The sequence below is a fragment of the Hydrogenophaga sp. genome (assembly GCF_018780385.1).
Lineage (GTDB): Bacteria > Pseudomonadota > Gammaproteobacteria > Burkholderiales > Burkholderiaceae_C > Hydrogenophaga.
This window is the reverse complement of sequence record NZ_JADMJO010000005.1, coordinates 1-55,973: the sequence shown is the minus strand read 5'-3', so window position 1 is coordinate 55,973 and position 55,973 is coordinate 1. Positions and strand designations below refer to the sequence as shown.

The 55,973-nt window shown below is 67.0% G+C and carries 50 protein-coding genes (1 of these 50 running past the window's edge); 33 read left to right on the top strand and 17 right to left on the bottom strand.

The annotated features are described in order from the left end of the window. Window positions 1-762 carry the 3' portion of a tripartite tricarboxylate transporter substrate binding protein gene (locus IV113_RS05325; protein ID WP_291081605.1) on the top strand. It extends 249 nt beyond the left edge of the window, so 762 of the gene's 1,011 nt are visible here — the last part of the coding sequence; the start codon falls outside the window, past its left edge; its stop codon occupies window positions 760-762. A gap of 110 nt (window positions 763-872) precedes the next feature. Continuing rightward, window positions 873-1,781 carry a phosphoribosylaminoimidazolesuccinocarboxamide synthase gene (locus IV113_RS05320; protein WP_291081604.1) on the top strand — a complete coding sequence of 303 codons (909 nt, stop codon included), beginning with the start codon at window positions 873-875 and terminating at the stop codon, window positions 1,779-1,781. Here IV113_RS05320 and trxA read toward each other — a convergent pair whose 3' ends face one another. Next, window positions 1,782-2,690, bottom strand: a complete 909-nt coding sequence (trxA, locus tag IV113_RS05315; protein WP_291081603.1) for a thioredoxin — start codon at window positions 2,688-2,690, stop codon at window positions 1,782-1,784. A gap of 147 nt (window positions 2,691-2,837) precedes the next feature. Between trxA and purE the strand changes: the two genes are divergently transcribed. The 3 genes from purE to IV113_RS05300 are packed head-to-tail and all read left to right on the top strand — an operon-like array spanning window position 2,838 to window position 5,596. Further along, entirely contained in the window at window positions 2,838-3,326 is a 489-nt protein-coding gene (purE, locus tag IV113_RS05310) for a 5-(carboxyamino)imidazole ribonucleotide mutase (protein ID WP_291081602.1), read from the top strand. Between the two features lie 10 nt (window positions 3,327-3,336). Further along, on the top strand, window positions 3,337-4,575 hold the full coding sequence (locus tag IV113_RS05305) for a 5-(carboxyamino)imidazole ribonucleotide synthase (RefSeq protein ID WP_291081601.1): 1,239 nt from the start codon (window positions 3,337-3,339) through the stop codon (window positions 4,573-4,575). Between the two features lie 7 nt (window positions 4,576-4,582). Then, on the top strand, window positions 4,583-5,596 hold the full coding sequence (locus tag IV113_RS05300; protein WP_291081600.1) for an L-threonylcarbamoyladenylate synthase: 1,014 nt from the start codon (window positions 4,583-4,585) through the stop codon (window positions 5,594-5,596). Here IV113_RS05300 and IV113_RS05295 read toward each other — a convergent pair whose 3' ends face one another. Further along, on the bottom strand, window positions 5,597-5,866 hold the full coding sequence (locus IV113_RS05295; RefSeq protein WP_291081599.1) for a SemiSWEET transporter: 270 nt from the start codon (window positions 5,864-5,866) through the stop codon (window positions 5,597-5,599). A 52-nt stretch (window positions 5,867-5,918) separates the two neighbouring features. Next, window positions 5,919-7,427, bottom strand: a complete 1,509-nt coding sequence (gene dacB / locus IV113_RS05290; RefSeq protein ID WP_291081598.1) for a D-alanyl-D-alanine carboxypeptidase/D-alanyl-D-alanine-endopeptidase — start codon at window positions 7,425-7,427, stop codon at window positions 5,919-5,921. A gap of 97 nt (window positions 7,428-7,524) precedes the next feature. Between dacB and tsaB the strand changes: the two genes are divergently transcribed. The 3 genes from tsaB (at window position 7,525) to IV113_RS05275 (ending at window position 9,835) form a co-directional block, all read left to right on the top strand. Continuing rightward, entirely contained in the window at window positions 7,525-8,382 is an 858-nt protein-coding gene (gene tsaB / locus IV113_RS05285; RefSeq protein ID WP_291081597.1) for a tRNA (adenosine(37)-N6)-threonylcarbamoyltransferase complex dimerization subunit type 1 TsaB, read from the top strand. Between the two features lie 137 nt (window positions 8,383-8,519). Beyond that, window positions 8,520-9,017 carry a ribosomal protein S18-alanine N-acetyltransferase gene (gene rimI / locus IV113_RS05280; RefSeq protein ID WP_291081626.1) on the top strand — a complete coding sequence of 166 codons (498 nt, stop codon included), beginning with the start codon at window positions 8,520-8,522 and terminating at the stop codon, window positions 9,015-9,017. A 65-nt stretch (window positions 9,018-9,082) separates the two neighbouring features. After that, window positions 9,083-9,835 (top strand): uracil-DNA glycosylase, encoded by a 753-nt coding sequence (locus IV113_RS05275; RefSeq protein WP_291081625.1) that lies wholly within the window; start codon window positions 9,083-9,085, stop codon window positions 9,833-9,835. Between the two features lie 139 nt (window positions 9,836-9,974). On the opposite strand, the gene IV113_RS05270 is transcribed toward IV113_RS05275, so the two are convergent. Beyond that, on the bottom strand, window positions 9,975-10,871 hold the full coding sequence (locus IV113_RS05270; RefSeq protein WP_291081596.1) for an EamA family transporter: 897 nt from the start codon (window positions 10,869-10,871) through the stop codon (window positions 9,975-9,977). A 318-nt stretch (window positions 10,872-11,189) separates the two neighbouring features. On the opposite strand from IV113_RS05270, the gene pyrF reads away from it, so the two are divergent. Genes pyrF through IV113_RS05255 form a run of 3 tightly spaced genes read left to right on the top strand, consistent with a single transcriptional unit; the run spans window position 11,190 to window position 13,368 of the window. Continuing rightward, window positions 11,190-12,044, top strand: a complete 855-nt coding sequence (gene pyrF / locus IV113_RS05265; RefSeq protein ID WP_291081595.1) for an orotidine-5'-phosphate decarboxylase — start codon at window positions 11,190-11,192, stop codon at window positions 12,042-12,044. Further along, window positions 12,041-12,754 (top strand): glutathione S-transferase N-terminal domain-containing protein, encoded by a 714-nt coding sequence (locus tag IV113_RS05260; RefSeq protein WP_291081594.1) that lies wholly within the window; start codon window positions 12,041-12,043, stop codon window positions 12,752-12,754. The genes pyrF and IV113_RS05260 overlap by 4 nt, the downstream gene beginning before the upstream one ends. After that, window positions 12,751-13,368, top strand: coding sequence for a glutathione S-transferase family protein (locus IV113_RS05255; RefSeq protein WP_291081593.1), 618 nt, complete (start codon window positions 12,751-12,753; stop codon window positions 13,366-13,368). Before IV113_RS05260 ends, IV113_RS05255 begins: the two co-directional genes overlap by 4 nt. 9 nt (window positions 13,369-13,377) lie before the next feature. On the opposite strand, the gene IV113_RS05250 is transcribed toward IV113_RS05255, so the two are convergent. Further along, window positions 13,378-14,952, bottom strand: a complete 1,575-nt coding sequence (locus tag IV113_RS05250; protein WP_291081592.1) for a CYTH and CHAD domain-containing protein — start codon at window positions 14,950-14,952, stop codon at window positions 13,378-13,380. A 166-nt stretch (window positions 14,953-15,118) separates the two neighbouring features. Here IV113_RS05250 and IV113_RS05245 point away from each other — a divergent pair, with 166 nt between their 5' ends. Both IV113_RS05245 and IV113_RS05240 read left to right on the top strand, forming a co-directional pair. Continuing rightward, window positions 15,119-15,673, top strand: a complete 555-nt coding sequence (locus tag IV113_RS05245; RefSeq protein WP_291081591.1) for a hypothetical protein — start codon at window positions 15,119-15,121, stop codon at window positions 15,671-15,673. 10 nt (window positions 15,674-15,683) lie between these two features. After that, window positions 15,684-16,508 carry a MipA/OmpV family protein gene (locus IV113_RS05240; protein WP_291081590.1) on the top strand — a complete coding sequence of 275 codons (825 nt, stop codon included), beginning with the start codon at window positions 15,684-15,686 and terminating at the stop codon, window positions 16,506-16,508. A gap of 4 nt (window positions 16,509-16,512) precedes the next feature. Here the strand turns inward: IV113_RS05240 and uvrA are convergent, their stop codons facing one another. Continuing rightward, window positions 16,513-19,569, bottom strand: a complete 3,057-nt coding sequence (gene uvrA, locus IV113_RS05235; protein WP_291081624.1) for an excinuclease ABC subunit UvrA — start codon at window positions 19,567-19,569, stop codon at window positions 16,513-16,515. Window positions 19,570-19,805: 236 nt separating this feature from the next. Between uvrA and IV113_RS05230 the strand changes: the two genes are divergently transcribed. Continuing rightward, window positions 19,806-20,972, top strand: a complete 1,167-nt coding sequence (locus IV113_RS05230; RefSeq protein WP_291081623.1) for an MFS transporter — start codon at window positions 19,806-19,808, stop codon at window positions 20,970-20,972. An 86-nt stretch (window positions 20,973-21,058) separates the two neighbouring features. Here the strand turns inward: IV113_RS05230 and IV113_RS05225 are convergent, their stop codons facing one another. Beyond that, window positions 21,059-22,426 carry a chloride channel protein gene (locus tag IV113_RS05225; protein ID WP_291081589.1) on the bottom strand — a complete coding sequence of 456 codons (1,368 nt, stop codon included), beginning with the start codon at window positions 22,424-22,426 and terminating at the stop codon, window positions 21,059-21,061. Window positions 22,427-22,568: 142 nt separating this feature from the next. On the opposite strand from IV113_RS05225, the gene ssb reads away from it, so the two are divergent. The 3 genes from ssb (at window position 22,569) to IV113_RS05210 (ending at window position 24,401) form a co-directional block, all read left to right on the top strand. Beyond that, window positions 22,569-23,063 carry a single-stranded DNA-binding protein gene (gene ssb / locus IV113_RS05220; protein WP_291081587.1) on the top strand — a complete coding sequence of 165 codons (495 nt, stop codon included), beginning with the start codon at window positions 22,569-22,571 and terminating at the stop codon, window positions 23,061-23,063. A gap of 55 nt (window positions 23,064-23,118) precedes the next feature. Beyond that, window positions 23,119-23,787 (top strand): response regulator transcription factor, encoded by a 669-nt coding sequence (locus IV113_RS05215; protein WP_363318584.1) that lies wholly within the window; start codon window positions 23,119-23,121, stop codon window positions 23,785-23,787. 200 nt (window positions 23,788-23,987) lie between these two features. After that, window positions 23,988-24,401: a hypothetical protein gene (locus tag IV113_RS05210; protein ID WP_291081583.1), complete on the top strand. Its 414-nt coding sequence runs from the start codon at window positions 23,988-23,990 to the stop codon at window positions 24,399-24,401. Between the two features lie 92 nt (window positions 24,402-24,493). On the opposite strand, the gene IV113_RS05205 is transcribed toward IV113_RS05210, so the two are convergent. After that, the gene (locus IV113_RS05205; RefSeq protein ID WP_291081581.1) at window positions 24,494-25,510 is read right to left on the bottom strand and encodes a hypothetical protein; all 1,017 of its coding nucleotides are present in this window, start codon (window positions 25,508-25,510) and stop codon (window positions 24,494-24,496) included. 473 nt (window positions 25,511-25,983) lie between these two features. On the opposite strand from IV113_RS05205, the gene IV113_RS05200 reads away from it, so the two are divergent. Both IV113_RS05200 and IV113_RS05195 read left to right on the top strand, forming a co-directional pair. After that, window positions 25,984-27,984: a PAS domain S-box protein gene (locus IV113_RS05200; RefSeq protein WP_291081579.1), complete on the top strand. Its 2,001-nt coding sequence runs from the start codon at window positions 25,984-25,986 to the stop codon at window positions 27,982-27,984. Window positions 27,985-27,990: 6 nt separating this feature from the next. Beyond that, a complete protein-coding gene (locus IV113_RS05195) occupies window positions 27,991-30,261 on the top strand; it encodes a PAS domain S-box protein (protein WP_291081577.1) in 2,271 nt (756 codons plus the stop codon). A gap of 19 nt (window positions 30,262-30,280) precedes the next feature. Here the strand turns inward: IV113_RS05195 and IV113_RS05190 are convergent, their stop codons facing one another. After that, entirely contained in the window at window positions 30,281-32,206 is a 1,926-nt protein-coding gene (locus IV113_RS05190) for an MFS transporter (RefSeq protein ID WP_291081575.1), read from the bottom strand. A gap of 215 nt (window positions 32,207-32,421) precedes the next feature. Here IV113_RS05190 and IV113_RS05185 point away from each other — a divergent pair, with 215 nt between their 5' ends. Further along, the gene (locus IV113_RS05185) at window positions 32,422-33,153 is read left to right on the top strand and encodes a helix-turn-helix transcriptional regulator (protein WP_291081573.1); all 732 of its coding nucleotides are present in this window, start codon (window positions 32,422-32,424) and stop codon (window positions 33,151-33,153) included. A 56-nt stretch (window positions 33,154-33,209) separates the two neighbouring features. Continuing rightward, complete coding sequence (locus tag IV113_RS05180) at window positions 33,210-33,968, top strand: ProQ/FINO family protein (RefSeq protein ID WP_291081571.1); 759 nt, start codon at window positions 33,210-33,212, stop codon at window positions 33,966-33,968. Window positions 33,969-33,983: 15 nt separating this feature from the next. Here the strand turns inward: IV113_RS05180 and IV113_RS05175 are convergent, their stop codons facing one another. Genes IV113_RS05175 through IV113_RS05165 form a run of 3 tightly spaced genes read right to left on the bottom strand, consistent with a single transcriptional unit; the run spans window position 33,984 to window position 37,328 of the window. Further along, window positions 33,984-35,291 carry an FIST N-terminal domain-containing protein gene (locus tag IV113_RS05175; RefSeq protein WP_291081569.1) on the bottom strand — a complete coding sequence of 436 codons (1,308 nt, stop codon included), beginning with the start codon at window positions 35,289-35,291 and terminating at the stop codon, window positions 33,984-33,986. A gap of 30 nt (window positions 35,292-35,321) precedes the next feature. Continuing rightward, window positions 35,322-36,449 carry a PhaM family polyhydroxyalkanoate granule multifunctional regulatory protein gene (locus IV113_RS05170; RefSeq protein WP_363318583.1) on the bottom strand — a complete coding sequence of 376 codons (1,128 nt, stop codon included), beginning with the start codon at window positions 36,447-36,449 and terminating at the stop codon, window positions 35,322-35,324. A gap of 48 nt (window positions 36,450-36,497) precedes the next feature. Further along, complete coding sequence (locus IV113_RS05165; RefSeq protein ID WP_291081622.1) at window positions 36,498-37,328, bottom strand: enoyl-CoA hydratase/isomerase family protein; 831 nt, start codon at window positions 37,326-37,328, stop codon at window positions 36,498-36,500. Between the two features lie 175 nt (window positions 37,329-37,503). Between IV113_RS05165 and IV113_RS05160 the strand changes: the two genes are divergently transcribed. The 3 genes from IV113_RS05160 to IV113_RS05150 are packed head-to-tail and all read left to right on the top strand — an operon-like array spanning window position 37,504 to window position 38,753. Continuing rightward, a complete protein-coding gene (locus IV113_RS05160) occupies window positions 37,504-37,878 on the top strand; it encodes a TraR/DksA family transcriptional regulator (RefSeq protein WP_291081567.1) in 375 nt (124 codons plus the stop codon). Between the two features lie 34 nt (window positions 37,879-37,912). Beyond that, a complete protein-coding gene (locus tag IV113_RS05155; protein ID WP_291081565.1) occupies window positions 37,913-38,290 on the top strand; it encodes a hypothetical protein in 378 nt (125 codons plus the stop codon). Between the two features lie 22 nt (window positions 38,291-38,312). Continuing rightward, window positions 38,313-38,753 carry a VOC family protein gene (locus IV113_RS05150; RefSeq protein ID WP_291081563.1) on the top strand — a complete coding sequence of 147 codons (441 nt, stop codon included), beginning with the start codon at window positions 38,313-38,315 and terminating at the stop codon, window positions 38,751-38,753. 107 nt (window positions 38,754-38,860) lie between these two features. Here the strand turns inward: IV113_RS05150 and IV113_RS05145 are convergent, their stop codons facing one another. After that, window positions 38,861-39,871 (bottom strand): fumarylacetoacetate hydrolase family protein, encoded by a 1,011-nt coding sequence (locus tag IV113_RS05145; protein WP_291081561.1) that lies wholly within the window; start codon window positions 39,869-39,871, stop codon window positions 38,861-38,863. Window positions 39,872-40,030: 159 nt separating this feature from the next. Between IV113_RS05145 and IV113_RS05140 the strand changes: the two genes are divergently transcribed. The 3 genes from IV113_RS05140 (at window position 40,031) to IV113_RS05130 (ending at window position 42,602) form a co-directional block, all read left to right on the top strand. Further along, the gene (locus tag IV113_RS05140; RefSeq protein ID WP_291081559.1) at window positions 40,031-40,912 is read left to right on the top strand and encodes an IclR family transcriptional regulator; all 882 of its coding nucleotides are present in this window, start codon (window positions 40,031-40,033) and stop codon (window positions 40,910-40,912) included. Then, window positions 40,909-42,165 (top strand): DUF3108 domain-containing protein, encoded by a 1,257-nt coding sequence (locus IV113_RS05135; RefSeq protein ID WP_291081557.1) that lies wholly within the window; start codon window positions 40,909-40,911, stop codon window positions 42,163-42,165. Before IV113_RS05140 ends, IV113_RS05135 begins: the two co-directional genes overlap by 4 nt. 152 nt (window positions 42,166-42,317) lie before the next feature. Then, entirely contained in the window at window positions 42,318-42,602 is a 285-nt protein-coding gene (locus IV113_RS05130) for a DUF3567 domain-containing protein (protein WP_069045105.1), read from the top strand. Between the two features lie 133 nt (window positions 42,603-42,735). Here the strand turns inward: IV113_RS05130 and IV113_RS05125 are convergent, their stop codons facing one another. Further along, window positions 42,736-43,815, bottom strand: coding sequence for an AbrB family transcriptional regulator (locus IV113_RS05125; RefSeq protein ID WP_291081553.1), 1,080 nt, complete (start codon window positions 43,813-43,815; stop codon window positions 42,736-42,738). Between the two features lie 55 nt (window positions 43,816-43,870). Here IV113_RS05125 and IV113_RS05120 point away from each other — a divergent pair, with 55 nt between their 5' ends. Then, window positions 43,871-44,686: a ChaN family lipoprotein gene (locus tag IV113_RS05120; protein WP_291081551.1), complete on the top strand. Its 816-nt coding sequence runs from the start codon at window positions 43,871-43,873 to the stop codon at window positions 44,684-44,686. Window positions 44,687-44,695: 9 nt separating this feature from the next. On the opposite strand, the gene IV113_RS05115 is transcribed toward IV113_RS05120, so the two are convergent. After that, window positions 44,696-46,036 carry an aminotransferase class III-fold pyridoxal phosphate-dependent enzyme gene (locus IV113_RS05115; RefSeq protein ID WP_291081549.1) on the bottom strand — a complete coding sequence of 447 codons (1,341 nt, stop codon included), beginning with the start codon at window positions 46,034-46,036 and terminating at the stop codon, window positions 44,696-44,698. A 121-nt stretch (window positions 46,037-46,157) separates the two neighbouring features. Between IV113_RS05115 and purU the strand changes: the two genes are divergently transcribed. Both purU and IV113_RS05105 read left to right on the top strand, forming a co-directional pair. Beyond that, window positions 46,158-47,006, top strand: coding sequence for a formyltetrahydrofolate deformylase (gene purU, locus IV113_RS05110; protein WP_291081547.1), 849 nt, complete (start codon window positions 46,158-46,160; stop codon window positions 47,004-47,006). A gap of 115 nt (window positions 47,007-47,121) precedes the next feature. Next, on the top strand, window positions 47,122-47,994 hold the full coding sequence (locus IV113_RS05105) for a LysR substrate-binding domain-containing protein (protein ID WP_291081545.1): 873 nt from the start codon (window positions 47,122-47,124) through the stop codon (window positions 47,992-47,994). 179 nt (window positions 47,995-48,173) lie between these two features. Here IV113_RS05105 and IV113_RS05100 read toward each other — a convergent pair whose 3' ends face one another. Beyond that, on the bottom strand, window positions 48,174-48,596 hold the full coding sequence (locus tag IV113_RS05100) for an Hsp20/alpha crystallin family protein (protein WP_291081543.1): 423 nt from the start codon (window positions 48,594-48,596) through the stop codon (window positions 48,174-48,176). Window positions 48,597-48,769: 173 nt separating this feature from the next. Here IV113_RS05100 and IV113_RS05095 point away from each other — a divergent pair, with 173 nt between their 5' ends. The 3 genes from IV113_RS05095 to IV113_RS05085 are packed head-to-tail and all read left to right on the top strand — an operon-like array spanning window position 48,770 to window position 54,668. Beyond that, a complete protein-coding gene (locus IV113_RS05095; protein ID WP_291081541.1) occupies window positions 48,770-50,272 on the top strand; it encodes an FAD-linked oxidase C-terminal domain-containing protein in 1,503 nt (500 codons plus the stop codon). A gap of 50 nt (window positions 50,273-50,322) precedes the next feature. Then, complete coding sequence (locus IV113_RS05090) at window positions 50,323-54,186, top strand: PAS domain S-box protein (protein WP_291081539.1); 3,864 nt, start codon at window positions 50,323-50,325, stop codon at window positions 54,184-54,186. Next, window positions 54,183-54,668 carry a response regulator gene (locus tag IV113_RS05085; RefSeq protein WP_291081537.1) on the top strand — a complete coding sequence of 162 codons (486 nt, stop codon included), beginning with the start codon at window positions 54,183-54,185 and terminating at the stop codon, window positions 54,666-54,668. Before IV113_RS05090 ends, IV113_RS05085 begins: the two co-directional genes overlap by 4 nt. A gap of 6 nt (window positions 54,669-54,674) precedes the next feature. Here IV113_RS05085 and IV113_RS05080 read toward each other — a convergent pair. After that, on the bottom strand, window positions 54,675-55,973 hold a 1,299-nt coding region (locus tag IV113_RS05080), incomplete at its 5' end, for a carboxyl transferase domain-containing protein (RefSeq protein ID WP_291081535.1).

The following is a 55,973-nucleotide window of genomic DNA, read 5'->3' as shown; positions in this document are numbered from 1 at the left end:
CCCGGTGCGGGCGGCACTCTGGGCCCCAGCACCATGGCGCAGACCGCCAAGCCCGATGGCTACACCATCGCGCAGTTCCCGCTGGGCATGCTGCGCATGCCGCACATGCAGAAAACCAACTGGAACCCGCTGACCGACTTCAGCTACATCATCGGCGTGTCGGGCTACACCTTCGGCCTCACCGTCAAGGCCGACTCGCCCTACAAGACGTTCAAGGACTACGTCGAGGCCGCGCGCAAGCAGCCCGGCGCGATCAACTACGGCTCCACCGGCACTGGCAGCAGCCCGCACCTGCTGATGGAAGAACTGGCCGGCAACGCCAAGGTGCAATTCACCCACGTGCCCTTCAAGGGCAACGCCGACCTGCAGTCCGCCCTGCTCGGTGGCCACGTGATGGCGCAAAGTGATGCCACCGGCTGGGACAAGTTCGTGGACAGCGGCGAGATGCGCCTGCTGGTGACCTTTGGTGAACAGCGCACCAAGCGCTGGCCCGACGTGCCCACCGCGCAGGACCTCGGCTACAACGTCGTGTCGAGTTCTCCCTACGGCCTGGTCGGCCCCAAGGGCATGGACCCGGCCATCGTGAAGACGCTGCACGACGCGTTCAAGAAAGCCATGGACGACCCCAAGCACCTGGAGGTGCTGGGCCAGCTCAACCAGGCCATGTGGTACCGCAACGGTGACGAGTACCGTCAGTGGGCGGCCGAGACCTTCACCAAGGACAAGGCGCTGATCGAGCGCCTGGGGCTGGCGGCCAAATAAGGGGTCACCCACCACGGGGTTGCCAACTTGCGATAATCCCCCGGAATGGTTCAAAGCCCGTTGGCTGTTCAACGGGCTTTTTTCTTGTCCCGCTTTTTCCCGATCCGATCATGACCTCTGCCTTGCACACCTCGGCCCTCACCTCCCTGCCCCTGCTGGCGCGCGGCAAGGTGCGCGACAACTACGCCGTGGGCGACGACCGCATCCTGATGGTGGCCAGCGACCGCATCAGCGCCTTTGACGTGATCATGGGCGAGCCGATTCCCGGCAAGGGCGAGCTGCTCACGAAGCTCTCGCTGTTCTGGTTCGACAAGCTCGGCCCCAACGGCCTGAACATCTGCCCGATCCACCTCACCGGCGACGCGCCCGAGAGCGTGGTCTCCGCGGCCGAGGCGCCCCAGGTCACCGGCCGCTCGATGCTGGTGCAGCGCCTGAAGCCCATCCCGGTGGAAGCCGTGGTGCGCGGGTACCTGGCCGGCAGCGGCTGGAAGGAATACCAGGACAACCAGGCGGTGTGTGGCGTGAAATTGCCCGCTGGTTTGCAGAACGCATCGAAGCTGCCCGAGCCGATCTACACGCCCGCGGCCAAGGCGGAGATGGGCGAACACGACGAGAACATCACCTTCGAGCAGACCGTGGCCATGATCGGCCCCGAACTGGCCGCGCAGATCCGCGACGTGTCGATCGCGCTCTACAAGGCCGCAGCCGAGATGGCGCTGCAGAACGGCATCATCATTGCCGACACCAAGTTCGAGTTCGGCCTGGACAAGGCCGGCAAGCTGGTGCTCATGGACGAGGTGCTCACGCCCGACAGCTCACGCTACTGGCCGGCCGAGAGCTATGTGGTGGGCCAGAACCCGCCGAGCTACGACAAGCAGTTCCTGCGCGACTGGCTGGAGACCGCGCAGGTGGGCGGCAAGCCCTGGGACAAGACGCCGCCGGCCCCGCGCCTGCCCAAAGAGGTGATCGAGAAGACCGCAGCGAAGTACCAGGAAGCACTGACGCGCTTGATGGGCTGATCAGCTCAAGACGACCGAAGAAAGGCGACGCCGGTAGGTCGCCACCGTCGGGTCTTCCGGCGGCACCTGGCCTTCGGCCACCTTGGGCTTGGGCGGCTCGATGATGTCGAGGATGGCAATGAAGGTCTTGCGCGCGAGGTCTTCGCTCCAGGCCTTGTCGCGCATGAGGATTTCCAGCAACTCGTCCATGGCAGGCACCCATTCGCCGTGCGCCATCAGCAGTTGGGCGAGTGCGAAGCGCGATTCAAAATCGCGCTTGTTGGTGGCAATCGCGGCCTGCAATTCGGCAGCGCGCGCTTGCGGGTCGACCACCTCGGCATGCGCGTCCCGCGCGGCCATCCAGCGCCGCAGCGAGTCGAGCCGGCGCACACCGGCCGCCTTGGCGATCACGGGCGCAAACGCCACTTTGGCGTCGTCGTCCAGACCGAGCTCCAGCAGCAGCTTCACCAGATCGAAGCGCGCGTCGTCGTTGTCGGGGTCGGTCTTCACCGCTTCCTGGCGCTTCTCCAGCGCACCTTCCAGGTCGTCATCGGCGATGGCTTCCTGGGCATCTTCTTCCTCGGCCATCGCTTCGAGCTCGTCGGCCGGGGGCAGGTGCTTGTCGAGGAATTCCTTGATCTGGCCTTCGGGCAGCGCGCCCATGAAACCGTCGACAGGCTGGCCGTTCATGAGCAGCACGCAGGTGGGGATGCTGCGGATACCGAAGGCCGCGGCGAGTTGCTGCTCCTGGTCGGAGTCGATCTTGACCAGCTTGAAGCGCCCGGCGTAGGCGGCCTCGACCTTTTCCAGCAGCGGGCCGATCACCTTGCACGGGCCGCACCAGGGGGCCCAGAAGTCCACCAGCACGGGCGTGTGGTGCGAAGCTTCGATGACCTCGGCTTCAAAATTGGCGATGGTGACGTTGATCATGGGGGGAGGCCTGAAGGGGGAGCGATACAGAGCAGCCGGTGCCGAGGGGGCGAACCGTAAAATCGACACTTTACCGGAGAGCGCCATGCCTGTTCATGCGCCACCGGGCTCCGCCCCCGCCGGGGGCGCATCGGCCAGAGGCAACACATGAACCCCATCCAAGTGGGCGTGGTCATGGGCTCCAGCAGCGACTGGGACACCATGCAGCACGCCGTGCAGATCCTGCAGGATTTCGGCATCTCGTTCGACGCCCGCGTGGTCTCGGCGCACCGTATGCCCGACGACATGTTCACCTATGCCGAGAGCGCGGCCGGGCGGGGCATGAAATGCATCATCGCGGGCGCCGGCGGCGCGGCCCACCTGCCGGGCATGCTGGCCGCCAAGACGGTGGTGCCGGTGCTCGGCGTGCCGGTGGCCAGCAAACACCTCAGCGGCGTGGACTCGCTCCACAGCATCGTGCAGATGCCCAAGGGTGTGCCGGTGGCCACCTTTGCCATCGGCGCGGCCGGCGCGGCCAACGCGGCGCTCTTCGCCGTGGCCATGCTGGCCAACGAAGACACCGCGCTGCGCGAGAAGCTCGAAGCTTTCCGCGCACAGCAGACCGCCGCCGCGCGCGGCATGACCCTTCCTCTGTGACACCACTCCCATGAGCCTCAAGACCATCCTCCCTGGCAGCACCTCGCCCACCGGCCAGCAGACCACGCTCGGCGTCATGGGCGGCGGCCAGTTGGGGCGCATGTTTGTGCAGGCGGCGCAGGCCATGGGCTATTTCACGGCGGTGCTGGACCCCGACCCTGCGAGCCCCGCCGGCCTGATCAGCCATTTCCACATCCAGACGCCGTTTGATGACGAACAAGGCCTGGCTCAGCTGATGCAGCGCTGCGAAGCCATCACCACCGAATTCGAGAACGTGCCGGCGCCCGCGCTGGTCACGCTCGGCGCGCACCGCCCGGTGGCGCCCTCGGCGAGTTGCGTGGCGGTGGCGCAGGACCGCATCAAGGAGAAAGCGCATTTCGTGCAGTGCGCGCCGGTCAGCGGCGTGTTCCCCGCGCCCTATGCGGCCATCACCACCGACGCGCTGCTGGCCGCAGTACCGGCGGATCTGCTGCCCGGCATCCTGAAGACCGCGCGCCTGGGTTACGACGGCAAGGGCCAGGTGCGTGTGAGCACGCGCGAAGAACTCGCATCGGCGTGGGAAGACCTGAACAAGGTGCCCTGCGTGCTGGAGAAGCTCATGCCGCTGCGCGGCGAGTGTTCGGTGATCGTGGCGCGTGGCGCCGATGGCCAGACGGTGAGCTTCCCGGTGCAGAAGAACACGCACCACGACGGCATCCTGGCCATCACCGAGGTGTTCGACGGCGCGCTGGACCCGACCCTGGCCGCGCGCGCGCAGGCCAGCACGGCAGCCCTCGCCCAGCACCTCAACTACGTGGGCGTGTTGTGCGTGGAGTACTTCCTGGTCGACACGGCCAACGGCGGCGCGGACCTGATCGTCAACGAGATGGCGCCCCGCCCGCACAACAGCGGCCACTACACACAAGACGCCTGTGACATCTCGCAGTTCGAAGCGCAGGTGCGCGCGCTGGCCGGCCTGCCCCTGCCCACGCCGCGCCAACACAGCCCGGCCATCATGGTCAACCTGTTGGGTGATCTCTGGTTCGCACCCAATGCCGTGCGCGAGAAGGTGAGCGAACGTGGGGTGTCGCCGCCCTGGGCGCAGGTGCTCGCACTGCCCGGCACCCACCTGCACCTCTACGGCAAGCTGAGCGCGCGCGCCGGTCGCAAGATGGGCCACCTCAACATCACCGCGCCCACGGTGGCGCAAGTGCGAGCGACCACGGCCGAGGTCTTGCGCTTGCTCGGCTTGCCTCCGCTCGACGCCTGATCACCCCATGCCGCTGCTGCTGAACGCCGTCGATGCGTCTGCCGTGAAGCAGGCAGCGCAACGGCTGGCCGCCGGTTCGCTGGTCGGCATGCCGACGGAGACCGTGTATGGCCTCGCGGCCGACGCCGACAACGCCACGGCGGTGCACCGCATCTTCGAAGCCAAGGGCCGCCCGGCGGATCACCCGCTGATCGTGCACCTGGCCCCCGGCACCGGTGCGCAGGGCTGGCGCGGCGGGGTCGACCACTACGCGCGTGATGTGCCGGCCTTTGCCACCGAGCTCATGAACGCCTTCTGGCCCGGCCCGCTCACACTCATCCTGCCGCGCCGGGAAGGCGTGGCGGCGGTGGCGGCCGGCGGGCAGGACTCGGTGGGCTTGCGATGCCCGGCCCACCCGGTGGCTCAAGCGCTGCTCACGGCGGCCGCCGCGCACGGCGTGAGCGGTGTGGCCGCGCCCAGCGCCAACCGTTTCGGCCGCGTGAGCCCGACCACCGCCGCCCATGTGGCCGACGAATTCGCCGCGCTGTCGGATGCCGACCTGCTGATCCTCGACGGGGGCGCCTGCCCGGTGGGCATCGAGTCCACCATCGTCGACGCCACGCGTGCCTGGCCCGTGCTGCTGCGCCCCGGCATGGTCACCTCGGCGCAGATCGAGGCGGTGTGCCAACAGCCGCTGCGCGAACGCGACGACACCGCGCCGCGCGCCTCGGGCACGCTCGAATCACACTACGCGCCACGCGCCAAGGTGCGGTTGATGGACGCCCAACCCTTGCAGACCGCGCTGGACTTGCTGGGGCCCGATGCGCGCCACATCGCGGTGTACGCCCGCACGCCCATCAAGGCTGCGCGCGGCGTGAGCGTGCGCCGCATGCCCCTGGATGCCGCACGCAGCGCACAGGAACTGTTTGCGGTGCTGCGCGAACTCGACGCCACCGGCGTGCGCTTGATCTGGGTGGAAACACCGCCGATTGATGCGGCGTGGGACGGCGTGCGCGACAGGCTGGTGCGCGCGGCAGCCTGATCAGCTTTGAGGCACGCGCCCGTAACGCAGCTTCATCACCAGGATCGACAAGGCAAGCACCAAGGTGATGGAGTTGGCCACCACCACGGGCCAGGCCCCCAGGCTCAATCCGTAGATGAGCCAGAGCGCCACGCCCAGCGTGAAGGCGCTGTACATGCCGAGCGAGATACCGCTCACGTCGCGGCTCTTGAAGGTGAGCCAGGCCTGCGGCACAAAGCTGGCCGTGGTGAGGAAAGCGGCACAGAAGCCGATGAATTCGCCGAGTTGCATGAGCACAATGATACGGACCGGGCCAGCGACGCGGGCTTCAGTCGGACTGCATTCAGTCGGGCTGCGAAGCGGTCCACTCCACCAGCGCTTCCAGCGCCGGCCGAGCCGCGGGCGCGTTGGGGTGGTTCACGAAACCGACCACCACATACCGCGCGCCATTGACCGCATTCACATAGCCGGCAATGCCCGTCACATCCTTGAGCGTACCGGTCTTGAGCTGGGCGTTGCCGCGTGCCGCGCTGCCGGGCGCGCGGGCCATGCGGGCCGCGGTGCCGCTCACGCCGGCGATCGAGAGGGAACTGGCGAACCGCTCGCCCTGCGGGTGGCGGCTGGCGTGGCGCAGCAGATTGGCCAGGGCCTCGGACGTGATGCGCTCTTCGCGCGACAGCCCCGAACCGTTGTCCATCACCGGCACCACGCTGCGGATGCCGAAGGTGCGCTTCCACCAGTTTTCCAGCACCTCGCGCGAGCGCTCGAACCGGGCCGGACGCATGGGCACGAGCCGATCGGTCACGGAGCCCTGGGACAACACCGGTTGAGGGGCTGGCGTGGGCACCAGACGCCCGAGTGTGAGGAACACCTGCTGCGCCATCACGTTGTTGCTCCACTGGTTCACGTCGGTGATGATGTCCGAGAGCGGCAGGGACGCGGCTTCGTGCAGCAGGGTGGCGCCCACCGGCGTGAGGCCGGTGCGCGCATGGCCCGTGATGGCGCCGCCGCTCGCGCGCCACAACCCCTCCATGGCGCGGGTGGCGTAGCTCGCCGGGTCCTGGTAGGCCACGGGCCATTTGAGTTCACCGCAGCTCTGCGGGTAGCGGCCTTCGAACCGGATGGTGTTGGCGTCATCGAAACGCGCCTGCAAGCCCCCGCGCCAGTCACCGCAGCCAGCGCCCACACGTGCCAGCGGCACGGTGGCGTCGATCGTGAGCCCGGCCATCGGTGGCTCGCTGATCACGCGCGCCACGCCGTTGGCGCCATCGGGCTGGAAGGTCAGCACGACCGATTTGAAGTTGACCAGCAGCGCGTCGGGCGTGGCGTTGTACGGGCGCAAGGCTTCACCGTCAAAAGCACCGGGGTTGGTGGCGGCGAGTTCGAAGGCGCTGTGGTCGAGCACGATGTCGCCCACCACCACGCGCACGCCCTTGTCTTGCAGGGCAAAAAACGCGCCCTGGATGCGCTCGAGCACGAATTTCGGATCGCCATCGCCACGCACGTACAGGTTGCCGCGCAGCACGCCCTGGTCGATCGTGCCGTCGGTGTAGAAGCGGGTGTTCCAGGTGTAGTCGGCGCCCAGCAGGTCGATCGCGGCATAGGTGGTCACCAGCTTCATCACCGAAGCCGGGTTCACCGGCACGCTGGCGCGAAAACGCAGCCGCTCTTCGGCCTTGTTGTCCACCGACACAACCAACGCGGACAGCGCACTGGGCGGCACCTGCGCACGCTTGAGGGCCGCCACCACGGTGGGCGGCAAGGCGCCGTATTCGGCCGGCAGCTGGGCGCAGGCCGGCAGCGCCAACATGGCCGGGATCAGCAGGACAAACAGGGAGCGGGGGAAGGACATGTGTTTCATTATGAAACGCGGTCCTTCTCCCCTGCGAGCACCCCCTCGTCAATGGGCCGCAGGCCTGACAGCCGGCACCCTGGCCGATAATCCACCGATGCCCATTGCACCCCCGCCCTCCCTGCGCCTGTTGGCCATCGAAACCAGCACCGATGCACTCTCGGTGGCTCTGGGTTCGGGTGAACCCGGCGGCGCGCTGTGGCAACGCAGCGGGCCCGGCGGCGCCCAGGCCTCCGGCTCGCTGCTGCCCATGGTGCGCAGCGTGCTGAATGAGGCGGGCTGGTCGCTGGACACGCTCGCCGCGGTGGTGTTCGGGCGCGGGCCGGGCTCGTTCACCGGCTTGCGCACCGCCTGCTCGGTGGCCCAGGGCCTGGCCTACGGCGCGCAAGCTCTCAGCCGCGCCGGCGGCCTGCCGGTTCTGCCGGTGGACACGCTGCTGGCGCTGGCCGAAGAAGCGCGGCAGGCGCTGGTGGACGCCGGGCAGGTGGTGCCCAGTGTGATCGTGGCGTTGCTGGATGCCCGCATGGGCGAGATCTACGTGGCTCCCTACGCCTGCCACGCCTCCGGCCCCGCGGGTCTGGTACCGCTGGCGCCACCCCGCCTGTGCACCCCCGCCGACCTGGAGGCCTATTTGAAAGACCTGGCCCCGGGGGAAAGCCTGCTCACCGGCAACGTGTTTGAAACCTGCGCCGCCGCGCTCACCGACCTGGCGGGCCAACGCCATCCCGCCCTGCCCTCGGCCACTGCGCTGCTGCGCCTGGCACCGGGCCTGATCGCCGCAGGCCACACCGTGCCCGCGCAAGACGCCTTGCCCCTGTACGTGCGCGACAAGGTGGCTCAGACCACGGCGGAGCGCGAACGCATCCGCCAGGCCGCCGAGGCAGGCGCAGTGAGCGCGCCGGGCCGCTCCCAAGCGCTCGTCCCGGAGCGCGCAGCGCGGAGGGTAGTCCAGTGACCACCCCCTTGCATGCCGACGCAGCGGTGACAGCCGTCCTGCCCGCCTGGACCAGTGGCCTGTGGCCCGCGCCCACCGAGCCGCTGGTGCAACCGCGCACGGCGTCGCGCCCCGAACGCCGGATCGTGTTCGAACCGATGCTCGAGTCGGACCTGGACGTGGTGCAGGCCGTGGAGTCGCAGGCCTATGCCCATCCCTGGTCGCGCCGGCATTTTCACGATTCGCTCAAAGCCGGCTATCCGGCCATGCTGCTGCTGTCCGAGGCGCTGCCTGGCGAAGTGGCGCACCCTCCGCGCGCCGACGGCCGCGTGCTGCTGGGCTACCTGGTGGCCATGCCCGGTGTGGACGAAGTGCACCTGCTCAACATCACCGTGGCCACCGCTCACCAGCGCCAGGGCTGGGCGCGGTTCATGCTCGACGCGCTGGCGTTGTGGTCACGCGGTCAGGGGGCGCAATGGCTGTGGCTGGAGGTGCGCCAGAGCAATGCGCCGGCGCGCGGCCTCTACGAGCGCTGTGGCTTTGCGCAGGTGGGCTTGCGCAAGGGCTACTACCCGGCGGGTCACTTCCAACGCGAAGACGCGGTGGTGATGAGTCTCAACCTGGTCGCGTCTGCCGCGGTGGAGGCCGCCCGGTGAACGACGCGCCCGACACCTCGTTCGTGCCCGAACTCGATGCGCGCCAGCGCGCGATGCTGGCCGAAATGGGCGTGCGGGTGTGGGCACCCAAAACGCAAGCCCAGGCACTGCCGAGCGTGACAAGCTCGGTTGCTCCACCGACTGCCCCGGCACCTGCACCCATCCCCGCGCCTGCACCCGTTGCACGGCCTGCTGTCACGCACACCCCCTCGCCAGAACCCGCGCGGCAGGCCGCACCGGCGAGCCCCGTGGCCACCCTGGACTGGCCCGCGCTGCGCGGAGCCGTGGCCAACTGCCAGGCCTGCGGGCTGTGCCAGGGCCGTACCAACACCGTGTTCGGCGTGGGCGACGAACAGGCCGACTGGATGGTGGTGGGTGAAGCCCCGGGCGAGAACGAGGATCTGCAAGGTGAACCCTTCGTGGGCGCGGCCGGCCAGCTGCTCGACAACATGCTCAAGGCCGTGGGCCGCAGCCGCACCGGCACCGGCGCGCAAGGCGCCTTCATTGCCAACGTGCTCAAGTGCCGCCCGCCGGCCAACCGCAATCCGCAACCCGACGAAGTGGCCCGCTGCGAGCCGTATCTGGCGCGGCAGGTGGCCCTGGTGAAGCCCAAGGTGATCGTGGCCATGGGTCGCTTTGCCGTGCAGGCGCTGCTCAAGAGCGTTGAGCCCATCGGCCGCTTGCGCGGGCAGGTGCACCACTACGAAGGCGTGCCCGTGATCGTGACCTACCACCCGGCCTACCTGCTGCGCACCCCCACCGACAAGGGCAAGGCCTGGGCGGATTTGTGCCTGGCGATGGCGCAGTTGCAGAACTGAACGGGGTCAGTTCGCGCGTGAGGCAGCGCCCCGCGCAGCGGCGGAGCGTGGGGGCAACAGACCCGGCGCCGGGCCGCCCCAAGCCGGGTCAGCCCCCTCGGGGGGCAGCGGACCTCGCGCAGCGGGGGAGCGTGGGGGCTCATGGACCCCGCGCAGCGGCGGAGCGTGGGGGCAACAGCACACTTGCGATGGCCACCATGATCAGCGCGACTGCGGCCCAATCTTGCCAGTGCAGCACCTCACCCAGCCACCAGGCGCCGCTGAACACACCCAGCACCGGGATGAACATCACCGACAGCGTGGACGCCACCGGGGGCAGGTCGCGCGCCATCATGAGCCAGGCCACCTGCGCGAAGGCGAACACGCCCAGCGCGTTGTAAATGATCGCGCCCCAGATGGCCGGCGAGGGCGCCACCCAGGCCGAGCGCTCGAACAGCACGGCGGCCGCGGTCATCCACAGCGTGGTGAAGAACGTCATCCAGAACGAGATGGCCAGCGTCGGCTGGGGCAAGGTGGTTCGGCGCAGCATCTGCGTGCCCAATGCCCAGGCGGCGGCGGCGATCAGCATCATGGTCACGCCCAGCGGTTTGCCCGAGAGCTGGGTGACCTCGTGCCACAACAGCAGCATCACCCCCAGTGCGGCCGCGGCCACGCCGCCCCAGGCCCGCGCGCCCAGCCGCTGCCCGAACCACCAGGCCCCGACGATGGCCGAGAACACCGGCATGGTGTAGCCCAGGATCGCAGCCCGGCCGCTGGACAGCGTCTGGATGGCCAGCACCGCCAGCGTGTGCCAGACGAGCATGTTGAAGACGGTGAGCACGAACAGTTCGCGCCAGTGCTCGCGCGCAATGCGAAACGGCACGCGCCGCCACACCAGCACCAGACCCAGCACCGGCAGACCGATCCACATGCTGATGGCGCGAAACGTGAGGGCCGGAAACCCGGTCACGCCGAATTTCATGATGGGCCAGTTGATGCCCCACACCAGGGTGAGAAGAACCAGAAGGACGAGCTGTTGGCGCGAGAGGGCTTGCATGGGTGACGATCTTAGAGCCTGCTCATGGTCTCCAAGGGGTCGCGCCGGTGTTCTATCGGGATGGGTCGCAAGGCGCAAAACGCAGCCGGGCCGGTGGCCCGGCGAGGCTTTGCAACGCAGCGCACCGCCCGATAGGACACCGGCCCTTCGGGTTGGAACGAAATCGGGCGATTTGCCCACCCAGCCCCTTGCATGGGCATGAGCCCATGCTGCGTGATCTGGGCAGGCAACTCATCCCGATTGCGTCCCAACGCGACCCCTTGGAGACCGTGAACAGGCTCTGAGCCCGCCCTCCAGACGCCCACCTAAAATCCCCGCATGACTTTTCTCGACATGCTGCGCGGCGCCGAGCGCCAGAACCGCTCCCTGCTCTGCGTCGGCCTTGACCCGGACCCGGCGCGTTTTCCCTCGAAGCTCCAGGGCGACGCCAGCCGCATCTACGATTTCTGCGCCGCCATCGTCGAGGCCACGGCCGATGCGGCCATTGCTTTCAAGCCACAGATTGCCTACTTCGCCGCGCACCGCGCCGAAGACCAGCTCGAACGCCTAATGGAGCACATGCGCCGCACCGCGCCCCAGGTGCCGGTGATTCTGGACGCCAAGCGCGGCGACATCGGCAGCACGGCGCAGCAGTACGCCATCGAGGCCTTCGAACGCTACGGTGCCGACGCGGTGACGCTCTCGCCGTTCATGGGTTTCGACTCGGTGCAGCCCTACCTGCAGTACCACGGCAAGGGCGCGTTCCTCTTGTGCCGCACCTCCAACCCGGGCGGCGACGATCTTCAGAACCAGCGCCTGGCCTCGGTCGAAGGTGCGCCGCTGCTCTACGAACACGTGGCGCGGCTCGCACAAGGGCCATGGAACCTCAACGGCCAGCTCGGCCTGGTGGTGGGCGCCACCTACCCGGCCGAGATCGAACGTGTGCGCGCCATTGCGCCCACCTTGCCGCTGCTGATCCCCGGTGTGGGCGCGCAAGGCGGTGACGCCGTGGCCACGGTGCGCGCTGGCCTGCGCACGCAGGGTGACACGACCACCGGCCCGATCATCGTGAACTCGTCGCGCGCCATCCTGTATGCGTCCGATGGCGACGACTTCGCGGCAGCGGCACGCCAGGTGGCGCTCAAAACACGTGACGAATTGCAGGTTGCGGCCTGCTCGCCAAGGCCCGCATGATCGACCTCTACACAGCGGCAACGCCCAACGGACACAAGGTGTCCATCGCGCTGGAAGAACTCGGGCTGCCGTACACGCTGAAGGTGCTCGACCTCTCCCAGGGTGAGCAGAAGACGCCGGCCTTCCTGGCGATCAACCCCAACGGTCGCATCCCGGCCATCGTCGATCACGAGTTGGACGGTTTCGCGGTGTTCGAGTCGGGCGCCTGCCTGGTGTACCTGGCCGAGAAGACCGGTCAGCTGATGCCCACCGATGTGAAAGGCCGCTCGCTGGTGATGCAGTGGCTGATGTTCCAGATGGGCGGCATCGGCCCGATGATGGGTCAGGCCAATGTGTTCTTCCGCTACTTCCCCGAGAAGATCCCGTCGGTGATCGACCGTTACCAGGGCGAGAGCAAGCGCCTGTTCCGCGTGCTCGACGAGCGCCTGAAAGACCACGAGTTCCTGGCCGGCGACTACTCCATCGCCGACATCGCAAACTGGGCCTGGGTGCGCACGCACCGGTGGTCGGGCGTGGACGTCGATGACTTGCCGAACCTTGTTCGCTGGCGCGATGCGATCCGCGCACGCCCCGCGGTGCAGCGCGGCATCGAGCGCCCGGCGTCCCGGGTCGACCTCACACGCGACGGCGATGCCGGTGCCCAGCGCTTTGCCGAAGAAGCCCGCCGCATGGTGGAGATGGGCCAGAGCTTGAAGGGCACTGCACCATGAAGCTGTATGTCTCGCCCCGCGCGCCCAACCCCCGCCGGGTTCAGATGTTCCTGGTCGAGAAGGCCATCGAGGGTCTGGAGCTCGTCAACATCGACCTGAACGCGCAGGAGCACAAGCAATCCGCCTACCTGGCCAAAAGCCCGCTGGCCCGCGTGCCCGCGCTGGAACTCGACGACGGCCGTGTGCTCACCGAAACCCGCGCCATCTGCACATACCTGGAGGGCCTGCATCCCGAGCCCAACCTGATGGGGCGCAACGCGCAGGAACGCGCCTTCATCGAAATGGCGGACCGGCGCATGGAGTGGTACCTGATGCTGCCGCTGGCCAACGCCATCCGCCACACCCATCCCGGGCTGGCCCCGCTGGAACAGCCGCAGTTCCCCGACTTCGGTCAGTCGCAACTGGTCAAGGCCAAAGAAACAGCGGTCTGGCTCGACGCGGAGCTGCAGCGCCAACCCTGGGTGGCCGGAGACCGTTTCACCATCGCCGACATCACCGCCTTCTGCACCGTGGAGTTCGGCAAGCTGATGCGGTTCAAGCCCGCCGACGCGGGCCTGCATGCACTGCAGGCCTGGCGCGACCAAGTGGCCGCTCGGCCCAGCGCCGCAGCCTGAGAGCGAACCTCAGCCCCAGGGGGTGGGGGCTTTTTCCAGCGAACGCTCCATGGCGGGCAACCCGCTCAGCCCGGCTTCCAGCCGGGCCTGCAAGGCCTGCTGCCAGCCCACCACCCGGGGTGAGGCGGGCCCCGGCGGTGCCGAGGCGAGCAGCGCGTGCGCGGTCGTGAGGTCGTTGAGCTGGCCCAGCAGTTGCTGCGCCTCAGCCAGCACGGCCGTGCTGCGCGCCACGCGCTTGGGCGGCAACACGCTGGCCAGAAACTCCTGCGCGTAACGCAGCTTCTTCAACGAAATGCGCAAGGCATGCCGCCCCTCGGGACCCATGCGACGCGCGGCCCTGGCTTGCTCCCGCAGGGCCGCATGGCGTTCGCGCAAGTTGGCCTGCGCCCAGGCCGCCAGACCTTGCTCATCGGCGGTCTCGGCCTCCGGCCTGTCTGCGGGCTGCAGGCAAAGCACCGCGCGGGTGAAGGCCAGCAGGCGCAGCGCGTGCTCGCGGCTGCCCAGCGCATTCGCTGCGCGCTGCCAGGCCGCTCGCCGCTGGTCCTGCACCCAGTCCAGCAGCACCTGGGCCGAGGTGTCGGCCTCTCCCGTGGGGCTCGGATCGTCGGCCGTCAGTTCGGGCAACCACTCGGTGACGAACACGTCCCAATTGCGCGCGTCCCCGAGCTGGTTGGTCAGCGCCTTCCACTCGGCCGACCAGTGCGCGGCAAAGCGGGCCGGCAGGTGCGCGCGAAAGATGCGCAGCCCAGTGCGCAACCGCCGCAGTGCCACACGCGCCTGGTGCACGAACTCGGGGTCGGGCAGCGCGCTGTCGGCGCCGGGATGCAGCACCCCGGCCTCATTGGCCTGCAGGTGAGTCAGGCAGCTCAGGGCCGCCGCGCGAAAAGCCTGCACCGGGTGCATGCCTGCGTGCAACTGCAGCACCGTCGCCTTCACCGGCTGCATCCGCTCGCCCATGAAGAGCGCGTAACCGCGTTCGGCCTTGCTGCGGTTGGCGGGCAGCAGGCGCAGTGCACTGGACGCCTGCCCCCGGGGGCCCAGCGCCAGGGTGTGGGCCAGGTCGAGCAGGGCGTCCACCGGGCCGTCGAGCAACTCGAGTTCCAGTTCAAGAATGGGCTGGCGGTGGTTGCCCTGCGCGGTGCCGGTGCCGATGAATCCTTGGTCCAGGGCCACTTCCACCCGAGCCAGACCGTGCTGCAGCACCCAGCTGCGCCGGGTGAAGTCGGTGCGAAACACCGGCACCAGTTGCCATGCAACGCTGGCCAGCTGTGCCGCCAGGGTTGCGTCACTCACCAGCGCAGCGAAGTCAAACGCGCCCGGCTGGGTGGGCGCCTCCCACTCACCGCGCCGCGACAAGCCCCCCACCGACTGCCCGGCGGTCTTCACCGTCAGCAGCGTCTGGCGCCCCACGCGGCGTTCGCGCACGGCCATGCGCTGCGCGCGCAGCGCGAGAGTGGAAGTGTCGAAATAGGTGTTGAACAAGCGCTCGCGCCGCGCGGGCTGCGACTTCAACAGAGGATGCTTCAGCAGATCCGCCAGGTCTTGCGGATGCACTTCGAGCTTGAGTTCGGTTTCTTGAGACAAGGAGATACCCGGTGAAGAAGCATGTGCTTGAAGTTGCGAGTCTGCCACCCTGTGGTCGCACGATGGCCGGCACCCGCACCGCGACGGCCGCGCAGTTGTAACTGCTCGTGCGGCAAGGCAACGAAGTAGACTTGTTCTCGACCCCACAACACCGGAGACCTGCCCTATGAAAACACCGTCCAGAACTTTGTGCGCTTTCGCCGGCCTGAGCCTGGTGATGGCCCTCTCGGCCTCCCCCGCTCTGGCCGAAAAACCCGACCATGCCGGCGGCGGCAAATCCAACAAATGGGAAAAGTCCGACCGCGGCGGCAAAAGCGGCAAGGGCGATCGCGACAACCAGCCGCGCCACACCCAGCAAAGCTCGGGCGATCGCTCGTCGACCAACGTCGCGGTGCAGATCAACATCGGCAGCTACTTCCAGGACAGCCAGCGCGTGGCGGTGCGCGAGTACTACGAGCCGCGTTTTCGCGCCGGCAACTGCCCGCCGGGTCTGGCCAAGAAAAACAACGGCTGCATGCCCCCGGGCCAGGCCAAGAAGTGGCGCAAGGGCTACCGCCTGCCGTCCGACGTGGTCTATTACGCCGTGCCCAACGACATCTCGATCCGCCTGGGTGCGCCTCCGGCAGGTCACAAATACGTGCGCGTGGCGGCCGACATCCTGCTGATTGCCGTGGGCACCAGCATGGTGGTCGATGCGATCGAAGACCTGAGCCGCCTCTGAGTGCAACGCCATGACGCGAACGGCCGTGCTTCCCCTGGCGCTGGTCGCCGCGTCGTGGGCCGTGGCGGGCCATGCCCAGGTGGCCGAACCGGTGGCGCTCGAAGCGAGCCGCGACTACCTGCTCGGCGCCTCGCTCTCCAGCGGACGCGACCCCTTCGGAACCAGCGAACAGCGCCTGGGCCTGCGCCCGATCTGGGCCTTCCAGCTCGGGCGTTTCCGCTTCGCCACCTCGGGTGCCAGCGCCTTGCTCGCGCAGGGTCGCGAATCGGTGGACAGCGGCGTGAGCACGGTGCTCACCCGCAGCGACCGTGTTTCGCTGAGCACGTCCCTGTCCCTTGACGAAGGCCGCTCATGGAAGGATGACCCGGTGTACGGCGGCCTGCCCCGGGTGCGCGACACGGTGCGCGGGCGCGTCACGGCTGGCTTCACGCTAAGCCCACGCTGGAGCGGCTCGTTGCGCGCTTCGCAAGACCTGCTGGGCCGCGAGGGTGGCCTGCGGCTCGACTCGGGTCTGAACTACCGCTACCCCATCTCGCCGCAAACGCACTGGGATCTGTCCATCAGCGCAGGCTGGGCCAATGGCACCTACCGGCAAACCCACTACGGCATCGCACCCGACGCGGCAGCAGCCACCGGCTTGCAGGCCTATGCACTGGGGTCGGGGTTCGACGGCGTCTCGCTGGGTTGGCGCATCACGTCGGCCCTGAGCAAACGCTGGGTGGCTTACGGCGGATTGACCGTGTACCAGTTGCAAGGCGCGGTGGCCCGTAGCCCCCTGGCCACGCGCACCACCACCTACGGCGCCTCGGTGGGACTGGCCTACCGCAACAAGTGAAGCGTCACGCGGTCTGAGGCAGCGTCAGCAGGCGCTTGAGGTAATGCCCGGTGTGGCTGTCCGCGTGCGCGGCAATGGTTTCGGGCGTGCCCTGCGCCACCACCATGCCACCGCCCGAACCCCCTTCCGGACCCATGTCGATCACCCAGTCGGCGGTCTTGATCACGTCGAGGTTGTGCTCGATCACCACGATGGTGTTGCCGGCGTCGCGCAGCTGGTGCAGCACCTGCAGCAGCAGTTCGATGTCGGCGAAGTGCAGGCCGGTGGTGGGTTCGTCCAGGATGTAAAGCGTGCGGCCGGTGTCGCGCTTGCTCAGCTCCAGCGCGAGCTTGACGCGCTGCGCCTCGCCGCCCGAGAGCGTGGTCGCGCTCTGGCCGAGCTGGATGTAGGACAGGCCCACGTCGAGCAGCGTCTGCAGCTTGCGGTGCAGCGTGGGCACGGCGGTGAAGAAGGCGTGGGCCTGCTCCACCGTCATGTCCAGGATCTGTGCGATGTTGCGGCCCTTGTATTGCACGTCCAGCGTTTCGCGGTTGTAGCGCTGGCCGCCACACACCTCACACGGCACGTACACGTCGGGCAGGAAATGCATCTCGACCTTGACCACGCCGTCGCCCTGGCAAGCCTCGCAGCGGCCACCGGCCACGTTGAAACTGAAACGGCCCGGGCCGTAACCGCGTTCGCGCGCGGTGGGCACCTCGGCCATGAGCTCGCGGATGCCGGTGAACAAGCCGGTGTAGGTGGCCGGGTTGCTGCGCGGCGTGCGACCGATCGGCGACTGATCGACGTTGATGACCTTGTCAAAATGCTCGATGCCTTCAATGGCTTCGTGCGCGGCGGGCTCGTCGTGTGAGCGGTAGAGCGTGCGTGCCACGGCGGCGTAGAGCGTGTCGTTGACCAGCGTCGACTTGCCCGAACCGGACACCCCGGTGACGCAGGTGAGCAAGCCGACCGGAAACGCCACGCTCACGCCTTTGAGGTTGTGACCGGTGGCGTTGACCACGCGGATCTCCTGCAGCTCGCCCAGCGTGGCCTGGTGCGCGGCTTCGCGCGCAGCGCGGCGCTCTGCCGCCGGGCTGGGGGCGAAGCGCGGTTTGAAAGCTGCGGCCTTGGCCGCCCCAGCGCCCTTGACCACAGGCAACCAGGGCGTGCGACGCGCCGGCACAGCGATGCTGCGCGCACCGCTGAGGTACTGGCCGGTGAGCGAACCTGGCGTGGCCATGACCGCCGCACAGGTGCCCTGCGCCATCACGCGACCACCGTGCACGCCGGCGCCCGGGCCCATGTCGATCACGTGGTCGGCGGTGCGGATCATGTCCTCGTCGTGCTCGACCACCAGCACCGTGTTGCCGAGGTCGCGCAGGTGCTGGAGCGTGGCGATCAGGCGGTCGTTGTCGCGCTGGTGCAGGCCGATGCTGGGCTCGTCGAGCACATACATCACGCCGGTCAGGCCGCTGCCGATCTGACTGGCCAGGCGGATGCGCTGGGCCTCGCCGCCCGAGAGCGTGTCGGCGCTGCGGTCCAGGCTGAGGTAGTTCAGGCCCACGTCGTTCAGGAACTTCAGGCGCTGGCGGATTTCGTTGATCACGCGCGCGGCGATGTCACCCTTGGTGCCGCGCAACTCCAGCTTCAGGAAATAGGCCAGGGCTTCGCCGAGCGTGACGTGGCTGATCTTGTAGATGGGCTGCTTCTGCTCGCCTTCGCCCACGAACACGTGGCGCGCCTCGCGCCGCAGGCGGGAGCCACCGCAGTCGGGGCAGGGCTGCACTGCGCGGTAGCGGGCCAATTCTTCGCGCACCGCTGCGCTGTCGGTCTCGCGGTAGCGGCGCTCGAAGTTGCGGATGATGCCTTCGAAGGGGTGTTTCTTGCTGATCTTCTTGCCCGCTCGCTCGCCCGATTCGAGCGCGTAGCTGAACTTGATCTCTTCCTCGCCCGAGCCATAGAGCAGGGCCTGTTGAACAGACTCATGCAAGGAATCCCAGGGGGCTTCGGCGTCGAACTTGTAGTGCGCGGCCAGGCTCTCGATCATGGCGAAGTAGTAGCCGTTGCGGCGGTCCCAGCCTTTGATGGCGCCGCTGGCCAAACTCAGCGTGGGAAACGCGACCACGCGCGCCGGGTCGAAGAACTCGGTGTGGCCCAGGCCGTCGCAGGTGGGGCAGGCGCCCATGGGTGAGTTGAACGAGAACAGGCGCGGCTCAAGTTCACCCACGGTGTAACTGCACAGCGGGCAGGCGAACTTGGCGGAGAAGGCCGTTTCCGCACCGGTGTTCATGTCCACCGCGAGCGCTCTACCGTCGGCCAGGCGCAGTGCGGCCTCAAAACTTTCAGCCAGGCGCTGACGCAGCGGGTTCACGCCCTCTTCCTCACCCTCCGCGCGCACCTTGATGCGGTCGAGCACCACGTCAATGTTGTGCTTCTCGGTCTTCTTCAGCGCGGGCAAAGCGTCGAAGTCGAGCACGGTCTGGTTGATGCGGAAACGCACATAGCCTTGCGCCTGCATGTCGGCAAACAACTCGGTGAACTCGCCTTTCTTCTCGCGCGCCACCGGCGCCAGGATCATCAGGCGTGTGCCCTCGGGCAGGGCCAGCACGGCGTCCACCATCTGCGCCACGCTCTGCGAGGCCAGCGGCAGATCGTGGTCGGGGCAATGCGGCGTGCCGGCGCGGGCGAACAACAGGCGCAGGTAGTCGTGGATCTCGGTGACCGTGCCCACAGTGGAGCGCGGGTTGTGGCTCGTGGCCTTCTGCTCGATGGCGATCGCCGGCGACAGGCCTTCGATCAGGTCCACGTCGGGCTTGTCCATGAGCTGCAGGAACTGCCGCGCATAGGCCGACAGGCTCTCCACATAGCGGCGCTGACCTTCGGCGTACAGCGTGTCGAACGCCAGGCTCGACTTGCCTGAGCCCGACAGACCGGTGATCACCACCAGCGAATGCTTGGGGATGTCGAGGTCGATGTTCTTGAGGTTGTGCGTGCGCGCGCCCCGCACCGAAAGATAGGGGCTGGCGTGGCGCAGGTGGGCGCCGGCGATGCGGTTCAACAGCGCTTGTTCGTCGGGCTCCATCGGCGCATCGGCGCCGGTCAAACTCGGCAGATTCAGGTCCGGGGGCAGGTTCTGGTTCAAGGCGCGGTGCGGGTGTTCGGGGCAACCCGACATGATAAGCCGCCCCGGGTTTTCGCGCCGGGCTGCCCGGCCCCCGCAGACCTTTCGCGCACAATACCGTTTTTGCCCGCCCAGCCTTGTCCTCCCTCAGCACCGCCCCCGCCGACACCCCCGCTCCCCAGGCGGCGGCTGCACGCATGACACCGACCGAGCGGCGCACCAGTGGCGCCCTGGCGTCCATCTACGCGCTGCGCATGCTGGGGCTGTTCCTGGTGCTGCCGGTGTTCGTGTTGCAGGCCCACACCTACCCCGGCGGCGAAGACCCCGCGCTGGTCGGTCTGGCCATGGGCATCTACGGCCTCACCCAGGCGCTGCTGCAGGTGCCGTTCGGCATCGCCTCCGACCGGCTCGGCCGCAAACCCGTGATCCAGGCCGGCCTGACGCTGTTCGTGCTGGGCAGCCTGGTTGCCGCCTGGGCGCCCACCATGGTCTGGCTGGTGATCGGTCGCGCACTGCAGGGCTCCGGCGCCATCTCGGCCGCCGTCACCGCCCTGCTGGCCGACCTCACCCGCGACGAGGTGCGCACCAAGTCCATGGCCTTGGTCGGTATCAGCATCGCGCTCATGTTCGCGCTGTCGCTGGTGCTGGCGCCGCTGCTCGTGCCCCTCATCGGCCTGTCGGGCCTGTTCGCACTCACCGCGGTGCTGGCCGCCATCGGCATGGCGGTGGTTGCCTGGGTGGTACCTCCCGAGCCGCCCCAGCAACACGTGCAGAACCGCGGCGGCCTGCGCGAGGTGCTCGCCAACGTGGAATTGCTTCGTGTGGACCTCGGCGTGTTTGTGCTGCACGCGGTGCAGATCGCCATGTGGATGTCGGTGCCGGCCTTGCTGATCGAGTCGGGCCTGGCCACGCCGGAGCATTGGAAGGTCTACCTGCCTGCGGTGCTGGCGTCGCTGGTGATCATGGGCGGACTGCTGTTTCGCCTGGAGCGCATGGGCTACTTCCGGCAGGTTTACCTGGGCTCCATCGCGCTCATTGTGCTGGCCCAACTCGGTTTCTGGCTCAACCTGCAATCCCCCTCGATGTGGATGGTGGGCGCGCTGCTGTGCGTGTATTTCGTGGGATTCAACACCCAGGAAGCCAGCCAGCCCAGCCTGGTATCGCGCCTGGCCGAGCCTCGCCAGCGCGGGGCAGCGCTGGGCGTCTACAACACGCTGATGTCGCTGGGCATCTTTGCTGGCGGCAGCCTGGGCGGCCTGGTCATCAAGACCTGGGGCAGCACCGGCATTTTCTTCGTCAGCGTCGGCCTGATGCTGCTGTGGATGGCGCTGGCCTGGCCGATGCGTGCGGCAGGCCGCGCCTGAGGCCAGCCGCCGGGCCGCTCCCAAGGCGGGCCCAGCCCCCTCGGAGGGCAGCGACCCGCAAAGTGGTGGAGCGTGGGGGGCAACGCTCAACGCCCAATAGGTTCGGGCCTTGCGCCCGCATCGGTGCGATCGCGCAGGGACCGCATCATCAGCAGCGACATGGTGCTGTAGAGCGGGCGGCTGATCATGCGCGACACCAGGCTGGCCAACAGCGCGCAAGCCATCAGGCTGAGCACCATGTTGTGGCCGTCGGTCATCTCCATCACGATGATCATGGCGGTGATGGGCGTTTGCGTGACCGCGGCCAGAAAGCCGCACATGCCCAGCGCGATCAGCGCAGCACCGTGAGGTGAGTTGAGCAGCCAGGCCACATCGGCCCCCACACCGGCGCCCAGCGACAGACTGGGGCCGAACACGCCGCCCGGCACGCCTGCCCACGCCGACAGCCACGACGCAACGAACTTCAGACCCGTGAACACCAGCGGCTGGTGCGCCGAGCCGGAATCCGCAACCTGGTCCAGGAGTTCCTTCGTGTGCGCGTGGCCCACGCCCACGGCCGCACCGTCGCTCACCACCGCGATCACCGCCACCACTAAACCGCACATCGCGGCAAACGACACCGGGCGCTTGCGCCGATAGGCGCAAAACCGGTCGGGCAGCCCGGTGAACGAAGCCAGCATCAGCCGCGACAGCAGGCCTCCCAGCAAACCGCACGCCAGGGCCACCAGCGCTCCAGGCGCCAACAGGCCCCACCACGAGACGGCGTCCGCCCGCACACGGCCGAAATAGGACAGGTTGCCAAACGCGGAAACCGCCACCAGACCGGCCACCACGATGGCCGCCAACATCAGGCCGCTGCTGCGGTCCTGCAGGCGGCGCGAGAGTTCTTCGATGGCGAACACGATGCCGCCCAGCGGCGTGTTGAAGGCCGCAGCAATGCCGGCGGCGCCTCCTGCGACAAGCAATTCGCGGTCGCCGATGCCCGAGGCGGGCGACAGCCAGCGCCGCGCGTGCAGCATGACGCCCGCTGCCACCTGCACCGAGGGACCCTGCCGACCGACCGACAGACCGGCCAGCAGCCCGCCCGACACCCCGAACACCTTGGCCACACTCAACTTGAGCGAGACAAAGCGCGAGCGCTCACTCAGAGGGGTTTCAGGCGCCAGCGCCGTGAGCACCTGCGGTACGCCCGATCCCACCGCGCCGGGCGCCCAGCGCCGGATGGTCCAGACGATCAAGGCGGTCAGGGCCGGCGTCCAGACCAATGGCGCCCACCACCAGCCGTTGCGCAAGCGACCGTACAGATCAATGGCCGCGTCTGCCAGCAACGTGAAGCCCACCACCGCGAGTCCGGTGAGGACGGCGTACGCGATCACCACCGCCCGGTCGAGCCATTGCCGGCCGCCGCCCATTTCATCGCGCAGGTTCTGCAGGAAATCCGGTTCGCCTTTCATGGGTCCGCAGTGTAGGCCCTGGGGTATTGCCGCCCATTCCAGTGAACACGACCAGCCTGCCCGCGATCAGTTGCGGCACAATGACTGACCGTTTTTCGGGCCGGCCCGCGCGGGCCGGCCCCTCTCTCTACAGGACATCACCATGGCATCCGTCAACAAAGTCATCCTCGTCGGCAACTGCGGACGCGATCCCGAAATCCGCTACCTGCCCTCAGGTCAGGCCGTGGCCAACGTGAGCGTCGCCACCTCCAGCCGCCGCAAGGACAAGAACAGCGGCGAGATGATCGAGGACACCCAGTGGCACCGCGTCACCTTCTACGACCGTCTGGCCGAGATCGCCGGTGAATACGTCAAGAAGGGCCGCCCGATCTACGTGGAAGGCCGGCTGAAGTACGGCAAGTACACCGACCAGGCGGGTGTCGAGAAAAACACGGTCGACATCGTCGCCACCGAACTGCAACTGCTCGGCGGCCGAGAAGGCATGGGCGGGTCCGAGGACGGCGGCAGCGGTGGTGGCTACTCCCGTCCGGCCGCCGCGCCCCGCGCGCCGGCGCCTGCCGCACGCCAAGCCCCTGCTGCCGCACCGGCACGCCAGTCCAGCGGCTTCGACGACATGGACGACGACATTCCTTTCTGACGCAGACCAGGCCCGCGCTGTGGGTACACGGCGCGGTGTTTTCTTCCTCTAACTGATGCCACCTATGGTCAAAGTTGTTGTTGCAGAAGATCATGCGCTGGTCCGCCAAGGCATCAACATGCTGTTGACAGCCACGGGGGGATTCGAACTGGTGGCCGAAACCGCGCTGGGCAGCGACGTCGAGATGCTGGTGGCCTTCCACAAGCCCGACCTGCTCCTGCTGGATCTCGCGCTGAGCGACAGTTCAGGCATCGAGGTGGCTCGCAAGGTGAAGAAGGTGGCGCCCAAGACCAAGGTGTTGATCGTCACCGGCAACGTCTACCCGGGCTCGGTGGCCAATGCGTTTGCGGCGGGCGCCGATGGTTTTGTTCTCAAGCACGAGCAAGGGTCGGAGTTGCTCGACGCGATCCAGGCCGTGCTCGCGGGCCGCCAATATGTCAGCCAGCAAGTGTCGAAGGGGCTGGACAACTCCACCAACGGGCGCCCCGCCGGATTTGGACTCTCGCAGGCATTGACGCAACGAGAACAACAGATCGTTCGCATGATCGCCAAGGGCGGCAGCAACCAGGAGATCGCCGACGCTTTGCACATCAGCGTGCTGACCGCACGCAAGCACCGACAGAACGTGATGCTCAAGCTGGGCCTGCACAACGGTGCGGAGATCGCGGCCTACGCCATGCAATCAGGACTGGCCGAAGCGCCCGACCTCGACAGCAACCTCTGAATTCGCAGCGTACACACCCCCGTACCCACCGCCGTTCTCGACGAAGGCGGAAGTCTTGCACCCCAAGGGGGAAATCGACCCATTTTTCACAAAATAGTGCTCATGCATTATTGGGGGTGGGGGTATCCGGAGCAGATACTTCATCCCATGGTGAACGCATCTTCGGACACCAAACCAACACCAGACAAGCGAGGCACATCATGGGGATTCATGCACTGACGCAAGGGGTCATCAAACACCTGGGCCTGAAGAATGAGGTGAAGCTACCGGTAGCCGATGACATCGACTCCGAAATCACGCCCACCTCGATCTCGGACGACTACCAGGACATGATCAAGGACTGCTTCCAGATGCTGGGATTGGGTCCCGACCAGATCCGCATCATGGTGCGCTCGGTCGGTCTGAACCCCGCAGGTCTGGAGATTTATGCGGCGTTCGTCAAGGTGGTGCGATGGGATGCCAGCGTCGTGGACATGCTCGGCAAGATGCCGGTGATCGAAAAGAAGATCGATCGGCGCGTGCGGCAGAGCTCGATGTTGCGCTACAGCGCCTTCGCCGGTCTTTGGTTCAGGTCACCCGCCGACGTGAACACGCCACTCGTCATGATGCACTGAGCAGTTTGCGCATACGGAACAAAAAGAGGGCCTTGCTGCGGCGCAGCAAGGCCCTCTTTTTTTGACCTTTCTTGACAAGTACGCCGAGGGGATCAGTACCCCGCTGCTGGATCGATCAATCCGAACTGCCTGGGCAGCAGACCCGCGAGTGCATACAGGTGGTACCCGGTGGCCTGCCGCTGCGACTGGCACATGAGCACCGCATGGTTGCGTCGGCTCTCTTCCAGAACGGCATCTGCGAAGTCGGGAGCGCTACGCGTATTCAAGCGAAAACCCGTGTCGGCGGTGCGCCGCAAGGAGCGCGCCCTGACCAGGCACGCATGCTCCCGGTCGAAATTCAGAACCGCCTGCAAATAAGACTCTCGGGCACTCGAAAAATCGGCCGCCGCTTGCGCTCGGGTGCTCTCCAGGTTCGACAACCACGCACCAAAATCCTCCGGCCCACAACCACCTTCACACGCAGGATCCGTTCGCCGCGCGGCCCATGCCTGCGCTCGTTGGCTCAAACTGAACTGCACATCGGCGTGGGTGGACAGGCAAGCGAGTGCAAGGCGATCCATTTCATCTGTCAGCACGGGCCCCAAGGTCTCCAAGCCGGTTTCCAGCTGGGCCGGCAGCAACCGGGTGAGTTGGGTGAAGCGGCGACCGACGCGGTTCCACTCACCCACAGCCTGCGTCACCGCCTCGCGCGAAGAAGCCAGGCGGGCGGTGACCTTGCGGTGATCCATCTGATTGGCTTGGCCCGCCTCAACCCGAGCCGCCAGCATCTCCAACACGATTTCCAGCTCACGCTGGGTGGAAATGGCGTTCTGAAGCTGCTGGCGCGCGGTATCGAGTTGCAGACTCGTCTCAAGCACCGTGTCGAGAATACGGTTCACGCGGCGCAAGGCGGGTTCCTCGGCAGGGGCAAGATCACGCACCGCGGAAAAAACCATCGCGGATCTGTCCAGCAACAGGACATGACGCAGCACCGCTGCCAATGTCAATGGCTTGTGGGTTTGACCGGGACCGCCCGTTGCAACTGCGGCATGCGCACAGGCATGAGCGTGATGATCAGGCTGACCGGCCTCGGCAGCTGGCTGCAAGTGAACTGCAAAGCTCTCTGTCATGCTCGACTCTTTCAGGATGGGTGGAGTGAGCTTCGAGTCTCTTGGCAGGCAATGGGGGCCTCAATAATGCACACGCAGTATTTTCCAGGCCCGGTTGTTCCGGACTTCACAGACGCAACATCCTGGTTGAAGCGCGCGTCTGTCCGATGGATTTATTTCGATCCAAAGGCTACGATGAACCACCGCCCCCCAGCCACCCAAGGACACGTCCGAAGCCCATGCGAAATCCCTCCTTGATTCCGTGGGAACTCCTCCCTGGTCTTGGGGCGGCCCTGGGGCCCGAGGCCGTGCTGCTGGAAGCATCACCGGCCTTCAAGGCGCTGCATGCATCCAGAGGGTGCACCACAGACTGGACGGACTTGTTGTCCGAGTCGTGTCGCCTTGAATTGATCTCGGACCTCCATCGCCAGGAGGACTTTCAAACCACACTGCATCTGATCGAAGCGTCCAGTGCAGATGTGTTGATGCCTGCCATGTGGTTGACGTGCAAGGGTTACTGGATGCCGGAGGTCGGTCACCACACGTGCTACTTTGCAGACACGACGGGCGTGGAACTCGATCGCGTAAAGGCGCAGACGCTCGTCGAGCGCATCCGCTTGATCTTCAAGCACTTGCCGGTGATGGTCGCTCACTTTGGCCCACGTCCGCTGAACCAGTGCGAGTTCGCCAATCAACGGTTCGCCGAGTTGTTCGGGTTTGACGAGCAGTCGATCATCGGAGTGCCGGCGCTCGATCTCATTGGCGAGAGTCTGCGGGCTGTGGTGGTGCCCTTTCTGCGTCGCGCGCTCAAGGAGCAGGTGGCGGTAACGTTTCCCTGTGAAATCAACTCGGCGACGGGCGAAACATTGAGGCTTGAGGTCACCGTCACCGCAGCACGGCATCTGCAAGCCACAGGCGCAGACGGTGGCTTCTTCTACCTGATTTCCAACATCACCGAGAGACACAAAACGGAGCTATCCCTGCGCGAATCCGAAGACCGGTTGTCCCGCTTCATGAATGCCAGCGAAGAGGGCGTGGTCTTCCACCGCGATGGTCTGATGACCGATGCGAACCCCGCCGCCAGCCGTCTGTTTGAAACACCATTGCACATGCTGCTGGGCAGGTCTGTGCTGGAGCTGGTGCCGCCGGAGTACCGAGCCCGCGCAGCCTCCGTCATTGCCTCCGGAGCCGATGCCTCCTACGAGAGCGAAGTCTTCAACGTGCACGGCGAGCGCATTCCGGTGGAGATCATCGGGCGCTCGATGATGCGCAACGGCGAGCGCCTGCGCATGGCCGTGGTGCGCGACATCCGCGACCGCCGCGAGGCCCAGGCCCGCATCCACGAACTCATCGAAGGCCTGCGCTCGGAGAAAGACAAGGCCGAGGCCGCCGACCGTGCCAAGTCCGTCTTCCTGGCCGCCGCCAGCCACGACCTGCGCCAACCCATCCACGCCCTCAGCCTCTTTCTCACCGCCCTGCGCTCCATGTCCCAGGCCAGGAGCGTGCGCACCGCCGACCTGGCCGAGATCTGCCGGCGCATGCAGGCCTCCCTGGACGGCCTGGGCCAACTCCTGAACATGCTGCTGGACGTCTCCCGCCTGGACGCCAACGCCGTGCAGGTCGAGCGCGCCCCCACCAGCGCACAGCGCCTGCTCGAAGACCTCGATCAGGACTTCCACCAACTCGCCACCGAGAAAGGCCTGCAGCTGCACGTCTGCAGCTCGCGCCTGTGGGTCGACACCGACCCCACCGTGCTGCGCCGCATCCTGGTCAACCTGGTCTCCAACGCCGTGCGCTACACCTCCCGCGGGCGCGTGCTCATCGGCTGCCGCCTGCGCGGCCCCGAGGTCGAGTTCCAGGTCTGGGACAGTGGCATCGGCATTCCCCCCGAACAGCGCGAGGCCATCTTCGGCGAGTTCTTCCAGATCGGTCAGAGCACCGCCGCGCGCCACGAGTCCCACGGCCTGGGTCTGGGCCTGTCCATCGTCAAGCGCTCCGCCCTCTTGCTGCACGCCCCGCTGGACCTGCGCTCCACCCCGGGGCGCGGCTCCATGTTCAGCATCCGTGTGCCTCGCTGCGAGCCGCCCGAGAACACCGAGCCCCCCGTGCAGGAACCCTCCTACTCCCAGTCCGCCTCCCGCATGGGCGTGCTCGTCATCGACGATGACGAGCAGGTGCTTGCCGCCATGCGCAGCGTGCTCGGCGTCTGGGGCCACCGCGTCTTCTGCGCCACCTCCCCCGACGAGGCCGTCGTCATGGCCATCTCCCACGCCCCCGACATCGATCTGCTCATCTCCGACTACCGCCTGGGCGGCAACGTCACCGCCGTGGACGCCATCCGCGCCGTGCACGCATGCCTCCCGCGCTCCATCCCCACCTACATCCTCACCGGCGACACCTCCCCCCAGCGCATACAGGAAGCCTCCGAACTCGGCTTCCCCATCCTGCACAAACCCATCGACGCGCTCGCCCTGCGCTCCATCCTGGGCGAATAGGTTCGCATGGAACACACGCCCCGCTCAGTCCCGGCGCCCGAAACGGCGCCCGAAACGGCGCAGCCGTGGTGGCAACACCTGCCGGGGCTGATTCTTGTGGTCACCGCAGAAGCGCAGCCGCTCTACGCCAGCCGGGCGCTCACCTCACTGCACGAGGCATCGCATCCGGATGGCGACTGCATTGCCTCGCTCACACCCGAATCAAATCGAGCGCTGCACGATCGGCTGAGCTGCCGCGCCGATTTCCAGCTGGATCTGGAGTGGAAGAAACCGCTCCAGGCCGATGCCCATGCACAGCACTTCTCCTGCTCGGCCAAGTGGCTGGCAGACACCGATCACTACCTCTGCGTGTGGGTCGACGTCTCCGCCAGCCAAGAAGCCCGGTCAGAAGCCTGTTCCAAGAGCGCGTTCCTCCGGCACTTCTGCAACGCGATGCCCATCATGGTGTCGCACTACAGCTACCCGCTGCGCTGCGAGTACGCCAACAGGCACTATGCGCACCAGTATGGTCTGGACGAAAACTCCATCCTGGGCCGCACGGTCGAGCAAGTGCTGGGCAGTTCCAACATCGAAGCCGTGCCCTTCAGAACACAAGCCTTCCATGAACGCAAGAGCGTCACCTACGAACGCTCGTTTGTCCACGGTTCGCGGGTGCAATGGGTGCTGGTGACCCTGGTGCCGCTGGTGGATGCACAAGGGAACTACCTGGGCGCGGTGGCCATGAACCAGGACATCACGCAGCGCCGCCTGGCCGAGCTGGCGCTGCGCGAATCCGAAGACCGGCTGGCCAAGTTCATGGATGCCAGTGCCGAGGGCGTGATCTTTCATGTCAACACCCTGATCACCGATGCGAACCCATCAGCCAGCCAGTTGCTGGAAGCGCCCGGGAAAAAGCTGCTGGGCAGGTCTGTGCTGGAGCTGGTGCCGCCGGAGTACCGAGCCCGCGCAGCCTCCGTCATTGCCTCCGGAGCCGATGCCTCCTACGAGAGCGAAGTCTTCAACGTGCACGGCGAGCGCATTCCGGTGGAGATCATCGGGCGCTCGATGATGCGCAACGGCGAGCGCCTGCGCATGGCCGTGGTGCGCGACATCCGCGACCGCCGCGAGGCCCAGGCCCGCATCCACGAACTCATCGAAGGCCTGCGCTCGGAGAAAGACAAGGCCGAGGCCGCCGACCGTGCCAAGTCCGTCTTCCTGGCCGCCGCCAGCCACGACCTGCGCCAACCCATCCACGCCCTCAGCCTCTTTCTCACCGCCCTGCGCTCCATGTCCCAGGCCAGGAGCGTGCGCACCGCCGACCTGGCCGAGATCTGCCGGCGCATGCAGGCCTCCCTGGACGGCCTGGGCCAACTCCTGAACATGCTGCTGGACGTCTCCCGCCTGGACGCCAACGCCGTGCAGGTCGAGCGCGCCCCCACCAGCGCACAGCGCCTGCTCGAAGACCTCGATCAGGACTTCCACCAACTCGCCACCGAGAAAGGCCTGCAGCTGCACGTCTGCAGCTCGCGCCTGTGGGTCGACACCGACCCCACCGTGCTGCGCCGCATCCTGGTCAACCTGGTCTCCAACGCCGTGCGCTACACCTCCCGCGGGCGCGTGCTCATCGGCTGCCGCCTGCGCGGCCCCGAGGTCGAGTTCCAGGTCTGGGACAGTGGCATCGGCATTCCCCCCGAACAGCGCGAGGCCATCTTCGGCGAGTTCTTCCAGATCGGTCAGAGCACCGCCGCGCGCCACGAGTCCCACGGCCTGGGTCTGGGCCTGTCCATCGTCAAGCGCTCCGCCCTCTTGCTGCACGCCCCGCTGGACCTGCGCTCCACCCCGGGGCGCGGCTCCATGTTCAGCATCCGTGTGCCTCGCTGCGAGCCGCCCGAGAACACCGAGCCCCCCGTGCAGGAACCCTCCTACTCCCAGTCCGCCTCCCGCATGGGCGTGCTCGTCATCGACGATGACGAGCAGGTGCTTGCCGCCATGCGCAGCGTGCTCGGCGTCTGGGGCCACCGCGTCTTCTGCGCCACCTCCCCCGACGAGGCCGTCGTCATGGCCATCTCCCACGCCCCCGACATCGATCTGCTCATCTCCGACTACCGCCTGGGCGGCAACGTCACCGCCGTGGACGCCATCCGCGCCGTGCACGCATGCCTCCCGCGCTCCATCCCCACCTACATCCTCACCGGCGACACCTCCCCCCAGCGCATACAGGAAGCCTCCGAACTCGGCTTCCCCATCCTGCACAAACCCATCGACGCGCTCGCCTTGCGCTCCATCCTGGAGACGTGAGGGACGGCGCTCACGGCGATCAGTCGATCAAGGTGGCGACCCGTTGGCGCAAGACATCCAGCGTCACCGCCGAGGCCGCGAGCGGACTGCCCACCTGAAGCCCGACACGGCTGAAGAATCCGCGGCGAAACGGCCTCACCATGGCCACCGCCTCCCCGTTGCGCACCTCGACCCGGCTGAAGTACGAGCCCCACAGGTTGCTCAGCCCCATCGGGATCACGCTCGGGTGCAGACCCTCGCGGTTGGCCATTTCCAGGATCTTCACCACGCCACCCTTGAAGGGCTGCAACTGGCCGTCGCGCGTGATGCCGCCTTCGGGGAAGATCGCGAGCAAGTCACCATCACGCAGCACCGCCACGGCGGCCTCGAACGCGGCCTCATAAGCCTGCGCATCTTCCTTTTGCGGCGCGACGGGAATGGCCTTGGCCAGCTTGAAGAGCCAGCCCAGCAGCGGCACCTTGAAGATGCGGTGGTCCATCAGGAAACGGATCGGCCTCGGGCTGGCGGCCATGAGCAGCACGGCGTCGACAAAGCTCACGTGGTTGCACACCAGCACGGCCGCGCCGTCTGTGGGAATGTGCTCGTCGCCCCGCACCTTGAAGCGGTAGACCAGGCGCGACGCGAACCAAGCCACGAAGCGCAGCAGGTACTCGGGGACCAGCATGAAGATGTAGAACGCCACCACCGCATTGGCCAGACCCACCAGCAGGAACATCTGCGGGATGGTGAAACCCGACGACAGCAAGGTGCCGGCGATGACGGCGCTGGCGATCATGAACAGCGCGTTGAGGATGTTGTTGGCCGCGATGATGCGGGCACGGTGCGTGGGCTGGCTGCGCATCTGGATCAAGGCGTACATGGGCACGCTGTACAGGCCGGCAAACAGACTGAGCAAGGTGAGGTCGGCCAGCACCCGCCAGTGGGCTGGCAGGGCGATGAACTCGCTCAAACCGAGCGCACTGGCGGGCGGCAGGCCGCTGGATGCGAAGTAGAGGTCGATGGAAAACACGCTCATGCCGATCGCGCCCAGCGGCACCAGGCCGATCTCCACATGGCGGCGCGAGAGCACTTCGCACAAGAGCGATCCGGTACCGATTCCGATGGAGAACACGATCAGCAGCAGCGAGGCCACCTGCTCGTCGCCGTGCAGCACCTCCTTGGCAAAGCTCGGAAACTGGCTGAGGAACACGGCGCCGAAAAACCACATCCAGCTGATGCCCAGCACCGAGCGGAACACCACCGTGTTGCCGTGCGCCAGCTTCAGGTTGCGCCAGGTCTCGGTGAACGGATTCCAGTTGATGGTGAGGCCGGGGTCCGTGGCCGGCGTGGCGGGCACCGCCTGAGCCGTGATGCGCCCGATCACCGCCAGCGCCACACAGCTGAAACCCACGTGGTGTGCACCGATCTCGGGCACCGCGATGATCAGGCCACCGGCCAGGTTGCCCAGCAGAATGGCCACGAAGGTGCCCATTTCCACCATGCCGTTGCCCCCCGTGAGCTCACGCTCGCTCAAGTGGTTGGGCAGGTAGGCGAACTTCACCGGGCCGAACAGTGTGGAGTGCAGTCCCATGAGGAAGGTGCACAGCAACAGCAGCGCAATGTTGGTGGTGAAGAACGCCCACGCGGCGAGCGCCATGATGCCGATCTCCAGCCGCTTGACGAAGACGATCAACGTCTTCTTGTCCAGCTTGTCGGCCAACTGGCCGCTGGTGGCCGAGAACAGCAGGAACGGCAGGATGAACAGCGCACCGATCACCAGCCCGGCGAGCGACGGCGGCAGCCAGCTCACCTGCAGCTGATACGTGACCAGCACGGTGAAGGCGAACTTGAACAGGTTGTCGTTGGCGGCGCCCAGGAACTGCGTCCAGAAGAATGGCGCGAAGCGGCGCTGGCGCAGCAGGGCGAACTGACCACCCTCGGCGGGGTGCGATGGGGACACGGACATGGTGGACTTCTCCTGTCGTTGTGGGGGCGGGTCTCAGCCCATTGCCGTGGGACGGACCGGCGCATTGTCACCGAGCCCGTGTTGGCTCAAGGCCCACGGTATCGGCACGGGCTGGCCGGAGTGTCCGTGCGCCTTCACCAGAAAGGATCGCTTTCCGATACAGTGGCCTGACTCAGATCAACTGGTATCGATCCTCAATACCAACGGCAAATCCCATGAGCACCACCACCGACCTCGTCACCGCGCTCAAGCACGAACTCAAGACCGCGCGCATGACCTACGCCGATCTGGCGCTGGCCATGGGCATGGCCGAATCGAGCGTGAAGCGCATGCTGGCCAAGGGCGACATGTCGCTCTCGCGGGTGGACGCGATCTGCCGCGCCCTGCGGCTGGACTTCGCCGACCTGGCGCGTCGCGTGGCGGACGCCCAGCCCCTCTTGCGCGAGATGACGCAGGAGCAGGAGCGCGCGGTGGTGGCCGACAAGAAGCTGCTGCTGGTGGCCATCTGCGTGCTGAGCCAGTGGACGCTGGAGCAGATCACGGCGCACTACCGCCTGAACGAGGCCGACTGTGTGAAATGCCTCGCCCAGCTCGACCGCATCGGCATCATCGAGCTGCGCCCGCTCAACCGCTACCGCCTCAAGCTGGCCAAGACCTTCCGCTGGCGCCCGCACGGCCCGGTGATGAACTTCTTCCGCGACCACGCGCTGCTCGACTATTTCCGCGGCGGCTTTGACGGCACCGGCGAGGGCCTGATGCTGGTGCACGGCTCGGTGAGCCGCACCCTGGCGCCCATGTTCATGGAGCGGCTGCAGCGCGTGGCGCAGGACTTTGCGCAACAACACCAGACCGACCAGAAGCTGGCCGAGAAAGACCGCGAGGGCTACACCCTGGTGCTGGCCATGCGCAGCTGGGAATTCGAAGCCTTTGGCCAACTGCGACGCTGAAGCGGTCCGGCTGGCATGATGTCGGGCTTTGCTCGAACGCCTGAATGCAGGAAACCATGAATCCGAACGCCTCCGAACCCACCGACGCTGCAGCGACGGCTCCCACCGAATCCAACACCGGGAACCGCCCACCGGGCCGCGGCGGACGCAACCGCCGCGGCCCGGCGCCACAGCGCGCGCAGCAAGGCGGTGCCAACCCGCCCGCGGGGACCGCTCCCTCTCGGCACCACCCCATGCTCGACCAGCTCGCCCAGCTCTACCCGGCGCTGTTTGGTGAAGTGTTTCTGCCCATGAAGCGCGGCATCTTCCAGGACCTGCTCGACGCGCACCCCGACGCGCTGGACAAGGACGGTCTGAAAGCCGCACTGGCCCTGCACACGCGCTCCACCCGCTACCTCACTGCGGTGGCCAGCGGCCAGCCACGCTGCGACCTGAGCGGCCAGCCGGTGGAAGACCTCGCTCCCGAGCACGTGCACCACGCGCTGGTGGAGGTGTTTCGCCGTCGCCAGGGCCGAGCACCACAAGACCTGCGGCCCAAGTTGCGCCAGCGCATAGAGCAAGCGTTTGAAGCCTCGGGCCTGGGTGCCGAAGCCTACGCCGCGCTGGTGCAGACGCGCGACGAAGCCGTCAATGCGCTGACCCAGGAAGCGCTGGACGCGGTGGTGAGCCGAGCGGCCAAAGACGCGGCGTTGCTGCGCGCGTTTGAAGCGAGTGGCAAGACGGTTGAGGAGTTTGCCGACATGTACGGCATGGGCGTGGCGGACGCGAACCGCACACTGGAGCGGGCGCGGGCCCGAGCGGTCAAACCGGCTTGAGCGTCGGCTGATGCGTCAAGGTGCCGGCATCGTGAAGACGGTCAGCACGCCGGTGTAGCCATACAGCCGGTGGTGCGCGATCTCGCCACCGGCAAAAAACCCCACCAGCGGCACGTCGCCCAGGGCGCGTCGCACCACCTGCAGCTCGGCACTGGGGCTGCCGAAATGCGGGCCACCGCGGCCCGCGCAGCTGACATAAATGGCGCCCGCGATGCGCCGCGCCGGGTGGGGCGCGGCCTCCGCTTCCGCCGCGGTCAGGGCGCTGGCCATCGACAGACTGAGCTCTTCGGGTTCCAGCTCTTCGCGCACCTCGGAGCACACCCGGACCAGGTCGGCCCGCGCGGCCTGCACGTTGCGCTCGCAGAACGCCAGCCGAGTGCCCTCGGGTGCCACATCGCCAATGGCCACGCCCCGGCGGCCCGGGTCCAGGCCGATCAGGTGCCTCACCATGACCTCGGCGCCGAACTGCCCGCGCAGCTGCGGGCCACTGGCCGGCAGCACGATGTCGACATCGGGGTGGGGCTGCGTCAGGCCCACCAGCGTGGCGCGCAGGCGCGGCATGGCCAGCTCGGGTTGCTCCAGCGAAATGTCGAGTTCCCGCAGCAGCACGTCCAGCGCGGGTTCGCCGTCCAGCTGCAGCACGAGGTTGCCGTCGGAGGCGGTGACCGTGCGCTGCCGGTCCACGGGCTGCGCGCCCTGCGTCACGCGCGAGACGATGCCCACGTCGGACCCGAAAGCCACGCCGCTCAAGCCCCCGTGAAACACGCCGCTGGCGGCACCATGACCACTCAGATTGCCCGCGCTGCCGAGCGAGAACTGCACGCTCTGCCCACGGCTGCCGGCCAGCCCACCGAACACGTAGCCGCTGGTGGTGCGGTCCGCCACTTCGGCAATCAGCTCATTGAGCTCGGGGGTGCTGCCATCGGCGTGCACCAGCGCGGTGTGGGCCACGAAGCCCGCAGTGCCCGCCGCGCGGCCGCTGGCCGAGAGCGGCGCCACGCCGCTGAACACGCGGTATTGGTCAGGACTCAGGTCACACAGCATCACACTGAGCGCGGGCTCGTCGAAATACTCGACGTTGTTGGCCGACACGCCCACCCCCACCGTGCCCGCCCAGTCGGTCACTTCCGGCAGTTCCGCGCTAAGGTGCTCGAGGATGGCCTGGGCCTCGGTGGCGTAGTGATCGGTGATGTAGAGCAGCGCCAGCGCGGGCGCCTTGGCGTAGTCGGGCAAGGCCATCTGGCCGCGCAGCTGCGCCAGCACCAGGGCGGCGGCCATGCGCCATTGCGGATGGGTGGCGTGGGCGTAGGGAAAGAGTTTCATGGGGATACGACCCACCAACGCTGTCCAGGTTCAACGTCGGCGAGTGGATTTGGCCGCCGCGGTCTTGCGGGCAGCGGGTTTCGGGGTGGCGGCCTTGCTGGACCCGCCTTTCTTGGTGGCGGCCTTGCTGGACCCGCCTTTCTTGGCGGCGGCCTTCCTGGGCCTGGCCGTCGGTGCAGCGGGCTGCAACGCGGCAAAGCCGGGGAAGAACGCCGTGGGCATGGTCCAGTCGCCTGCGGCCATGGGCTGCGCCGATGGCGCGCGCGCCGGGGCCTGGGCCGCTGGGGCACGGGTGGGCGCCTTTTTGGCTGCAGGGCGAGGCGCCGCCTTTTTCGCAGGCGCCGTGACGGCCCGTGCCGCTGCGCGGCCCATGCCGGCGGCGGTGCCCACGTTGCGAGCCACCGTGCCACCGATGCTGCGCGCGGCCTTGCCTGCCATGCCGGTGGCGGCCTTCACGGCCTGGTCGGTCAATCCCGAGGCCACCTGGCGCGTGGTGTCCCGCGCGGTCTGTTTGGCCACGTCCTTCATGGCGTTGCTGGCAATCTGCTGGAACTGCTGCGAGATCGCACCCCACCACTGCATCGGGTCGACCACGCCGCCTGAAGCCGGGGCGGGTGTTGTGACGGTCGAGGGGCGGACCTTGCTCTTGCGTGCGGGTTCGGGCGCCGGCTCGGGTTCGGCCATCTCTTCGTCCTCGGCCTCCTCGTCGGGTTCGGCCGCGGGGGCGTTGCCGTAAGTGCGCTCCGGAATCTCGAGCCCCGCGAACTGGGCACCCGGTGTGGCTGGCGCTGCGCCGGTGAAGCTGGCCAGCGTGTCGGCCGCCTTGATCTTGAGCGCGTTGGCGACATCGCCCATGCTGAAGTTCATGCTCTTGAGCGTGGACAGCGTCATCTTCTGCACTTCAAGCGCCTGGATGGTGGCACCCAGCGCCTTGGAATTCTGGTCGAGCCAGAAGTGCACCGCCTTGAGTTCCTCGATGCGTTTTTCGAGGTCCTCCACGTTGAAGGTGGGGGCGACCCAACTGCCGAGGTTGGGCAACTGCGGGATGTTCTGCCCGATGCCCTGCGCCACCCCCCCGGCGGCCTGGCCTGCGAGGTTTTGCAGGAACTCGAAACCGGGCACGAACTTGCCGAATCCGCTGCTGGGCGCGTCGCTCATGGGTGTCTCCTGTGGATGGGTCAGGGGCGAGTGCCGTGCTGCCGGTTCTCAGCCGTCCACGCCGTAGCGGGGAGCGCGGCGTTCACGCAAGGATGCCACACCTTCGCGCACATCGGGGCCGGCAAACCCCATGAATTCGAGCGCCAGCGAGGTGTCGAACGCGGGGCCGGCCTGGCGCAGCCAGTTGTTGAGCGAGTACTTGGTCCAGCGGATCGCGGTCTGGCTGCCGCTGGCCAGCCGGTCGGCCACTTCAAAGGCCTTGTCGTTCAGTTGATCGTCGTCCACCGCGAGCGACACCAGCCCGATGCGCTCGGCCTCTTCGCCGCTGATGGGGTCGCACAGCAGGAGGTAGTACTTGGCCTTGGCCAGCCCGCACAGCAGCGGCCAGACGATGGCCGCGTGGTCCCCGGCGGCCACGCCCAGGCGCGTGTGGCCGTCGACGATCTTGGCGCTCTTCGCGGCGATCGAGATGTCGGCCAGCAAGCCGGCCACCAGGCCCGCGCCCACGGCCGGGCCGTGCATCGCGCTCACGATCGGCTTGTCGCAGTTGATGACGTTGTAGACCAGATCACGCGCCTCTTTCCACACCCGCGTGCGCACCTCGAAGTCGGTCGCCATGTCCTGCACCAGCGCGAGATCACCACCGCCCGAAAACCCCAGGCCACTGCCGCGCAGCACGGCGCAGCGCACGCTGTCGTCGCGTCCCACGTCGCGCCAGATCTCGCTGAGTTCCCAGTGACCCTCGTGCCCGGCGGTGGGCAGCTTGCCATTGCCGCCGGGGCCGTCGGCGCGCATCTGGATGTCGAGCACCGAGGGCACGCCGCCCACGGCGGGGCCACGCCGGGTGATGGCCAGGGTCTGGTAACGGCTGTAATCCACGGTGGTCATCAGGGTCTCCTCGGGGAATCGGGTTATGAATCAGGGACGCGTCGCGCACCCTGGCGTTCGGGCCATTGTGATTGACGTGCATCAAGGCACCACGGCACCGAAAGGCGCACCATGGAACAACACAAAGGGTCGCCGCACGATCCACATTTTTCCCGAGGAGAACCGAATGACAGCCCACATTTCCGACACCTTCGCCGCCCAGCTCCAGGAGATGCGCACCGATGTGCTTGCGCAATTGCGCGCCCAGCACGGCGGCGCGATGAGCCGGGCCGAATCGGCCGCCGAAGCACTGGGCAACGCCAGCGACGATCAGTCCCAGGCCAACACCGAGCGCGAACTGTCCTTCACCCTGGAAGAACGCGAATCGGCCGAGCTGATCGCCATCGACGCAGCGCTCAAACGCATCGCCGACGGCAGCTTCGGTCTGTGCGTCGACTGCGGCGTGTCCATCCCCGCGTCGCGCCTGCACGCCAACCCTACTGCCATGCGCTGCATCGACTGCCAGACAAAGCTCGAAAAAACCGAGAGCGACCGTCTCTGAACGCCCGAACCCTCCCTTCGCGAGAAACCCCTGCATGACCACTTTTCACGCCATCGTCTGGATCGACCACAGCGAAGCCCACGTTCTGATGTTCGACCGCGAGCATGTCGAGGCGCAGCGCGTCAAGGCGCGCAGCCAGCACACCCCCAAGCACGGCAACCCCACGGCCGACAAAGACTTCTTCAACGAAATCGTGCAGGCACTCGACGGTGTGAGCGAGGTGCTGCTGACCGGCCCGGCCAACGCCAAGCTGGAATTCCGCGACCACTGCAAGCACCATGCGCACGCGGTGGACAAGGCGGTGGTCGACGTGATCAACAGCGACCACCCAAGCGACGCCCAACTGGTGGCCATGGCGCGCACCTACTTCCTGAAGTTCGACCAGACAGCGACCGATCCTACGCAGCGCTGAGCCGACTCGGTATGCTCAAGGCATGAGCCAACCAGCCACAACCCTGTCCACCCGAAGCCTGTTCCATTTTGCGTTCCACGTGCGTGATCTGGACGCAGCGCGCCGCTTCTACGGCGGCGTGCTCGGTTGCACTGAGGGTCGCAGCACCGACACCTGGGTCGACTTCGATTTTTTCAGCCACCAGATCTCGCTGCACCTCGGCGAGCCGTTCAAGACCACACGCACCGGGCGGGTGGGTGACCACCTGGTGCCCATGCCGCACTTCGGTCTGGTCTTGTTGTTGCCCGAATGGAAAGCGCTCGCAGAGCGCCTTCAGCAAGACGGTGTCGAATTCGTGCTGCCGCCGCAGGTGCGCTTTGAAGGGCAACCCGGCGAGCAATGGACGATGTTCTTCTGCGACCCCTTCGGCAACCCGATCGAGGTCAAAGGGTTTGCGTCGCTCGCGCAGGTGTACGCAAGCTAGAAGGCTCCCCCGCCGCGCTGCGCGCGACTCACCAACCCCGCTGTCGAAGGGCTTTGGGGGCGGATCGTGGGAGGGCTTCGACAAGCTCAGCCCGAACGGAGAAAAGCTCAGACCTGCAGTGGGGAAATCTTCTGGTCGATCGCGCCAAAGATCGACTGCCCATCCTTGCCCTTCATCTCGATGCGGATGGTGTCGCCGAACTTCATGAAGGCGGTCGACGGCTGACCGTCGAGGATGGTTTCGATCGCGCGCTTCTCGGCGATGCAACTGTAGCCCTTGGGCCATTCCTTGCGGCCGTCCACCTCCACGCTCTTGTTGCTCACCGTGCCGCTGCCCACGATGGAGCCGGCGCGCACATTGCGCGTCTTGGCGATGTGGGCGATCAGCTGGCCGAAGTGGAAGGTCATCTCGGGACCGGCTTCGCACATGCCGACCTTGCGGCCGTTCCAGGTGCTCTGCAGCGTGAGGTGCACGCGCCCGCCCTGCCAGGCGTCGCCCAGTTCGTCGGGCGTGATCGCCACCGGGCTGAACGCGGTGGCCGGCTTGCTCTGGAAGAAACCGAAACCCTTGGCCAGCTCGGCCGGAATCAGGTTGCGCAGCGACACATCATTGGCCAGCATGAGCAGGCGGATGCCGTCCAGCGCCTGCTCGGGCGTGGCACTCATGGGCACGTCGCCAGTGACCACCGCGATCTCTGCCTCGAAGTCGATGCCGAAGTCTTCGCTGGGCACCAGCACGTCGTCGCACGGACCAATGAAGTCGTCGCTGCCGCCCTGGTACATCAGCGGGTCGGCGTAGAACGACTGCGGCACCTCGCTGCTGCGCGCCGCGCGCACCAGCTCCACGTGGTTGATGTAGGCCGATCCGTCGGCCCATTGGTAGGCCCGCGGCAGCGGCGCCATGCACATCGCAGGATCAAACGGAAATGCATGGCGCGCCTTGCCCTGGTTGAGGGTGACGTAGAGGTCGTGCAACTGGGGGCTGATGAAGTTCCAGTCGTCCAGGGCCTGCTGCAATTTGTGCGCAATGCCGGTCGCATAATGCGCCGTGCTCAGGTCGCGCGAGACCACGACGAGCTGTCCGTCGCGCGAGCCGTCCTTGTAGGTGGCGAGTTTCATGAGAGTCTCCTGCTAGTTACGTTTAGTGAAATCGATTAACCTATTCGTAAAGACAGGATTCTAGGCGATGACCCGGGAACGCGGGCACCTGGCTTCAATCGGACACACATCGCGTTGAACCTGTCTGTCCGCCGACCCTCCTACTGTTCCACGCCGCCCATGTCCACCGCCCAACGCAACACCCTCACCACCCCAGCCGTCAGCGATGCGGACGACGAAGAGCCGCAGCGCGCGGGCATCCAGTCGGTGGAAGTGGGCTTCGAGTTGCTCAACGCCTTGTCGGAAGCCCCGGGCGCGCTGATGCTGCGCGACCTGGCCGCCGCCGCCGGCATGAGTGCCGCCAAGGCGCACCGCTACCTGGTGAGCTTCCAACGCATGGGTCTGGTGGTGCAGGACCCGGTGAGCACCCGTTACGACCTCGGCCCGGCCGCGCTGCGCCTGGGCCTGGCCAGCCTCTCGCGCATCGACGCGGTGAAGCTGGCGCGCGAGCGGCTGGACGCCTTGATCAACGAGACCGGTCACACCCTGGCCATCGCCGTGTGGGGCAATCAAGGCCCGACCATGGTGCACTGGATCGAAGCGCCACAGACCGTGCCGGTCACCCTGCGCCTGGGTGACGTGATGCCGCTGCTCACCTCGGCCACCGGCCGCTGCTTCGCCGCCTTCATGGGTAACGAGGGCCGCGACGCCCAGCGCATCGGCCCCATGGTGCGCGACGAACTGGCCCGCCTGAAGAAACTGCCGCGCAGCGGCCTGCCGCTGGTGGACGTTCCCCACACGCTGGCAGACGTGCAGGCCCTGCTGGACGAGACCCGCCGCCATGGGCTGGCCCGCGTGGTGCACAGCTTGCTGCCCGGCGTGGGCGGCTTCTGCGCACCGGTGTTCGACGCACAGGGCCACCTCGCGCTGGGCCTGGTGGTGCTGGGCTCGGTGGCCACGCTGGACACCGAGTGGTCGGGTGCCCCCGCCCATGCCGTGCTCAGGAGCGCGCGCCAGCTCAGCGCCGATCTCGGCCACCGATCACCCGCCCTCAGACCATGACGCCGCTGCGCACACCTGCACCTGCACCGCGCTGGCCCACCCTCGTCGCGCTGATTGCAGCCGTGCTGGGCGTGCACGTGGCGTTGCTGCTGGGCCCGCTGCCCTGGACATCCGCGGCGGCAACGTCCACCCCCGTTCAGTTCGCGGCGGCAACCCTGCCGGCCGACCGCAGCGACGGTGCATCGGCAGCGCCCCCTGCTTCCAATCTGCCGATGGCCCGCGTGAGCACCGTGCGCTGGATCGTGCCGGCGGTGGTCATTCAACCCGCCGCTGCCCCCGTGCCCAGACCGTTGCCACGCCCGACACCGCTGGTCCGTCCCGCAGCGCCGAAACAGCAAGTCCCACCCGCCCCACCCACACAGATCGCAGTGGAGGAACCCGCGGTGGAAGCGGTTGCTCTGGACGCAGCGCCGGCCGACGCAGTCACCCCACCCGCCAAGCCGGTGGAACTCACGGAGTCCATCGCCCCTGAACCGGCACCAGCGCCAGCGCCAGCCCCAGAACCAGCGACTGAAGAGGCCGCGCTCAATGAGCCCGCCGCAGCGCCCGATGAGGAATTGCTCGCCGCCGCAGCCGTGAAAAAGCGTGCCGCGCCTGCAGCCGCTCGCGCCTTGCCACCGGCACAGCCTCCCGCGAGCACCCGGCTCGACTACGCCGTGACCGGCCGCGTCAAGGGCATCGCCTACAACGCCGAGGGCAAGCTGGACTGGACGCTGGCCGACGGCCGGTACAGCGCCCGCATGGAAATGCGTGTGTTTCTGCTGGGCAGCCGGGTGCAGACCAGCACCGGACGGGTGGGCCCCCAGGGCCTGATCCCCGAGCGCTTCGCCGACAAGAGCCGCAGCGAAAAGGCGGCGCATTTCGAGAGCGAGCAGAACCGCATCCGCTTCAGCAACAACGCACCCGAGGCCGTGCTGCGACCCGGCGCGCAAGACCGCCTGAGCCTGTTCCTGCAGATCGCCGGCCTCCTGCAGGCGCGCCCGCAGGCCTACGCGAGCGGGCAGACGATCGAGATGCAGGTGGCTGGCACCGGTGAGGCGGACATCTGGCGCTTCAAGGTGGGCGATGAAACCACGCTGGCGCTTCCCGCAGGCGAGATGCGTGTCAGGCAGCTGGTGCGCCTGCCGCGCAAGGAATTCGACAGCACGGTGGAAATGTGGCTGGCGCCCGACCTGCAGCACCTGCCGGTGCGCCTGCGCGTGACCCAGTCCAACGGCGACGTGGCCGACCAGCAACTCAGCCGGATGCCTTAGCCCTTGCACTTCATTTGTGCCCAAAAACACACGCATCTTGAAACAGGACTGAACGTTGCCATGTAAAGAGCACTCAGAACTTCAAGACCGCCAACTTTTGCCGATATAAGAGACATTGGAAGCCGGTTTTACCAACACAAGGAATTTCAGTCATGAACATGCTCTACGACTCGGATGCCTTCGCTGTGGTCCACATCCTGGCCAACGCACCGGCAGAAGGTGAAGACACTTCCGCGCAAGGTCCGCAGATTCCCCGCCACGGCTTCGAAATCGTGGACAAGCGCTCGGGCAAAGAGGTCTACCTCGACGGCTCCTGGGCCGAGATGTTCCAGATCCAGATCACCGCCTGGCAACAAAGCACCCCTTCGCAGGAAGAGGTGGAAGACACGCTGGAAGGTTATGCCGAGTTGGCTCAGATGCCGGTGGTCATGCACTAGAAGAGTTCCCCCCGCGCCGCGCCTGCGGCGCGTCACCCCTCAGGGGGCAACATCTGCGGCCCGGCAAAGCCGGTTCCGCGATGTTCTTGAACAAGGCACGTTGCTCCAAAAGCCCGGTTTTCACCGGGCTTTTTCATGTCTGCCGGTAGCGCCAGCGGTACACCGGCTCGGCCAGCACCAGCACCGCCACCAGACGGCAGACCTGGAAGGCGGTGACCACGGGCACGCCGAGCTGCAGCACCTTGGCGGTGATGGCCATTTCGGCGATACCGCCGGGGGCGGTGCCCAGCAGCAGGGTGGCGGGGTGCAGGCCGGTGGCTTTGGACAACACCCAGCCGAACAGCGCGCAGATCGCCATCATGAAAAAGCTGGCAAACGCCACCGAGGCCAGCCAGCGAGGCGCCGTGTGCACAAACGCGGGCGTGAACCGCACCCCCAGACTCACGCCGATGACCAGCTGGGCCGCGTTGGACAGCGGTTGCGGAATGGCGGACAGGGTGACGCCCGAGAGCGTGACCCCCATGGTGACGACCAGCGCGCCCATGAACCACGGGTTGGCGCGGCCCAGCCACTGCATCACCAGTGCTCCGACCAGCGTGAGCCCGGTCAGCGCGAGCAAACCGGTGGGATGCACTTCGCGCAATCCCAGCGTGAGTGTGTCCAGACCACTCACGCCCCAGAACTGCAGTGCAAACGGGATGGTGAGGGTGACCAGCAGCACGCGCAGGCTGTGGGCGGCGGCCACGAGGTCGGTGCGCGCGCCCTGGCGCTCGGCGATCAGCGTCATTTCCGACGCCCCGCCGATGGCCCCGGCGAAGTAGGTGGTGCTCAGCAACTGCGCAGGCGTGAGGTGCGCCAGGTGCCCCGCATGCAAGCGGCGCAGCCAGGCGCCGAAGCCCAGACCCAGCAGCAGCGCCCAGGCGATGCCCAGCGTGATCGCCCACCACAGGCTGGCCACCAGCGCACCCACCGCCGGTGTGAAATACAGACCCAGCGCGGTGCCGATCACCCATTGCCCCGTGTTGCGAAACGGCGCCCAGCTCTCGGTCGGCACGCCCAGCACCGAGACCAGCGAGGTCGCCAGCAGCGGACCGATCATCCAGGGAATCGGCGTGCGCAACCACACGCACAAGAGCGCGGCAGCAAGGGCGAGCAACAGGGTGAGGACGACGCGCCGCCACGAGGTGGGGCCGAAGGCGGGCAAGAGAGGCACTCGGGTACTGGTGTGATGCACCCGCCACGACCGGCGGGCCACGTAGTATCCATGCATGACCTGTCGATCCGCTGTCGCACTGGCCGTGAGCGTGGCCCTGCTGAGCGCCTGCGCTCACCAGCCGCCCACCACGGTGCCCGCCCTGCTCGAACGCGTGATGCCCACCCCGGTGCTCATGCTCGGCGAACAGCACGACGCGCCCGAGCACCAGGCGCTGCAGCGTGATGTGGTGCTGTCGCTGGGCGCGCGCGGTCAGCTCGGTGCGCTGGTGATGGAGATGGCCGAGCAAGGCCGCCAGACCACCGGCCTGCCGGCAGACGCCAGCGAAAGTCGGGTGCGTGATGCGCTCAACTGGACCGACGACGCCGCCACCGGCTGGCCCTGGGCCATTTACGGCCCGGTGGTGATGGCCGCCGTGCGCGCCGGCGCACCGGTGCTCGGTGGCAACCTGCCGCGCAGCCAGATGCGCGCGGCCATGGGCAACACAGCGCTGGATGACCGCATCAGCAGCACGGCGCTGAAAGAGCAGCGCGAAGGCATCCGCAGCGGCCATTGCGACCTGCTGCCTGAGGGGCAGATCGCGCCGATGGCCCGCGTCCAGCTGGCGCGCGACGAAGCCATGGCCCGGACCACCGTGCAGGCGGTTGAACAGGCAGGCTCCGGCAAGACGGTGGTGCTGGTGGCCGGCAACGGCCACGTGCGGCGCGACCTGGGTGTGCCGCTGTACCTGCCCAAAACGCTGTCGCACCGCGTGGTGATGGCGCAGGCCGGAACGCCCAAGGCGGCCACGCCAGCGGACGCAGTGTGGCTTACACCCGCACAGCCACCGCGCGATTACTGCGCCGAACTGCGCCAGCAGTTCAAGCGCTGACGAGCAAGGTCAGGCAGCGCGTTTAATTGCGTCGGACAGGGTGCCGACCATGGTCTCGATCTGCCCGCGCTCGACGATGAAGGGCGGCGCGAGCACGAGGTTCTCGCCTGCGTTGCGCACCAGCACGCCCCGGTGGTAGCAGTCCATGAACACATCAAAGGCGCGCTTGCCGGGCAGGCCAGCGATGGGTGCGAGCTCCACCGCGGCGGCCAGCCCCAGACTGCGGATGCCGATCACGTTGGGCAAGCCCATGAGCGCGGCGTGCATCGCGTCGCCCAGCACCAGGCCCATCTCGCCGGCGCGTTCGAACAGCTGCTCTTCGCGGAACAGATCGAGCGTGGCGATGGCCGCCGCACACGCCACCGGGTGGCCCGAGTAGGTGTAGCCGTGGAAGAACTCGATGGCGTGCTCCGGCGCACTGCCGTGCGCGCCCATCATGGCGTCATAGATGCGGTCGGTGCAGATCACGCCACCGAGCGGGAACACGCCGTTGGTCACGGCCTTGGCGAAGTTCAACATGTCGGGCTGCACGCCGTAGTAGTCCGACGCGAAGGCGGTACCGAGGCGGCCGAAGCCGGTGATGACCTCGTCGAAGATCAGCAGGATGCCGTGCTTGTCGCAGATCTCGCGCAGGCGCTTGAGGTAGCCCTGTGGCGGCACGTACCAACCGGCGCTGCCCGCCACCGGCTCCACGATCACGGCCGCGATGTTGCTCGGGTCGTGCAGCGGCAGGATGCGGTTTTCCAGCTCCAGCAACAGGTCTTCGTCCCACACCGGCTCGGTGTTGTGCACGTAGGCGTGTTTCACCGGGTCGTGGATGAAGCGCAGGTGGTCCACGCGCGGCAGCAGGCTGGTGCCGTAGACCTTGCGGTTGGCCGGGATGCCGCCCACCGACATCCCGCCAAAACCCACGCCGTGGTAACCGCGCTCGCGGCCGATGAAGACGTTGCGGTGACCTTCGCCGCGCGCGCGGTGGTAGGCCAGCGCCACCTTCATCGACGTGTCGGCCGCTTCGCTGCCGGAGTTGCAAAACAGCACCTTGTTCAGGTCGCCCGGCGCCATGGCGGCGATCATCTCGGCGGCGCGGAAGGCCTTGTCGTTGCTCACACTGAAGGCCGTGCTGTAGTCCAGCGTGTCGAGCTGCTTCTTGATGGCTTCGTTGATGGGCTTGCGGTTGTGACCCGCTCCCACACACCACAGGCTGGAGATGCCGTCGATGACCTGGCGGCCGTCGTGCGTGGTGAAGTGCATGCCGTCGGCCGCCACGAAGATGCGCGGGTCCTTGGCGAAGCTGCGGTTGGGGGTGAAGGGCAACCACTGGTTGTCCATGCGAAGGTCGTTGTAGGCCATGGCGGCGTCTCCGGCGCAAGAATGAAGCCGGAATTGTGGCACCGGCATCGCCCCGCAGGGGCTCCACTGGCGGGGCCTGGCGCAGGCCCACCCGGGAGCTTGCTGCGACAATCGGCCCGCCATGAACCACACCCACGTCCTCACCCTCTCCTGCCAGGACCGCCCCGGCATCGTGCACGCCGTCTCCGGTTTCCTGTTCGAACACGGCGGCAACATCGAAGAAGCCGCGCAGTACAACGACCACGCGACCGGCCTGTTTTTCATGCGGGTGCAGTTCGCATGCAGCCAGCTCACGCAGGAAGACCTGCTCGTGCGCCTGAAGCTGTTCGCCGAGCCGTTCGGCATGCGCTGGAGCCTGCACCCGCTGGCCGAGCCGGTGCGCACGGTGATCTTCGTGAGCAAGGAAGGCCACTGCCTCAACGACCTGATGTTCCGCTGGAAGAGCGGCCTGCTGGCACTGGACATTCGCGCCATCATCAGCAACCACCGCGACTTCTACCAGCTCGCGGCCAGCTACAACGTGCCCTTCCACCACATCCCGGTGACCGCTGCGACCAAAGCGCAGGCCGAGGCGAAGCAGCTCGACATCATCCGCACCGAAGGCGCCGAGCTGGTGGTGCTGGCGCGCTACATGCAGGTGCTGAGCAACGACCTGTGCCGCGAACTGGCGGGCAAGGCGATCAACATCCACCACAGCTTCCTGCCCAGCTTCAAGGGCGCCAAGCCCTATTACCAGGCGCATGACCGTGGCGTGAAACTGATCGGCGCGACCGCCCACTACGTGACGGCCGACCTTGACGAGGGCCCGATCATCGAGCAGGACGTGGCCCGCGTGGACCACACCGACACGGTGGAAGACCTCACCGCCCGGGGGCGCGACACCGAGAGCCAGGTGCTGGCGCGTGCTGTGAAGTGGCACAGCGAACACCGTGTGCTGCTGAACGGACACAAGACCGTCGTATTCAAATGAATGTGGCCCCCACGCTCCGCCGCTGCGCGGGTCGCTGCCCCCCGAGGGGGCTGAGCCGCCTTGGGAGCGGCCCGGCGGCGGCTCGGCTCTCCCTCCGGCTGGGGCGCTGGCGCGCATGACCATCAGGATTCCGCCGATCCAGTGTCTGTTGACCTTCGAGGCACTGGCGCGTTTGCGCAGCGTCACGCAGACGGCGGACGAGCTCAATGTGACCCCCAGTGCGGTGAGCCACCGCATCAAGCAACTGGAACAGATCCTGGGCACCAAACTGTTCGGGCGGGCCGACTTCTCTCTCACCACCGAAGGCAGCGAATACCTCGCCCATGTGCGCGACGGTCTGACCACGCTGCAGAAGTTTCCCAGCAACGCCGCGGCGCCGGGCCGGCGCAAGCTGCGCGTGGCCGTCACGCCGACCTTTGCGCGTTCGGTGCTGCTGCCGCGCCTCAAACAGTTCAGCGACGCCTACCCCGAGATCGACCTCACGTTGCAGGTGAGCATTCCGCTGCTGGACGTGGTGGCCGAAGACGCCGACCTCACCGTGCGTTTCGGCACCGGTCGCTACGCCGATGTGGAACACGTCTGCCTGATGAAGGACGAAGTGACGCCGCTGGCCTCACCCGCGTTCGTGCGCGAACACGGCCCGTTCGAGAGCGTGCAGGACCTCGAAGGCGTGCCGCTGTTGCGCAGCCCGCTGGAGCCCTGGCGCACCTGGTTCGCCGCACACGACCTCGACTGGCCCGAACCCAACGAAGGCTCGCAGTTCAACGACATCGGCCTGATGTGCGACGGCGCCGCTGCGGGCATGGGCGTGGCCCTGGTGCGGCTCAAACTGGCCGCGCCCTGGCTGGAGCACGGCACCCTGGTGCCGCTGTACAGCCGTCACGTGCCCAGCCCGCACGCGCACTACCTGTGCTGGCGCACCGGCACGATGGACCGGTGGGAGTGCGCGGCGTTTGCCGAGTGGCTCAAGAAGGCCACAAGCCAATAGCCAAAGCCGAGACAGATCCGGCGCCGGGCCGCCCCAAGCCGGATCAGCCCCCTCGGGGGGCAGCGACCCGCGCAGCGGCGGAGCGTGGGGGCATGAAGATCCGGCGCCGGGCCGCCCCAAGCCGGATCAGCCCCCTCGGGGGGCAGCGACCCGCGCAGCGGCGGAGCGTGGGGGCACAGTCACTCGATCGTGAGGCGTTGACCTGCGGTTGGCAGCTTTTTCGGCAACGTCAGTTGCAATACGCCGTTCTCGTACTTCGCCTTGGATGTCGCGTTGTCGATGTCCTGCGGGAGCTGGAAGCTGCGCGACACTGCGCCGTAAAAGCGCTCGCTGCGCAGCAGCTTTTCACCGTCGGACTGGCTGTCCTGCTGCTTGATTTCGGCGCGCAGCGTGACCACCGGGCCGTCAATCGTCACGTGAATGTCTTCTCGCGACACACCAGGCACCTCGGCTTCCACCGCGTAGGCGTCCGGCGTTTCCTTCACGTCGATCTTGATCTGCGCGGGCAATCCTTCGCCGTGCAGGGGCTTGACGTAAAAGCCGGGGGCGACGTCCTTGAAAAAGTCGTCAAACAAATGGTTGCGGGCGATCAAACGGTTCATCACAAAGCTCCTGAAAAGAGGGGTTGAGCAGTCGCGCCCAAGGGCGCTTTTCGGTGCTCTTCAATTGATGCCGCCTGCCGGAAATTTCAAGAGGGCTGCAAGTTTCCTCAAACCACAGACGGGGCGTTGTCCTAAACTGAACCAGCCACCCTGCAGTCCATTTCGAGCCCGCCATGAACGCACCCGCCTCCCCCGCCCAGGTCACCCAGCTCCAGCGCGCCGCGCGCCAGGCCGAGGTGGTGCGTGCCCTGCAGGCCGTGGTGCCTGCTCACGCGCTGCTCTGGCAGGCCGAAGACACGGTGCCCTACGAGTGCGACGGCCTCACCGCCTACCGCGAGCGCCCGTTGGTGGTTGTGTTGCCCGAAACCGAAGACCAGGTGGCCGCCGTGCTCAAGGCCTGCCATTCGCTCGACGTGCCGGTGGTGGCGCGTGGCGCGGGCACCGGCCTCTCGGGTGGTGCCATGCCGCACGCCCTGGGCGTCACGATGTCGCTGGCCAAGTTCAACCGCATCCTGAAGATCGACCCGCGCTCGCGCACGGCGGTGGTACAGGCTGGCGTGCGCAACCTCGCCATCTCCGAAGCCGCTTCGCCGCACGGCCTGTACTACGCGCCCGACCCGAGCAGCCAGATCGCCTGCACCATCGGCGGCAACGTGGCGGAGAACTCCGGCGGCGTGCACTGCCTCAAATACGGTCTGACGGTGCACAACGTGCTGCAGGTGCGCGGCTTCACGGTGGAGGGCGAGCCCATCACCTTTGGCGGGGAGGCGCTGGACGTGCCCGGCTTCGACCTGCTCTCGCTCGTCATCGGCAGCGAAGGCATGCTGGCCGTGACGATCGAGGTCACCGTGAAACTGGTGCCCAAGCCGCTGCTGGCGCGCTGCATCATGGCCAGCTTCGACGACATCCGCAAAGCCGGCGACGCGGTGGCCTCGGTGATCGCGGCCGGCATCATCCCCGCCGGCCTGGAGATGATGGACAAACCCATGACAGCCGCGGTGGAGGACTTCGTGCACGCGGGCTACGACCTCGACGCGGAGGCCATCCTGCTGTGCGAGAGCGACGGCACGCCCGAGGAAGTGGAAGAAGAGATCGGCCGAATGATCGCGGTGCTGCGCGGCTGCGGCGCGACCGCCATCGCGGTGAGCCAGGACGAGGCCGAGCGCCTGCGCTTCTGGAGTGGTCGCAAGAACGCCTTCCCGGCCAGTGGGCGCATCAGCCCCGACTACATGTGCATGGACTCCACCATCCCGCGCAAGCGCCTGGCCGACATCCTGCTCGCGATCGCCGAGATGGAGAAAAAGTACGGCCTGCGTTGCGCCAACGTGTTCCACGCCGGCGACGGCAACCTGCACCCGCTGATCCTGTTCGATGCGAACGATGCCGACCAGTTGCACCGCTGCGAGCTCTTCGGCGCCGACATCCTGGAGACCAGCGTGGCCATGGGCGGCACGGTCACCGGCGAGCACGGTGTGGGCGTGGAGAAGCTCAACAGCATGTGCGTGCAGTTCTCGCCCGAGGAAAACGAGCAGATGTTCAGCGTGAAGCGGGCTTTTGATACCAAATCGCTACTGAATCCGGGCAAGGTCATTCCCACCCTGCAACGTTGTGCTGAGTACGGAAAAATGCTGGTGCGCGGCGGGCAATTGGCGCACCCGGAACTGCCCCGCTTCTGAGGGTCAAATATCACGTTCGGCGGCGTGCCCCCTGGGGTACAGTTGGCTCGATGAGCGCTCTCTTCCCTCCGAAAGACAGCCGTCCTGATGCGAACCGACCCGAGGCAACGATCTCGGCCCGAGAGCGGGCGCTGCTGTTGGAGATCGAGACCCTCAAGGCGGAAAACCTGCATCTGCGCAAGAACTACGCCCAGTACATGGGCGGCAGCCTGCATGAAGGCTCCTCCAGCGATGTGAGTGTTCCCGCCGATCTGCCCCTGTCGCTCGAACTGGCGCTCGATGCGGACAAAGGCTCGCCCGTGGCGGCCGCACACCTCGAATACGAGGCCCTCTTTGCCGCACTGGGCAGCGCGTTCCCCATCGGCATCTTCCGCACCGACCAGGCCGGCGTGCTCACCCATGTCGACGCCCGACTGCAGCAGATCTTCGCGCTGGGCAAACACGACTTTCCGAACTTCGGCTGGCTCGACCGCGTGCATCCCGACGATCTGCCGCAGGTACAGGAACACTGGATTCGCGGCATCGCCACGGGCGAAAGCCTGAGCGTGGAGTTCCGGCTGATCCGGCCGGGCAACGAAGTGGTGCACGTGCTGGCGCGCAATTCACCGCTGCGCGACGAGCACGGCAACGTGACCAGCCAGCTCGGCTTCATCCAGGACATCACGCCCATGCGTGTGCTCGAAGCCGAAGCGCGCATCAAGGACGAGCTGAACCGCCAGATCATTGCCAGCAGCCCCGACTGCACCAAGGTGCTCGACCTCGAGGGCCGGGTGGTGCAGATGACGGCGCAAGGTTGCCGTCTCCTGGAGGTGGAGGATTTCGAGCAAGTGCGCATGGGCGCATGGGCCGACTGGTGGCCCGATGATGGCGTGCTGCTGTCTCTGGAGGCGATCGAATCGGCCCGCCGCGGCGAGAGCTCAAGGTTCGTGGCTTACGGCCCCACCTTCAAAGGCACACCCAAGTGGTGGGACACCGTGGTCACGCCGATCTGCGACGCCCATGGCGAGCCGGTGATGCTGCTGGCGGTCTCGCGCGACATCACCGAACAGCACTTGCAGCAGGAGAGCATTCAGCGCTTCAACGCCGAGCTGGAAAGCGCCGTGCAGCAGCGCACCGAAGAACTGGCCGTGGCCAAGGACCGGATCCACTCTGCGTTGCGAGAGGCCCAGATCGCCTACAACCAGGCGCCCTGCGGCTACCACTCGGTTGACGCCAACGGTCTGTATGTGCTGATCAACCAGACCGAACTCAACTGGCTCGGCTATGAGAGCCGCAACGAGGTGGTGGGCAAGAAGCACTTTCGGGACCACGTGCAGCCCGCCTACCTCGCTGAAGTGCTGGAGCGCCTGCAACGCCTGCTGCGTGGCGAGACACTGGAAGCCGCCGAGATCGGCATGCTGCGGTGCGACGGCACGGGCTTCATCGCCCTGCTCAACACCACCGCGGTGCACGATGCCGAGGGGCGCTTCCTGCGCACGAACAACACGCTGGTGGACATCACCGAGCGCAAGGCGGCTGAAGTGGCTCTGGCGGCGCAACGCAATTTCCTGCAGACCGTGGCCAGCAGCGTGCCGGTGCAACTGGCGTTCTTCGACCGCGACCTGATCTGCCGCTTTGCCAACGCCAGCTACGCGCGCTGGCTCGATGGTTCACCCGACAAGCTGGTGGGTCAGCACCTGAGCCGCATTGCACGAAGCCAGGACTTTGAAGCGGCACGCCCGCGCCTGGAAAGCGCGCTCGCCGGCGTTGCACAGCGTTTCGAGGGTGAACGCGTGTTCCCGGACGGCACGGTGTTCTACGCCAGCATCGACTACACCCCATACTGGCACGACGGGGCCGTGGCGGGTCTGTTCATCCAGATGCTCGACATCACCGAGCGCAAGGCGTCGGAAGATCTGGTCAGCCATGCGAACTGCCAGCTCAATCAGGCACTGAGCCAGGCACAGGCCCTTTACAACCAGGCACCCTGCGGCTACCACTCGCTCGATATCCACGGCACCTTCGTGTCGGTCAACGACACCGAACTGGGCTGGCTGGGCTACAGCCGCGACGAGGTGGTGGGCAAGATGGACTTTCGCGATTTCATTCCGGCCGCGGACGTGCCGCTGCTCGAAGCCCGGATGCGCAAGATCGTCAAGGACGACGCGCTGGAAGGGGTCGAATACCAGATGCGCCGCCGCGATGGCAGCACCTTCCACGCGCTGCTGTCCTCGTCGGCGGTACGCGACAAGGACGGGCGTTTCCTGCGCAGCAACACCACCGTGGTGGACATCACCCACCGCAAGGCGGCCGAGAACTCCCTGCGCGACAACCAGCGCTTCCTGCAGACGATCACCGACCATGTGCCCGGCCTGATCGCCTACCTGGATGCAGGGTTGCGCTTCCGTTTTGCCAACGCGGAGCACCTGCGGGTCTACGGGATGGACCCGGTGCGCATCCTGGGCCAGCACATCGGCGACTGCATCGCCCCCGAAATCTGGGCTGACACAAAACCGCGCATGGAAGCCACGCTCGCGGGGCAGGAGCAGAATTTCACCACCTGGCGCCCCACGGCCGATGGCAAACACATCTTCGTCAGTGCCCGCTATCTGCCCGACGTGCGCGAGGGCAAGGTCCAGGGCCTGTTCGTCCAGATCGTCGACATCACCGATAGCAAGCTCATCGAAGAGCGGGTCAGCAACCTCAACGAAGAACTCGAGCAGCGCATCCGCGAGCGATCGGCGGAATTGCTGGAGGCCGAGCAGCGTTTCCGCCTGATGGTGGACAACCTGCGCGACTACTGCATCTTCTTCATGGACGCCGACGGGCTCATCACCGACTGGACCGACAGCGCCCAGCGCATGGACGGCTACTCACCCACCCAGATGCTCGGCCGGCACTACGGCGTGCTGTTCGATCCGGCCAACCCCGAGCACGGGCGGGTCCGCGCCGACCAGATGCTGCGCCTGGCCGCCTCGCGGGGCCAGCACGAGCTGCACAATTGGCACACCCGCAAGGACGGCACCCAGTACTGGTCGCACTCGGTGCTGATTGCCCTGCGAGACGACAGTGGCGAGCTGCGCGGCTTCGCCAAGATCAACCGCGACATGACCGACGCCAAGCGGCTCGACGACCTGATGCGCAACATCAATGACGAGCTGGAAAACCGTGTGGTCGAGCGCACCGAGCAGCTGCTCTCGGCCAACAAAGACCTGGAGTCCTTCTCGTATTCGGTGTCGCACGATCTGCGCTCGCCGCTGCGCCACATCTCCAGCTTCGTGAGCCTGCTGGAAGAACACATGGGAGGTCAGTGCGACGAGGTGAGCGCCCGCTACCTCAACACCATTGGCAACTCTGCCCGTCACATGAGCCAGCTCATCGACGGCCTGTTGGCGTTCTCGCGCCTGGGCCGGGCGGCGGTCAATGTGACGCCGGTGGACTTCCAGCTGCTGGTCGAAGCGGTGGTGGCCCAGCTCGGGCACGACACCGAAGGACGCATCGTCGACTGGGTGGTTGCCCCCGACTTGCCCGTGGTGCAGGGCGACGCCTTGTTGCTGCGAGAGGTGTGGGCCAACCTGTTGGGCAACGCCTACAAATACAGCCGGCCACGTGAACGATCGCGCATCGAGGTGGGCTGGAGCGTCGACCCGGTGGTGGGCTACACCTTCTTTGTCCGTGACAATGGTGTGGGTTTCGACACAAAATACGCGCAGAAGCTGTTTGGCGTGTTCCAGCGATTGCACCGCGCCTCGGAGTTTGAAGGCACAGGCATCGGACTGGCGCTCACAAGGCGCATCATCGAGCGGCACAGCGGCAGCATCTGGGCCGAAAGCGAACTCGGTGTCGGCAGCGTTTTCTACTTCTCCCTACCTTTTGAGGGCCCTGGTTTTTCGGACTCCATCCTGGACTCGATGCCTGCCCCCCTGGAATCATGAGCAAAAACGCCGACGCGATTCTTCTGGTCGAGGACAACCCCGACGACGCCGAGCTGACCAAGCTGGCCCTGTCGCGCCACGGCCTGGACGGGAGGGTGACCCACGTCTCCGACGGCATGCAGGCGCTGGACTACCTGTACCGGCGCAACGGCTTCACCAACCGATCCGGCAGCAACCCCGTTCTTGTGTTGCTCGACCTCAAGATGCCCTTGCTCGACGGCATCGGCGTGCTCAGGGAAATCAAGGGCAGCGACCTGTTGCACAACATCCCGGTGGTGGTGCTCACCTCTTCCACCGAGCCGAGCGACCTGCTGCGGGCCTACGACGCCGGCACCAACGCCTACATCGCCAAGCCGACCGAGTTCTCCCAGTTCCTCAGTGCCATGAAGCACGTGTGCGAGTTCTGGATCAACATCAACCAGACCGCGCCACAAACCGTCAACGCGACGGTGCGCAACACCGGCTTCGGCGACCTCATCTGAACCTGTTCACCAGGTGTCGATGAAGCGGGCGGTCAACGGCTCTGCCACCTTTGCGCCGGCCAGCCCCCGCACCAGCCAGTGGCGGGTTTGAGCGGGATCGATCACCGCATCGATCTCCAGCGTGGTGGCCATCTGCTCGGCCGATCCCTTGGCGTACTGCTCGGCCACCAGCCGTTCGTACAGCGCGTCACGCTCGGCGCCTTCAGCCGCGGCCTGCAACTCCTTGCGGTAGCCCAGACGCACGGCGCCCTCCAGCCCCATGGCGCCAAACTCACCCGTAGGCCAGGCGACGGTGAACACCGGCGCGTGAAATCCGCCAGCCGTCATGCCCATGGCACCCAGGCCGTAGCCCTTGCGCAGCACCACACTGAAGAAGGGCACGCGCAGCTGAGCCGCCACCACGAAGAGCCGGCTCACGTGTCGCACCTGTGCCCGCGCCTCCATGGCCGGCCCCACCATGAACCCCGGCGTGTCGACCAGGCTCACGATCGGCAGGCCGTGCGCGTTGCACAGCTGCATGAAGCGCGCGGCCTTGTCGGCCGCGTCCGCGTCGATGGCGCCACCCAGGTGCAGCGGGTTGTTGGCCATCAAACCCACGGCACGGCCCTCGATGCGCGCGAGCGCCGTGTGGATGCCCGCACCAAAGCCGGTGCGCAGCGGCAGCAGGCTGCCCTCGTCGACCAGCCCCTGCATCACGGTCCGGGTATCGTAGGCACGCAGGCGGTTCTCGGGCACGGCGTCGCGCAAGGTCTGCGCTTCTGGCGCGGTCCAGTCGGACGTGCGCCCCTGAAAGAAGGACAGGCAATGCCGCGCTGCCACCACCGCCTGCGCTTCGTCGTCCACCAGCACATCGATCACGCCGTTGGCGTGCTGGATGTCGCTCGGGCCGATTTCCTCGGGTCGGAAACTGCCCAGCCCGCCGCCCTCCACCATCGCCGGACCGCCCATGCCGATGTTGCTGCCCCGCGTGGCAATGATCACGTCGCTGCAGCCGAGCAGCGCGGCATTGCCCGCAAAGCAGCGCCCCGCCACGATGCCGATCACCGGTACCTGGCCGGACAGGCGGGCGAAGGCGGCAAACGTGCCCACATGCAGACCCGCCACGATGGGCATGTCGGTGTCACCAGGCCGCCCGCCGCCGCCCTCGGCGAACAGCACCACCGGCAGTTTCTGGCTCAGCGCGATGCCCAGCAGGCGGTCGGTCTTCTGGTGGTTGCGCATGCCCTGGGTGCCGGCCAACACGGTGGCGTCGTAGGCCATGACGACGGTGCGCGATCGCTCCGGGCCACAATCCGCCGCGTTGAC

What these genes read in the sequence shown, in the direction of transcription:
- IV113_RS05295 (WP_291081599.1), bottom strand. Translation starts at nt 5,866, where the DNA reads ATGCAACTCGGCGAATTCATCGGCTTCTGTGCCGCTTTCCTCACCACG.
- IV113_RS05300 (WP_291081600.1), top strand. Translation starts at nt 4,583, where the DNA reads ATGCCGCTGCTGCTGAACGCCGTCGATGCGTCTGCCGTGAAGCAGGCA.
- IV113_RS05305 (WP_291081601.1), top strand. Translation starts at nt 3,337, where the DNA reads ATGAGCCTCAAGACCATCCTCCCTGGCAGCACCTCGCCCACCGGCCAG.
- IV113_RS05190 (WP_291081575.1), bottom strand. Translation starts at nt 32,206, where the DNA reads ATGTCCGTGTCCCCATCGCACCCCGCCGAGGGTGGTCAGTTCGCCCTG.
- IV113_RS05085 (WP_291081537.1), top strand. Translation starts at nt 54,183, where the DNA reads ATGAGCAAAAACGCCGACGCGATTCTTCTGGTCGAGGACAACCCCGAC.
- IV113_RS05275 (WP_291081625.1), top strand. Translation starts at nt 9,083, where the DNA reads ATGGGCGTGCGGGTGTGGGCACCCAAAACGCAAGCCCAGGCACTGCCG.
- IV113_RS05140 (WP_291081559.1), top strand. Translation starts at nt 40,031, where the DNA reads ATGTCCACCGCCCAACGCAACACCCTCACCACCCCAGCCGTCAGCGAT.
- IV113_RS05135 (WP_291081557.1), top strand. Translation starts at nt 40,909, where the DNA reads ATGACGCCGCTGCGCACACCTGCACCTGCACCGCGCTGGCCCACCCTC.
- purE (WP_291081602.1), top strand. Translation starts at nt 2,838, where the DNA reads ATGAACCCCATCCAAGTGGGCGTGGTCATGGGCTCCAGCAGCGACTGG.
- IV113_RS05195 (WP_291081577.1), top strand. Translation starts at nt 27,991, where the DNA reads ATGGAACACACGCCCCGCTCAGTCCCGGCGCCCGAAACGGCGCCCGAA.
- IV113_RS05155 (WP_291081565.1), top strand. Translation starts at nt 37,913, where the DNA reads ATGACCACTTTTCACGCCATCGTCTGGATCGACCACAGCGAAGCCCAC.
- IV113_RS05095 (WP_291081541.1), top strand. Translation starts at nt 48,770, where the DNA reads ATGAACGCACCCGCCTCCCCCGCCCAGGTCACCCAGCTCCAGCGCGCC.
- rimI (WP_291081626.1), top strand. Translation starts at nt 8,520, where the DNA reads ATGCTCGAGTCGGACCTGGACGTGGTGCAGGCCGTGGAGTCGCAGGCC.
- IV113_RS05210 (WP_291081583.1), top strand. Translation starts at nt 23,988, where the DNA reads ATGGGGATTCATGCACTGACGCAAGGGGTCATCAAACACCTGGGCCTG.
- purU (WP_291081547.1), top strand. Translation starts at nt 46,158, where the DNA reads ATGAACCACACCCACGTCCTCACCCTCTCCTGCCAGGACCGCCCCGGC.
- IV113_RS05175 (WP_291081569.1), bottom strand. Translation starts at nt 35,291, where the DNA reads ATGAAACTCTTTCCCTACGCCCACGCCACCCATCCGCAATGGCGCATG.
- IV113_RS05200 (WP_291081579.1), top strand. Translation starts at nt 25,984, where the DNA reads ATGTGGTTGACGTGCAAGGGTTACTGGATGCCGGAGGTCGGTCACCAC.
- IV113_RS05120 (WP_291081551.1), top strand. Translation starts at nt 43,871, where the DNA reads ATGACCTGTCGATCCGCTGTCGCACTGGCCGTGAGCGTGGCCCTGCTG.
- IV113_RS05240 (WP_291081590.1), top strand. Translation starts at nt 15,684, where the DNA reads ATGACGCGAACGGCCGTGCTTCCCCTGGCGCTGGTCGCCGCGTCGTGG.
- IV113_RS05090 (WP_291081539.1), top strand. Translation starts at nt 50,323, where the DNA reads ATGAGCGCTCTCTTCCCTCCGAAAGACAGCCGTCCTGATGCGAACCGA.
- uvrA (WP_291081624.1), bottom strand. Translation starts at nt 19,569, where the DNA reads ATGGAGCCCGACGAACAAGCGCTGTTGAACCGCATCGCCGGCGCCCAC.
- IV113_RS05320 (WP_291081604.1), top strand. Translation starts at nt 873, where the DNA reads ATGACCTCTGCCTTGCACACCTCGGCCCTCACCTCCCTGCCCCTGCTG.
- IV113_RS05270 (WP_291081596.1), bottom strand. Translation starts at nt 10,871, where the DNA reads ATGCAAGCCCTCTCGCGCCAACAGCTCGTCCTTCTGGTTCTTCTCACC.
- pyrF (WP_291081595.1), top strand. Translation starts at nt 11,190, where the DNA reads ATGACTTTTCTCGACATGCTGCGCGGCGCCGAGCGCCAGAACCGCTCC.
- IV113_RS05205 (WP_291081581.1), bottom strand. Translation starts at nt 25,510, where the DNA reads ATGACAGAGAGCTTTGCAGTTCACTTGCAGCCAGCTGCCGAGGCCGGT.
- IV113_RS05145 (WP_291081561.1), bottom strand. Translation starts at nt 39,871, where the DNA reads ATGAAACTCGCCACCTACAAGGACGGCTCGCGCGACGGACAGCTCGTC.
- ssb (WP_291081587.1), top strand. Translation starts at nt 22,569, where the DNA reads ATGGCATCCGTCAACAAAGTCATCCTCGTCGGCAACTGCGGACGCGAT.
- IV113_RS05185 (WP_291081573.1), top strand. Translation starts at nt 32,422, where the DNA reads ATGAGCACCACCACCGACCTCGTCACCGCGCTCAAGCACGAACTCAAG.
- IV113_RS05225 (WP_291081589.1), bottom strand. Translation starts at nt 22,426, where the DNA reads ATGAAAGGCGAACCGGATTTCCTGCAGAACCTGCGCGATGAAATGGGC.
- dacB (WP_291081598.1), bottom strand. Translation starts at nt 7,427, where the DNA reads ATGTCCTTCCCCCGCTCCCTGTTTGTCCTGCTGATCCCGGCCATGTTG.
- IV113_RS05100 (WP_291081543.1), bottom strand. Translation starts at nt 48,596, where the DNA reads ATGAACCGTTTGATCGCCCGCAACCATTTGTTTGACGACTTTTTCAAG.
- IV113_RS05130 (WP_069045105.1), top strand. Translation starts at nt 42,318, where the DNA reads ATGAACATGCTCTACGACTCGGATGCCTTCGCTGTGGTCCACATCCTG.
- IV113_RS05230 (WP_291081623.1), top strand. Translation starts at nt 19,806, where the DNA reads ATGACACCGACCGAGCGGCGCACCAGTGGCGCCCTGGCGTCCATCTAC.
- IV113_RS05245 (WP_291081591.1), top strand. Translation starts at nt 15,119, where the DNA reads ATGAAAACACCGTCCAGAACTTTGTGCGCTTTCGCCGGCCTGAGCCTG.
- IV113_RS05255 (WP_291081593.1), top strand. Translation starts at nt 12,751, where the DNA reads ATGAAGCTGTATGTCTCGCCCCGCGCGCCCAACCCCCGCCGGGTTCAG.
- tsaB (WP_291081597.1), top strand. Translation starts at nt 7,525, where the DNA reads ATGCCCATTGCACCCCCGCCCTCCCTGCGCCTGTTGGCCATCGAAACC.
- IV113_RS05150 (WP_291081563.1), top strand. Translation starts at nt 38,313, where the DNA reads ATGAGCCAACCAGCCACAACCCTGTCCACCCGAAGCCTGTTCCATTTT.
- IV113_RS05170 (WP_363318583.1), bottom strand. Translation starts at nt 36,449, where the DNA reads ATGAGCGACGCGCCCAGCAGCGGATTCGGCAAGTTCGTGCCCGGTTTC.
- IV113_RS05260 (WP_291081594.1), top strand. Translation starts at nt 12,041, where the DNA reads ATGATCGACCTCTACACAGCGGCAACGCCCAACGGACACAAGGTGTCC.
- trxA (WP_291081603.1), bottom strand. Translation starts at nt 2,690, where the DNA reads ATGATCAACGTCACCATCGCCAATTTTGAAGCCGAGGTCATCGAAGCT.
- IV113_RS05215 (WP_363318584.1), top strand. Translation starts at nt 23,119, where the DNA reads ATGCCACCTATGGTCAAAGTTGTTGTTGCAGAAGATCATGCGCTGGTC.
- IV113_RS05180 (WP_291081571.1), top strand. Translation starts at nt 33,210, where the DNA reads ATGAATCCGAACGCCTCCGAACCCACCGACGCTGCAGCGACGGCTCCC.
- IV113_RS05115 (WP_291081549.1), bottom strand. Translation starts at nt 46,036, where the DNA reads ATGGCCTACAACGACCTTCGCATGGACAACCAGTGGTTGCCCTTCACC.
- IV113_RS05105 (WP_291081545.1), top strand. Translation starts at nt 47,122, where the DNA reads ATGACCATCAGGATTCCGCCGATCCAGTGTCTGTTGACCTTCGAGGCA.
- IV113_RS05160 (WP_291081567.1), top strand. Translation starts at nt 37,504, where the DNA reads ATGACAGCCCACATTTCCGACACCTTCGCCGCCCAGCTCCAGGAGATG.